This is a genomic window from Marinobacter sp. 2_MG-2023 (genome assembly GCF_030546935.1).
GTDB lineage: Bacteria > Pseudomonadota > Gammaproteobacteria > Pseudomonadales > Oleiphilaceae > Marinobacter.
The window spans coordinates 57,178-114,194 of the sequence record NZ_JAUOPH010000001.1 but is presented as its reverse complement, the minus strand read 5'-3'; the positions used below and the strand labels follow the sequence as shown (position 1 = coordinate 114,194).

Below are 57,017 nucleotides of genomic sequence, written 5' to 3'. Positions count from 1 at the left end.
GTGGTGATGCTGAACTTCTGGGCGTCCTGGTGTGGGCCATGCCGGCAGGAAATGCCTTTGATGGACGATATCTACAGTCGCTATCAGGATCTGGGTTTCACGATTCTTGCGGTTAATGTCGACGAGAACCGCGACGAGGCGTTGCGTTTTCTGGATAAAGTACCAGTGAACTATCCGATCCTTTACGACCCGGAAAGCTCTGTAAGCGAGCTTTACGAAGTGCCCGCCATGCCGACAACCGTGATGATCGATCGCGACGGCAAGGCCCGCTACATTCATTACGGTTATAAGCCCGGTTACGAAGACGAGTATGAAACCCAGATCAGGGAACTGGTGCGAGAGTGATTCCGGGGCAGGTAGGCGTTATGAGCAAATCAACCATCATCATCCCGTTGCTGTTGGTGTTGTTAGTGTCAGCAACCTCCGGCTGCAGTTCTGTAAAGCCCTGGGTGAAGCCTTATGAGCGAGATCGGCTGGCTGATCCGGTGATGAACCTGAGCCGCCATGGTAAGGCAGATTCCTACATGCACCATGTTTACCAAGCACGGGAGTCCGCCCGTGGAGCAGAAGGTGGAGCCGGAGGTGGTTGTGGTTGTAACTGATCGCTCACGCCCGGCGCGTGCGGCCTGGTTTTTTCTTACCCTGGCGGTTTTCTGTTCGTTTACGCAGGCCGCTACCTTACCGGTCGATAACGTGGATGTGCTTTACCATCGCTACGACGGCGGCGGTATGGTGATTGATGGGCCCTCAGTGCTGGTGCGCAAGAGTGCCGGGCCTCAGGTATCCGTGACCGGGCAATACTATGTGGATACGGTGTCGGCGGCTTCTGTCGACGTACTTGCAACGGCCAGTGCCTATACAGAAGAGCGGACCGAATACACCCTCGGTGTCGATTATCTCTACGATCGCGCGATCATGAGTCTGGGCTTTACCAACAGCTCAGAGAACGATTACGAAGCAAATACTGCCTACTTTACGGTTAGCCAGGAATTCTTCGGTGGCATGTCGACCGTTACTCTTGGTTATGCGAGCGGTTGGGATGAGGTCGGCCAGATTGGCAACTCCAACTTTAACGAAGATGCCGATCGTAGAAATTACCAGCTGGGCTTTAGCCAGGTACTCACCCGAAACATGTTGGTTGGCCTGGACCTGGAGGTGGTGACAGACGAAGGTTTCCTGCAGAACCCATACCGTCAGAACCGCTACCTGGACCCTAATGACGCCACCTCGTTTCTCTATCAACCAGAGCGTTATCCGGAAACCAGAACCAGCACCTCGGTGGCTGCCCGGGCGATTTACTATCTACCTTATCGGGCATCGGTTCATGGCGAATACCGGTATTTCAGTGACACCTGGGGGATTAGCGCCCACACCTTAGAACTGGGGTATGTGCATGCGTTGAATGAGCGTTGGTCGCTCGAGGGCTCGATTCGCTATTACCGCCAGGGTGAGGCCGACTTCTACAGCGATCTTTACGCTTATGAAAACTCGCAGACTCACCTGGCAAGGGATAAAGAGTTAAGTTCCCTTTCGGGCACAACTCTGGCAACCGGCGCCGTCTACGAATGGAAGCAGCCTTCGTTGCCCGGCATCAAACGTGTGCAGGTCAGTTTGTTGCTGGACTGGCTGAACTTTGACTATGACAACTTCCGGGATGTCACAGCGAGCGGTAGCTATCTACCGGGCGAAGAGCCTCTCTACTCATTCGATGCGCTGGTTACCAGAGCATCGCTGATTCTCGAATACTGAGTTTGCAGGAAACATGATTATGACGGATTTTTTCAAAACCCTGTTGGCTGGTGCATGCGTAGCAATGATGCTGTTCATGAGTGCAGCGGTGCACGCAGAGTCAGGCACGGCTGAGGACAGCCAGGCCGTTGCGGAACGCGTAGAGGACCTGAAAAAGAAAGTCATCGGCCTTAATCGGGATCTTTTCATTCTGGAAGAAGACCTTCTATTCCCGGCCAGCACCCAATTTGCAGTATTCCTCAGTGTTGATGCGGGTGAGTTTCTCAAACTGGACGCAGTGAAGCTGAAGGTGAACGGCGATATTGTGGCATCCCATCTTTACACAGATCGCCAGGTGTCAGCCCTTGAGCGTGGCGGCATGCAGCGCTTGTTTATCGGCAATCTGAAAACCGGTACCCATGAGGTAACCGCGTTTGTGGAGGGTATCGGGCCGGATAATCGTGCCTATAAGCAGGCAGCGAGCCTGGCTTTTGAAAAGGGCACTGACACCGCTGCTCTGGAGATTCGTATTCAGGATCGTTCCTCAGATTATCAGCCCATGGTTTCCATCGTGGAGTGGGAGTGACACGACCTGTGGCATTGATCGCAAGGGTATTTCATTCCGGTTTGGCGGTGCGCCTGGCAGCCGCCGCAGCGTTCATGCTTGGCGCACCGGCACTAACTGCTGACGACGCTCCGGAAAGGGCCGGCGATCCGGTATATGGTTGGGTGTTATACAACTATTACCAGGGCGATGCCTTTGATGCGCTGACATTGCTGGATGTGGCGCGAGAGCGCGGCGGCATCGTTGGCCATGGCGCCTACCCGGAACTAGTCGAAGGCGGGCTTATGCTCTCTTATGGCATGACCCGTGAAGCTAGCGACCTGTTCACCCGACTGCTTGAAGAAACGAATACCGCGGAAAACGATGAAACTGATAGTAAAAAACCGCGTGTAAGCCTGACGCCTGATGTGCGAAGCCAGGCCTGGTTTTATCTGGGAAAAGTGTTCTATCTCGAAGGAGAGCAGGGCCCAGCTTTTGAGAGCCTTCAGCGAGTAGATGCAGATGTTTTCGAAGAAAGTGATTCAGGGCTTTACCCGGAATGGCTTTATCTGAGAGCCCGGCTAGCCATGAAATCCGACGCCTTCGGTGATAATGCTCTGGTCGAGAGCCTGCGACAGCAGCTAGGGAAATCAGGCTTATGGGCGCACTACCTGGGCTACAACCTGGCCATGGGTGAGATTGCCGCCGGAGATGTCACGGGAGCACAGCAAAGTCTGAACACCCTTATTGCCGATATGGAAGATGAGGATCCAAAGGAAGACCTGGTTGCCGAGCATCGTGCGTTACTGGATAAAAGCCGGTTGTCGCTTGCCAGGCTCTACCTTAGAGACTCCCGCTTTGATGATGCCCTGGCACTCTTGGGCGCTATGCCTCTGGATGGAGTGTTTTCCGACAGAGCCCTGTTTGACTATGCGGTCGCTGCCGCCGGTCAGGGCCGGATGCAGCGGGCTCTCGATGCACTTGATGCCCTGTCGCAGCGCACGCTGTTTCTAGCCTGGAGAGAGCAGGTTCCTTATGCCCGAGGTTATGTGCTGGAACAGATGAATCAGCCGCGCAGGGCGCTGAACGCGTTTACGCAGGCTGCTGAACATTACGAAAACCGGGGAGAGGAGCTGATAATAGCCCGGCGGGCACTGACCGAAGAGAATCTGATGGCGCGGTTGAGTTTTCTCCGCGACAGCGATGACATTATTACCGATGCCTATGGGCGCCCCCGGGTAACGCCTGCTGATTTCGGGCTTTCGGAGGTGCTCGCAACAGAAGCCTTCCAGCAGGCTTTGGGGGAACTCAACGAACTCTACCGGATGCAGGCTTTGCTGGCTCAGCGGGAGGAGCAGCTCAGCACCTTTGAAGCCATGCTCGAGACACGAAAGATACAGCGCGAACGCCGAAGCCGTGAAGCACGCTATGAGCTTGAGCGACAGCAAGCAGACGATTGGGTGGATGCACAGAATTCATTCCGTACGGATATTGAATCCGCACTTGCCAGAGAAGACGCTGAATTTTTCATGACAACGGAACAGGAAGACTTGAAGGCGCGGCTGACTAAAGTTGCGGCGACGCTCGCGCAACTTCCGGTTGATCAGAACACGGCCAGACAGCGAGCGAGCTATGAGCGGATGCAAGCCTATTTCGACTGGACAGTGGCGAACGATTACGGCGTCAATCGTTGGGAAGCCCAGAAACAGTTGCGCGAGCTGAACCGGGAAATGGAACAGTTTCGGAATCAAAGAGCTGCTATCGAAGCTCTGATTTCAGGGGACGCGGAGCATGACGAACTTGCCCGCCGGCTGATCCGCAAAGCTACCGAACTTCAGGAACTGAAAGCCCAGGTGCAAGGTGCATTGCAGCAGGCGCGGGGCATTCTGATGAGTCGGTTGGATGAAGCGCTTGAGCAACAGAGCAGTGAGCTACGTCGCTACCTGGTTGCATCCCGACATGCCCAGGCGCGGCTGGCGGATCATCTGTTTCGGGAAGGCCAGAGTGCGGAGGCTGCTAATGATTAAAATGCCTCTCCAAACTCTGCGACACGTCCAGCGCTCAGCTTTGGCTCCGGCAAAAATGCTGGTGCCTGTGTTTTGTGCGCTGCTGGCTACAGGATGCCAGGTACTTGGGTGGGGGCAGGGTGACGACGAAATGCCAGCAGCGCGGCCCGGAACTCTGGCGTCTATAGGTACGGCAGGCACGAAGAGTGAGGCAAATCATGTTGCGGTGGAGGGCAAACCTGATGAAAGTCTGCAGGAGGCCGTTTCCCTTGAATCAGTGATGCGCAGTTACCGGGATTTACTTCCGCTGGTGGATGACCCCGTCAAGCAGGTCACCATCCGGCACCGTCTCGCCGACCTCGAGTTCGCGCGGGCCGAGCGCATCATGACAGACACCGCAGAAGATGATCTGTCCGGAGCGATTGCGGCCTACACCAACCTGTTGGCGGAATATCCTGAGCGTGAGGGCAACGACCAGATTTACTATCAGCTATCCAGAGCCTGGGAGTTGCGCGGCATGACCGGCGAACAGCTGGTTGCTCTGGATACCCTGGTAACACAGTATCCGGATTCGGATTACTGGCTCGAAGCTCAGTTCCGGCGTGCTGATATTCTCTTTATCAATGGGCGATATGCTGAGGCAGAGCAGGCTTTTGATGAGGTTGCTTCCGCCGGTGGTGAACGCGCCAGCAGCAAAGAAAGCGCCGATCCGACCTTTTTGATGAATGCCTATTACATGAAGGGTTGGAGCCAGTTCAAGCAAGGTAATTACCAGCAGGCACTACTCAGCTACGTCGAAGTGCTGGATTTGATTATGCCGGGTGCACAGGATGCAGAAGCGTCCGACCAGCGGTATAAGACGCTCACGGAAGACTTGTTCCGGGTTGTCGGCCTCTCACTGTCTTATCTTGACGGCGCAGAGACTTTGCAAACTCTGTTTCGGGAGACGGGTAGCCGACCCTATGAAGTCCTCGTTTACGACCGCTATAGCAAGCTGCTGATCGAGCGTGAGCGCTACAGCGACGCCGTTGAGGTATTTGAGGCATACATTGACGAGCATCCGGACAGCCCCTGGGCCCCGCGCTATCACATGCGGATAATCGATACTCTTGAGCTGGCAGGCTTTCAGAAAGTCATTCCTGATCGCAAGGCTAAGTTTATCGAGCGTTACGGGATCTATAGTGCTTACTGGCCGCAGGCTGAACCCGAGACTCTGGCCTACATCGAAACCCAGCTTGAAATCCTGCTGCCGGAACTGGCAGATCGCCATTATTTGCTGGCAGGCGAAGCCAGAAAGGAACAGCAAAGCATCCCGAAGAGCGGGAATGGTGAACCTGGCATCACCAGGAAACCCGGGCCTGGAGCGGATGAACACTATCGCCAGGCTGCTTCTTATTATGCGGAATTTGCAGCTACGTTCCCGGATCATCCCCGCACTCCTGAGCGCTTGTTTCTGTTGGCAGAAACCTACATCGAATTGCAGGAGTGGCCGGATGCCATCCAGGCATTTGAACGCGTGGCCTATGATTATCCGGCTGCCGGCAAAGTATCGGAGCGGGCCGCAGAGGCTGGCTATGCCTCGGTTCTGGCATTTCGTGAGTACTCGCAAACCTGGCTGAATGAAACCAGCGCTGATCTCTTCGCCCTACAGGAAATCCAACAACTCAATCGCCTGAGATTCGTGAACGCCTTCCCGCAGGACCCCCGCGCTCCGGGAGTGTATTACATAGCCCTGCAGCGGGAATTTGATCAGCAGAACCTGGAGGAGGTCATTCCTATGGCCGCTCGGCTGGCAACCTGGCAGCCGGCTGCAGACCCGGCTCTGGTTGCAGAGGCGCTGCTGATGGCAGGACACAGCCAGTTTGAGCTTGCGCGTTATGGTGAGGCCGAACAATCCTACCGAGACGCTCTGGCCATGATGTCCGTTGAGGATGAGCGGCGGCCGGGGATACAGGAAAACATGGCGGCGTCTGTATTCCGCCAGGCAGAGCAACTGGCAGAGGCGGGCAATATTGACGCAGCTGTCAGTGAGTATTTGCGGGTGGGGGCGGTAGCGCCAGCATCTGTGTTGAATGCCAATGCCCAATATGACGCAGCATCTCTGTTAGTGAGCGCAGCGCGCTGGGATGAGGCCATACAGGTACTCACGGGCTTCCGTTCACGTTTCCCTGAACACGAGCTGGTTGATACGGTTCCGGCAAAGCTGGCGTTCGCCTATCGGGAAACCGGGCAGTGGGAAAAAGCCGGCGACGAGCTCAATCGCATGGTTGCCATGGCGACCACGCCAGAAGAGCGGCGCGAGAATCTGCAGATTGCAGCCGAGCTCTATGATCAGGCCGGAAACGACGGCAAGGCAATCGATACCTGGCGCGAATATGCCAATAACTACCCGGATCCGGCACCTGAATATATGGAAGCTGCTAACCGGCTGGCGGAGCTTTACGAGTCTCGTGGCGATATTGAGCGCCGTAATTTCTGGCTAAGCAGGCAGATGGAAAAAGTTGATGAGAACCCTGAAGCTGCAGATGATCGCATGCGCTACTTGGCAGCATCAGCCTCCGCCACCTTCGCCCGGGAAGCGCTGTCTTACTATGACAGTATCCGACTGACACTACCCCTGAACGAGAGCATGGTGGCTAAAACAGATGCGCTGGAAGATGCTGTGCAGGCCTATCAAACCACGGCAAGTTACGGGCTATCGTCATTTTCAACGGAAGCAGGCTATCAGATCGCCCATATCTATAGCCGTCTCGGTGCCGATCTTATGGATTCCGAGCGGCCGGAGGGCCTGAGTCAGTTGGAGCTTTCCCAATACGAGTTGCTGCTTGAAGAACAGGCTTATCCCTTCGAAGACAGTGCCATTGATATTCATGAACAGAATATCCGACGTGCCCGTGAAGGTATCTTCGATGAGTGGGTAAAGCGCAGCTATGAGTCGTTGCGTCGTTTGCTGCCCGGCCGCTACAACAAACCCGAAGTCACAGCCGGAGCGGTTCATGATCTGGGATAAAAAGCTGAATGCGATGGTTCTGAGCCTTTTGGTACTGTCTGGCTGCGCGCTGGGGCCGGAACGATCAAACACACCGGATAATATGGCAGACGCCACAGAGGAATCGGAAGCACTTCTGAAGCAAGCCTTTTCCGAAGCCGTCGTATTAATGGAAAACGGCGATACCGAAGATGCCAGGAACCGTTTTGAGCAGATTGCGGCGCAACATCCGCAACGCACCGGCCCGCTGGTGAACCTGGGCGTGCTTGCGTTTCAAGAGGGTGATATCGAGCTGGCCCAGTTGCGATTCAATGAGGTGCTTGCCCTTGATCCGGCGCACCCGGTTGCGCTCAATCATCTCGGCGTTATTGCGCGTAACGCCGGTAACTTCCCAACCGCCAGGCAGCGGTACAGTGAGGCCCTCGCGGCGAATCCGGAATATTTGCCTGCGCTTCTGAACCTTGCGTTTTTACTGGATATTTACCTCGGAGAACCAGAGCAGGCGCTATTGCTTTATGAACAGTACAAAGCGCTTGCCGTCGAGCCCGATCCGAGGCTGGACGATTGGATATTCGATGCAAAAAACAGAATCTGATGTAAGGAGCCGATCATGAGACAACTGGGTAAGTCAGTTCTGCTGGCTCTTGCTTCATGGGTTGCTCTGCCGGCAGCTCAAGCCCAGGAGACAGGGATAGTTACCATCGAGGGCACCCGCATTCGGGGCGACCAGGAGGTACCTACGGTGATGTACATAGTGCCCTGGCAACCACCGGAGGTTGATGAACTCCGGGCGCCAGACGAGCAATTGATGGTTGAACAAGCTTTCTCACCTCTGGAGCGCTACGAATTTCAAAGACTTGTCCGCTACCATGAGGCGTTCAGTAGCGAACCGGTTGAAGTGAAACAGGGTAATTAGTGAGACGTATGTCACAGTGTTTCTGTGCCCGAGTGCAAACTACAACAAACCGCAACAAAGACTTCCGCAAACTTAACCCCTTTGGGGTAGAGCAGCGCTTAGACTGACTCAAAAACCGGACCATGGAGTGCCTAGAAAATGATCGATACCGCCGTTCGCTTCTTTCAGGAAGGTGGCTTTTTTATGTTTCCGATTGCCGTTGTGCTGATTATCGGACTCATTGTAGCCATTGAGCGATATGTATACTTGTCTGCCCAGAAGATCACGAATCGCAGAGACTTCAATCGCCTTCATCAGATGATTGCAAAGCGAGATTTCAAAGGTGCACTCAATTACGCCCAGGAATCTGGCACTGCCATGTCAACAATGATCGGTTTTGGCTTGCAGCGACTGGCTCGCCGACAGGGACGTGAAGACATCGAGTACGCCATGGAAGAGGGTCTGCTTGATGTTATGCCTCGCATTGAAAAGCGGACCCAGTACCTCGCAACACTAGCGAACATTGCAACACTTTTGGGTCTTCTGGGTACGATCATCGGCCTGATTGCAGCATTCACCGCTGTTGCAGCTGCAGACCCTGCGCAAAAGGCCAGCCTGCTCTCCCAGAGTATTTCAGTGGCCATGAACACCACTGCATTCGGTCTTATGTCGGCTATTCCTATGCTGTTGATTCATTCTGTCCTGCAAACCAAAACCAATGAAATTGTCGACAGCTTTGAAATGGCGGGCATTAAAGTGCTCAACCTGCTCAGCGATGGTTCTGGCACGCGTCCTGGTTCTGCATCAGCAGGGCAGGCTACATCACCCAGTGCTTCGTCTGCAGCGCCGTCCGGCGCTCTCGCAGGCGCTACCGCCCGTACTCCGGCCTGATAATCAGTTGAAGGATTTCAGGCTATGAGACGGAAGCATCGTCGATTACAGAGTGAGCCGGATCTCGATATCACGCCCTTCATGAACCTTATGATTGTGCTGGTGCCGGTGCTGCTTTTGAATATGGTGTTTGCTCACACCAGCGTTCTGGAGCTCAACTTCCCAACGGGTGAAAGCCTTACCCCGGATCAGGCTGAAGAACTGCAGATACAGGTGGTTATCCATTCGGACCGACTGGTGGTCGCTGATAACCAGGGTGGGGTCATCAAGGCCATTGCCCAGAACGATGGCGAGTATGACTTCGTTGCGCTCAAAGACGTTATGAAAGAGATAAAAAGCCGAGTTCCTGATAAGAAAGATATTATTATCATGCCCTCGCAGGAAACGTCATATCAGGCGCTGGTTTCCGTAATGGATACGGTTCGCTCCTATGATGCGGTAGTCGCCGGTAACCTGGTTGAGGCGGAACTGTTCCCTGAAATCTCACTGGGCGATGCGCCGACAGTAGAGGCTGGAGAGGCGCTGAAAGAAGGGGGGCAGTCATGAAAGAATCTGCAAAAGCCCGCCGCCTGAAGCGCCACCACAGACGAAACAAGAATCAGAGCAAGATGAACCTGGTGTCACTGATGGACATCTTTACGATTCTTGTGTTCTTCCTGATGGTAAATTCTTCATCTGACGTGCAGGTGCTCAACCAGAACAGCTCCATCAAGTTACCAGACTCGTCAGCGGTGCAGCCGCCCGGCGATGTGCTCGCGCTGACCGTAACCGACCAGGATATTCTGGTAAACGGGCGCGTGGTCATCAAACGCGATGTATTGCAAGCACTGGATGGTCAGGTTGAGCCAGGTTTGAAACAGGAACTGGACTATCAAGCCAGCCGTTCAGGCCAGCCAGAGCCCGAGGCAGGGCGGGCGATTACCATTCTGGCAGACCGTGAACTTCCCTACGATTTGCTCAAGAAAATTATGTCTACCTGTGTGGACGCTGGATACGCAAGTATATCTCTGGCGGTGAACCAGCGTGCAAAAGAGGGGGCCGGAGCATGACGGATTACCGGTACGGATTACCCTGGAGTCACGAGCGGGGCGAGCGCAGGCGCTTGCTATCCGTGGCGCTGGTTGTCGCGCCGCTGTTCGTGATCTTTGCAGGTTACATCACTTGGATCGATTTGCCGGAGAGGGACCGGCAGGAGCGCGAGGCTTTGCCTCCGCAGCTGGCCAAGCTGGTTATTGAAAAAAAAGAACCGCCTAAACCGGTTGTGCCCGAGCCAGAACCAGAGCCTGAGAAAAAACCCGAAGAGAAACCGGTTGAACAGCCCAAGCCTGAACCGGAACCAGAGCCGAAGCCCGCACCAAAGCCGAAACCTGAGCCACCGAAACCCGAGGTGAAGGAAAAGCCCAAACCCGAAGCCGTCGCCCAGGCTCGTGAAAAAGCCAAGAGCACGGGAATTCTTGCGATGGGCAATGAACTGTCCAAGCTTAGCGAGTTGGCCAGTTCGGTGAAGCTTGACGCGCCGGTTACGCGCACAGCTAAATCCATTACCCGGAAATCAACAGCGGACACGCTGGCAGCCCGCGCCACCACAAATGAGCGCAGTGCTGGTGTGAGTGACGCAACACTTGAGCGTGAGAGCCGTCAGGTCGTTCTGGAAGAGCGCGAAAGAACGGAAGTTGCAGAAACTGAGCGTGTTGCCGAGGTCAAAGAGGCCGTCCGCCGCGAGAAGCAGGAAACCGCTTCCCGAACACGCAGCAAAGAAGAGTTGCGACGTACAATGGATGCCAATAAATCGGCTATCTACAGCATTTACAACCGGGAGCTTCGTCGCAAGCCATCGCTTCAGGGCAGTATTACGCCTGAGCTGGTAATCGAATCCAGTGGTGCCGTGTCGCAGTGTTCTGTGGTTGAGTCAACGTTGGGTGAGCCTGGCCTGGAGAACAAGATCTGTAATCGTCTGCGGCTTGTAGACTTTGGTGCCCGGCCAGGGGTCGACCAGACGACGATTCGTTACCCGATTGAACTGCTGTCTGGCTGATAATTACTGTCCGGCGAACGGCCTGAGATTAAGCCGTTGGTGCCGGACAGCATTTGTTTTCGTCTGAAGCTTATTTGGCGGCTTCTGCCGCCGTTACCCGAACATAGCTCCCCGGGGCGTCCTCCAGCACGGCAAGCTTGCCGTCCCCGGGTATTCTGGCGGCAACCTGTTCACCTGCGTGTTGCTGAATCCACTCCAGCCAGTGTGGCCACCAGGATCCAGCGTGCTCATCCGCATTTTCGAGCCACTCATCGGCATCCGGCGTCATGGAGTCATTTGTCCAGTAGCCGTATTTTTCTTTGTACGGAGGGTTTATGACGCCTGCAATATGCCCGGAGCCAGACAGTACGAAATGCACATCCCCTCCATGAACCAGTGCACCCTTGTAGGTGGACTTCCACTTGGCAATATGATCCTGACGCGCTGAAAGAAAGAACGACGGGACTTCTATCTCCGCGAGGTTAATGCTTTCGCCAGCAAAGCTGAGAGAGTCGGGCTCTACCAGGCGGTTATTGAGATACATCTCCCGCAGGTAAAAACTGTGCATTTTTGCGGGCAGATTGGTGCCATCGGTATTCCAGTACAACAGGTCAAACGCTGCAGGTTTCTTTCCCTTGAGATAGCTGTTTGTCCAGAACGACCAGAACAGCTCGTTTTCCCGTAACAGGTTGAAGGTAAAGGCCATGGCACGGCCGTCGAGGTAGCCCTTTTTGTCCAGCATCCGTTCTATGCCACGGATTGAGTGCTCGTTGATAAACACGCCAATGCCACCCGGATCGGAGAAGTCCAGCAGGCTGGTCAGGTAAGTAGCACTGACAACAGGGTCTTTCCCTTTCTTCTTCAACCAGGCCAGGGTGGAGCCCAAAAGAGTGCCCCCGATGCAGTATCCCAGGAGGTTCATCCTTTCTTCGCCGGTAGCGGCTGTGACAGCATCCATGGCTGCCCGCGGGCCTTCCAGCATGTAGTCGTCCCAGCCTTTGTCTCTAAACTCAGGCCCGGGATTGCGCCAGGATATGATGAAGACTGTCTGCCCCTGATCCACAAGCCATTGAACAAAGGATTTCTTGGTGGTCAGGTCAAGAATGTAATACTTGTTGATCCAGGGCGGCACGATAAGTAAGGGTCGCTTGCTGACGGTTTCCGTGGTCGGCGTATACTGGATGAGCTGTATCAAATCGTTCTGGAAGACTACTTTGCCAGGCGTGGTTGCCAGATTTTCGCCAACCTCGAATGCAGATCGATCGGTCATGCCGACGTTGAAAAGTTTCGGGTTCTGGCGGAAATCATCGATGAACTGTCGCCCGCCATCAACCAGATTCATACCCTTGCGCTCCCAGGTTATTTTCAGAGCTTCTGGGTTTGATGCCAGGAAGTTGGAGGGTGCCAGCGCGCTCGTGAGTTGGCGAGCGTAGAAAAGCATCTGTTCCTTGCCTGCAGGCGGAACGCCTTGCATGTTCTCTACCCAATCCAGAAAAGCGCGGGAGTTAATCAGGTAGGCCTGGTGCAATACATCGAACGGCAGGTGTTTGTGCCATTCTTCCGCGTTAAAACGCCGGTCATCGATATCTGGTGGTGCAACCGGGTCTTTCTCAACCCCGGTCAGCCGGGAGAAAGTGTAAGAGCCTAGATCCGCGTGTTTACGGGCCAGGTCCAGCTCTGCTCCTACAAAGCGCCACGGGTTCAGCAGAAGGTCTTTTGCCATGGTGCGATAGGCATCTGACATTTCTGACATGGTAGAGATTTTCGCGTGATCCATAACGCCGGTATCTCCAACCAACTTTTCGAGGTATTGCTGCCCGTCGCGCACCTTTGTTTCAAATGTACTGACTAACCGATTAGCGGTTTTTCCCAGCTTGTTCAGACCCAGCATTTGCAGCTCCTTTGTTCTGATTGCGGGTAAAGTACTATTCTCTCCTGAGTACATTGCCATAATTGTGACGAACATCAATCTCGCGAAGGGCTTAGGCGCTAATGTTGTCTATATGGAGTCCGCGACAGGTCTGAAACACCAGGAGATGTGAAATGAGTAATCGCAAAGCAGAGCTTGAAACCCTGAGAGCCGATCTTACTGCTCGGCTGGAACGCTATGAAGCCCATCAGCAGCGCAAAGAAGGCGCTTTGGACAAGGATTCCGAGGAACGTGCTCAGCAGACACAGAACGATGAAGTCGTTGATTCGCTTGAAGAAGAGACCCGGGCCGAACTGAGTCAGATAAAAACAGCACTCGAACGAATTGAGCATGGCGTGGGTGACGAGTGTGAAGTCTGTGGTGAAACTATTGATCCTCGACGGCTTCAGGTACTGCCTTACACCACCGTTTGCGTTGCATGTGCAGAAGGTTAGACTGATTTTCAGAATTAAAAATCAATAAAAATAAAAAAGGAGTCAAACACTGTGAGCCAGTATGACACGCTGATTATCGGAGGGCGTTATTTCGATGGTACGGGTGCCGCCTCGCGTATTGCTCATGTTGCGGTTCTTGATGGCAGGGTGGCTCGGGTATTTGAAGAGGAGCCGGACCCTGCCCTGGCGAGCAGGGTTATTGATGCAAGTGGCTGTTGGGTAACGCCGGGATTCCTGGATACCCACACACACTATGATGCCGAATTACTGGTTTCTCCTGCGCTTTCGGAGTCGGTGCGGCATGGTGTAACAACGGTGCTGATAGGCAGCTGCTCTCTCAGTATGGTGTGTTCGGCGGCGGAAGATGCCTCAGACATTTTTACCCGGGTCGAAACAGTGCCGCGGGAAAAAGTGTTGCCGATTCTGCAGGCGCACAAGAGCTGGAGCACGCCAAAGCAATGGGTCGATTTTATCCGGAATCACCCTCTGGGGCCCAATGTAATCAGTTTTCTCGGTCACAGCGACCTTCGAACAGCAGTGATGGGGTTGCACCGGGCAACAGATAGGGAAGTAAAACCGAGCCCACAGGAACAGCAGCGGATGGAAGACCTGCTGGAAGAGGCGTTGCAGGAAGGTTTTCTGGGCTTATCGACCATGTGCCTGAAATGGGACAAGGTAGATGGTGACAGGGAATGGTCCAAGAGCTTGCCCAGCACCTATGCCCGCTGGAACGAAGTCAGCCGGCTTAATCGTCTGCTGCGCCGGTATGACCGTGTGCATCAGGGTGCGCCTAATGCCGCTAACCCCTTACAGGTGACACAGTATCTTCGGGAAACCCTGGGCTGGTTGCGCAAACCGCTGAAAACAACCCTCATTGCGATGATTGATCTTAAGGGCAACCCAACGGTCAGACCCATGGCCAGCCTGGTGAGCCGGATCGCAAACAGCTTTGGTGGAAATTTTCGTTGGCAGCTTTTACCTACCCCTTTCAAGGTCTATGCCGATGGCATGGACATAGTGTTGTTTGAGGAGTTCGGTGCTGGCGAGATGGCGCTGGATCTTCGAGACCAACTTGAACGAAATGAACTGCTCAAAGACGAAGCGTATCGCCGAAAATTCCGTAAGTTCTATCGGGAAAAACTCTCGCCGCGAGTCTGGCAGCGGGATTTTGGTGATGCCGTTATTCTCGATTGCCCGGACCATAGTGTGGTTGGCCAGAATTTCGCTGAGTTGGCGTTGGAGCGCGGTATCCACGTGGTGGATTTCTTCCTCGATATGGTTGTGACCCACGGGCGTGCACTGCGCTGGTATACCGTAGTAGGGAATCATCGTAAGGATCGGCTAAGTAAAATGGTTGCCCAGCCTGATGCTCTGATCACGTTTTCGGATGCAGGGGCACACATCCGTAATATGGCGTTTTACAACCTGCCTTTAAGGTTTCTCAAGCTGGTTCTCGAAAGCGTGGAAGAGGGCGAGCCCGTGATGTCTCTTGAACGGGCGGTGCATCGCCTGACAGGCGAGCAGGCGGACTGGTTCGGAATAGAAGCAGGTCGTATCCGGGAGGGTGACCGCGCAGATATTACCGTGCTGGATCCAAAAGGTCTCGACCAGAACCTGGAGGACGTCGAATGGGCAGAAATGGAAAATTTTGACCTCGACCGAATGGTCAATCGGGTGCCTGGCTGTGTAAAGCACGTATTGATCAACGGTCGGCTTGCGGTGACGGAGGGGGATCTTGGCTCTGAGCTTGGCAAGAGTTCCGGTTTTGGCCGGTTTCTGCCTGCCGGATATCGCTCTGGCGATTGAGTTCAGGCATTATTCGGCTCCGAATGTTCCGAAGAGGAGTGGAGTGTTTGCATGACTGAACAACAGATGAAGGAAGAGGCGGGAGGTTACCCCAGAAGTCGGTTTATCGGCCTGGTTCTCGGCGCCGGATTTCTTCTGATGACGGTAATTCTACCGCCACCAGAATCCATGTCGGTGGAGGCCTGGTCGGCAATGGGTCTGATGCTACTGATGGCAACCTGGTGGTCAACCGAAGCTATCCCGATTCCCGCAACCGCTCTGCTGCCTATTGTGCTTGTGCCGGGGCTTGGCCTCGGAAGTATCTCTGAGGCAACCTCTCCCTATGCGCACCCAATTATCTTTCTGTTCCTGGGTGGTTTCACTCTGGGTCTTGCGATGCAACGTTGGAATCTCCATCGTCGTATTGCCCTGATGACGCTGAAGGCCGTTGGCAACGAGCCAAAGCGCCAGATTGCAGGTTTCATGCTGGCGACAGCGTTTCTGAGCATGTGGGTCAGCAATACCGCGACTGCGATCATGATGCTGCCTATTGGTTTGTCGGTTATTGGCATGATGGGTAATGGCGAGCCGGAGAACGTACAGCGTTATGCTACGGCACTGCTATTGTCCATCGCATACTCCGCCAGTATTGGGGGTATTGCTACGCTGATAGGGACGCCTCCCAATGCGCTACTGGCAGCTTATCTCAACGAGACTCAGGGAATTTCAGTCGGATTTGCCCAGTGGATGCTTCTCGGCGTACCAGTTGCAATCGTGATGCTGGGTATCGTCTGGTGGTGGCTGACCCGCACGGATTTTGGTCTGACGGCGCAGCAAGGTGCCGGCTCGGCTATTAATGATGAGCTCACGGCAATGGGCCAAATGAGCCGCGGTGAGAAACTGGTTGCGGTCGTGTTTTTACTGACAGCCAGTGCCTGGATTTTCCGGCCCTTACTGTCGGCCAGCGTCGCGCCCTGGTTGACGGATACGGGGATCGCGGTATCGGCGGCCATTGCCATGTTCATCATTCCGGTCAATGTGCGCCAGCAGAGTTTTGTACTTGATTGGGAAACGGCCAAAGGCATTCCCTGGGATGTTCTTTTGCTTTTCGGTGGAGGTTTGGCCATGGCGGGTGTTATCAGTAGCTCCGGTTTGGCAGACTGGATTGCCTCGAGCATGGGTGCTGCAAGCGCATTACCTGTGATCGTCATGGTCATGCTGGTTGTTACGGTGATTATTTTCCTCACGGAGGTGACCAGCAACACGGCTACAGCCGCAGCTTTTCTACCATTACTCGGGGCGCTTGCACTGTCGCAGGACGGCTCGCCGTTGCTCCTGACGGTCTCTGCTGCCATTGCTGCCAGTTGTGCCTTTATGATGCCGGTTGCGACACCGCCCAATGCGATTGTGTTCTCCAGTGGGCACATGAAGATCCGCGATATGATCCGGGCAGGGTTTGCGCTGAACATTGCCGGCATCGTGGTGGTGACTCTGCTGTGCTACCTGCTTATGGACATGATTTTTACTATCTGACAGTCGGGCAGGCGCGAGATGCCTTGCGCCTGCTCTCCCGAACTTTTACCACCTGCGTCACCCCAAGCCCCTTTTCACCTGCCTTCCATAGATACGAAGGGCAGCGCGCTGCTGCACCGCCAGATTTGAGGCACAGTTATCTTTAAGCCCCCTGCTATTTCGGTATCTTACCGTAACAATATGTAACCCGATAAAGTCGCATTTAATAAAAACAGGGATTTCGTCCGACATGCTGCTGGTGCTCGCTGGATCCGTTCTTACATTTGCCATGGTGCAGGAAGCTACTGTGGTAGAGCCCTACGAAAGGGGGGCCGTTGTTATTGAACAGCAAGTCGATTCCAGTCCTGCAAAGCTGAGTACCGATTTTCGTATTGAGCCGCTGGTGGAGCAGAAATTTCGCAATATTGTGCGTCAGGCGTATGACTACAGCTGCGGTAGCGCTGCGCTGACAACCGTTCTGAATTTCTATCTCGGCCGCACGCTCTCGGAGCGTCAAGTGATGGAAGGTCTGCTGCATTATGGGGAAAGTGAGCGCATCGTTTCGCGCCGGGCTTTTTCCATGCTTGATATGAAGCGCCTTGTCACCGCACTGGGTTATCCATCGGGTGGTTTCCGCGCGACAATCGACGACCTGATTGACCTGGACCACCCCGCAATCGTCCCTATCCAGCATGCAGGCTTTAAACACTTTGTTGTGCTCAGAACCATACGGGACGGCCGTGTATACCTTGCAGATCCTGCGGTTGGAAACCTGTCTTTCACGCTCGCCCAGTTCGAAGAAACGTGGGATGACAATGTGCTTTTTATTGTTTTCCCGAGCAGTGATAAACCCCTGGATAACCTCGAACTAAAAGAAGAAGACCTGCGTTTTATAGATGATCAGACGATGACGCTGCTGGCACTGGAGCGCATACCGGACTTCCACGAGGCCACGGCCCGGCGCGTTCAGAATTTGCTTGAGCGCCAGAAGAACAACCTCGACGGCAGTGTCGAAAATACCCGAAAACAATTGCACTACCGTCGCAATTAACGATTTCCAGGCGGCTTGCCTGGTTCAGGATCATAACCAATAAAAATTAAGGGAGTCAGGATGAATCGTTGGTTTGTGCGAGGTCTTATCCTTGTTTCCGCGACAGGTTTGCTTCCGGGCATGTCCCTGGCGCAGGACGGAAATGTAGATCAGGCGAGGGACGCACTCGCGAAACAGGAGGGAGATAAAGACTCGTCGCGCCAGCTTGAGGAAGTTTTTCAGGCGGCCGAAAAGAACTATTCGCTTCAGAAAAAGGGCACTCACTCCCTCAACTATTCGTTTGATTACTCCTATACGGCAGATCAGAGACTGGATCTTGCCATCACCGACGGCTCCGTACGCAACCTTGATGTGGTGCCCTCGGCAACCCATAACTTTACCAATTCATTCTCGTACGATTATGGCTTTCTGGATAACCTCACAGTTGGCGCCAGGATTCCCCTGGTCGTTAAGTACGATACTGAAGACGAACTGAATTTGTACGATTTTGGTGACATCTCCTTTACCGGACGTTGGCAGCCGTTTGCCTATGTGCCGGGCAAGATGTCGACGACCCTGTTCGGGACGTTTACCACCAAGACCGGTGTAAGTCCCTACGAAATAGATATCACCGAACAGCTTTCAAGCGGCAGTGGGTATTACTCTCTTGGCGGTGGGTTGAGCCTGTCAAAGGTGCTTGATCCGGTCGTTGTATTCGGCTCCTTGAGCGCAACCTACAACCTGCCAGCGGAGGACCTGCAGCAGGTTCGCGGTGCGCGCCTGCTGCAAGAGGTTGAGCCAGGTTTTGGTATTTCGGGCTCTGCCGGATTCGCCTATTCACTTTCCTACGACATATCCCTGAGTATTTCAGCGCAGCTGAGCTATAGCGATGAAACTATCCTGACCTTCTCCAATGGCGAACAGGCCATGGCGCAGGACCAGATGACAGGTTTCCTGAGCATGTCACTGGGAACCCGGGTCAGTGATACCACTATCGTGAACACCAGTCTTGGTATCGGCCTGACTGAGGACGCTCCGGACTTCTCCCTGGGTGTGTCCCTGCCCATTAATTTCTCCGGCCTCAAAGAGTGATTGGCGCCGCTGACGATTTAACGGGAAGGGAAAGATTTTATGGGACATAACAGCTACCAGCGGCAGATTCTTGCGGCAATGGTCGCAACGACACTTTCATGTGGAGCACAGGCTCAGCTCGCACAAAACCTGACCATTCACCCGAAGGCATTGGCTTTAGGCAATGCGGTTACGGCAGACCCACCCGGAATCATGGCGATTCACTACAACCCGGCGGGCCTGACAAAGCTTGAAGGTCGTCAGTTCGAAGTGAATCTTATGAGCATCTATCTGGATATTGATGCCGATTTCACGGCTCCGGATGGGTATGAGATATTTGGTATTGATGGTCTGGAAATCGATCCGGATACAGGCGAGCAGAGGGATCCTGTTGCCAACTCCCACAGCCATACCAACAACGTTGCGCTTTATGTTCCCGGGTTCGGGATTCTTCGCACCCCTCCGGGCCCGGCGATAGCACCTTCGGGTGGATTCACGATCAATCCTCCGGGTTCAAAGCTGACCTTCGGTACCGCTTTTTATATGCCGCTCGCTGCAGGTTTCTACCGCGATACAGATGATCCCGGCCGCTACCAGCCCCAGGCAACGGCCTTGCAACGTACTACGTACCTGTCGCCAACGGTTGGCTACAAGATCAATGACGAGTGGTCAGTGGGCGCCGGAATCCATTTGTCCCATATGGGTATTGCCGCGGATCAATATATGCGGGCGCCTAATATGTTGCTGGGCGTGGCAGAAATTCTTCAGGATGCGTTCAACTGTGAAAGCGGCGACGAGCCACTGCAGCCATGGTTGGCGCTTTGCGGCGGTAACGTTGGCCCCTGGGACGACATCGGCGCCTTGAGTATCAACGTTCAGGAAACACTTTCGCCCACCTATACGCTTGGCGTGATGTGGGATCCGGTAGACTGGTTTTCCTGGGGGGCAAGCTATACCTCCGAAGCCGAAATGAATATGAAGGGCACTTTCGAAATCGAGTATACCGATGACTGGTCCGGGTTCTGGCAGAGTGTTAACGGATCGGTTCTGGGTGCGATTACGTCGGCCATTCTCAGTCTGCCTTCCGGCGCCCCTCGGGAAGCCGGTAATGTCAGTATGGATCTGGTCTATCCCCAGCATTTCCAGACCGGTATCAGCGTGGATGTACACCCCAAACTAACTCTTAACGCCGATATTGGGTGGACAGATTACGCGCAGTGGGATGCGTTTCTGTTTCGCTTTGACCGGAACCTGGAATTCCTTAATGCTGCACGCATTCTGTCTCCGGACAACGCCACGCCTAACACCCTCAAGCTGCCCCTCGGGTTCAAAAGCCAGTGGAACTGGGCTTTTGGTATGGAGTTTCATGCTTCATCCCGGCTTGACCTGAGAGCAGGTGTTGAGATCCGTGATTCGGTGATACCGGATGATCAGCGCTCGGTGATGGCACCGTTTGGCGGCGCCAACCTCTATAGTGTTGGTATGGGGTACCAGTGGGATAAAAATACTGAAATTGATATGAACCTCAGCTATTTACACTCTGTTGAGAGTATTCCGGCAGATACCAGTTGCAACCTCAACTGCGATAACATTACTAATATTATCTATAACCCCTACGCCGGGCTGGATGTTAAAACTTCATTGCGAGTTGTCATGGCCGGTTTAAGTTTCAGAAAGAAATTCTGAGGACACTCTGTGTTGCTTTCAAAAAGGGCGTCTGAGTGAACGCATACAAGGTACGGAGAGCTGTTATCTGCGCCGCTTTCGGGGCTTTACTGGCAGGTTGTCAGGTTGGTGGCTCTACGGTGTCAGACCGAGAAGGCTATTTTACCTGGGTAGATGAACAAGGTCGCGTACGTTACTCGCCCAAGGGCGAACCTGAGCGGAGCCCAGACAGTACCGAATTTACGTCTGCGAATTACCCCGATGCGGAAGAACTGAGGCGCAAAGGATATGTGCGTGAAGAAGATGGCCAGCCCTATTTCACCTGGCGTGATTCCGAGGGTAACGTCAGAACCACATACTATCGACCGGAAACCCCGAAAGACGGCGAAAAGGAGGGTGATGAGCCTCCCGCCGGGAATACTCCCGCAACGGTCTACCGCGCCGGCGACATGCATTTGGCGCTTGAGACCGTAGATGGTCGCGACCCCGATGCCTTTGCCATTCTGGGAATCGAAGAGAGTAGTGAAGGTTACCTTGAGCATTTTTCCGACACTTGCTGCCAGGCAATGGATGCGCAAGATCACGAATCATGGCAGGAAGGGCGTGAATTCGGTATCCGCCTGACCGACGACTCTCCTGTTCATCAGTTTCTTACCGGAGCAAGCCCCTATCAACTGATTGCTCTGCCACGCGGAGATAAATTCGAAGCCCGGATTTTGCGCTTGCGTTCGTACGCTTCCAAAGGCGTTTTTGTGCCTTCGGTAGTTTTTCTGGACAGCGAACTCAACCCTGTTCGTTTGGTGACGGATCTGGTGTCGGATTTTGAGCCCGAAAACTGGCATCGCCTTGGCTATCTTGAAGCCCGGATTCCCGTTCTGGTATCCAAAGAGGAACGCTGGATGGTGCTCTTTACCCGCCGCCAGGATCTGGAAGGGCAAACAGTTATCGAAACGCGTCATGGCCCCCGCAAAATACCACATATAAACACCGGCGAGTTCGGGCTGATCATGGTGGAGACTGAGTAGTCGATTCAGTCTTCCGGTTGGCTGAGATCCAGCCACTGCTGTGAAAGCCAGTAGAAGCTCCCGTCTTCGGCAGGATGGGTACAGTTATAACGAAACCGCCGGCTGTTGAAGGGTTCCGGAGCCTTGATACTCACTCCCTTATCTGTGGCATCAAATTCTATGCGCCCCATACCTGAGGCAAAACACGTCAGCCTTTCGGGTTGAATTGCGTCTGAAGGTGGCAATGTCAGCGTTGGCGGGTTGGAGGTTACAATGCCATCGGGCAGCTTGTTGGTATCTATAGGAAATGCCTTGCTGTTCAACTTCTCTTCGAGTCCGTCAAGTTTTCCGTAAGCGTTAGCCATGGGAAATCTCGGTAGGCGGGTCTTGCCCGATAGCGGGCCGATAGCTCCCGATTGTTGCCCGAACCCGAACCAGCCACGCTCCGCAACCTCCGCCTCCAGTGCTTGATCAAATTCGCCATAAGGGTACGCGAACAGAGGCGCGCTTGTTCCAAGCTGTTTCTCAAGAGTTGCCTGCGCATAATCCAGGCTATGGGTTATCCGTTTTTTCCAGTCTTCTTTCGCTTCATCGGGTTTTCTCGCCAGGTGTCCATGCCCGGCGGTATGATTTGCAATGGTAACGCCGCCGCGCTCAGCAAGCTCCCGTAACTGGTCCCAGGTCATATAGCCGTGGCTACCGACAGCTTGGGTATCAACGAAAATGGTGTAGGGCAGGGAGCTTTCACCAAGGATATCTGCGCCTTCGCTGAAAACCGACTCGTAGGCATCATCGAAGGTAATAGCGATGCGTTGGCCAGCTGGCGGATTTCCGGAGAACACCGTTTCCGTTGCAGAGGGCAGATCGACAACCTCAATACCGAGATCCCTGATCAGTTCAATCTGAGCCTGGAACAGGGATACAGAGGTACTGGTGGATGGCGGTGTGGCATCACTGATGTGATGATACTGGAGAACGACGAGGTCCGCTTTTGTGCAAAAACTCCCCAACATGAGTGACCACAGGGCTACAGGTTTCCAGAGTTTTTGTCGTCTCATGTCTGCTCCATCATCTGACTGAAATGTGTTTTCAGAACGGAAAACGCCTCATTGAGTGTCTGGATTGCCTCCGTTTCTCCACCCCGGTCCGGGTGTGCTTGCATCACGGCGCGTCGAAATGCCTGCTTTGTTGTCGAGAAACTGTCTGGAACTGCTTCGAACCCGAGAGTATTTGCAGCGGCCAGGACTTCCGGGCCTGAGGGGGCTGCGCCTTGGTAGCCAGCCCAGAACCTCTCCATCATCTGCTCAATCGCATTTTTCGGAAGTTCGTACTGAGAAAGATCCAGATAGAAACTCCGCAGGTTATCAACAGCGTCGGGCAGACCGTCGCCGCTGACTGTTTTCTGACAGTCGATACTGATTCGCATGGGTGAGATGGTCAGGCTTTCGCCGGCCTTAGCCAGAGTATCCCTCAGGCGATACAGCACATGAAAGAGTAGAAAGTGTACTGGATAGAGCTCGCTGGGGTTATTGAATTCGAGGTCTCCAACCAGGCACCAGGGCGCACGTTGCAGCCGCTTGATCAGATTGAGTTCGTCTGTGCCATTGGGAGACACGCGGAGTTCATGCTCAACGGCAATCAGCAGGTGCTGGATTTGCTGTTCAAGCATTTCGCCAGACTCGATTAACGGGGTCTGACCGGAGCGCTCAGGGGACGCCGGAGTGTTCTTCACGCTCCCGGCTCGACCGTAATACTGAAAGTAAACATGGCTCTAATGTTAGGGCAGTGGCCGCTCACAGGGAAGAGCTGCTAGCCGCTCCAGTCCGCCGATAAACAGAGTTGTTGAAAAACAGGTCGCCATTGCAACCTCTTCGTCGCCCCGTTCCGGATTCTCGTGAACCCGCCCTGCAAGCACCAGGCTGGCTTCATAGGCGACTCCAAAGAATGCAGTACAGAGGTAATCCTGGTCTACGTCGGGCAGAACTTTTCTTTCCACAGCATCCCGTACATCATCTTCGAGGGAAATCATGATCAGTCGGAGGATACCGGAGCCAAACAGCTCGTTCAGTGCACGGTCATTGCGGTGAGCCAGTTCATAAACCAGGGGGTCCCGTGCGGTTGCGCTATAGAGGGCCAAATATGAGCGGTGAATAAATTCTTCTGCGGTATTAGCTGTGCGGCGGGATTGAATCAGGTGCTCATTCAGACCACCCAGAAAGTCAGCCAGTAACGCGGCAAAGATATCCCGCTTGCTTCGGAAGTAATTATAAAAGGTGCCAGAGGCCAGATCTGTCTTTCTGATAAGATCGCGGATAGTGGTATTTTCGTACCCGAGCTCTTTAAAACAGACGCGTGCAGCAGACAGAATGGCCTGGCGGTTGCGCAAGCTGTTCTGTTCCCTTTTACCCATAACTTCTTTTTTTGAACTCAACATATCCATTGCTGTGTCCTGTCCATGAAATGCTGTGATGCGTATAATCTGGTGACCATTTTCCCGATGAACACGGTCAATATGCTCGACGCTACAACAGAAAGCTCAAATCAAACCCCTGACGCTGAATACGAACGTTCCCGGAAAGTAGAGCAGAATAAGCTGCAGAAACGACTGCGCCGGGAAGCTGGTCAGGCGATCGCTGACTTCTCGATGATTGAAGCAGGCGATAAGGTAATGTGTTGCCTGTCTGGTGGCAAGGACTCTTATGCCATGCTGGACATCCTGCTCAACCTGAAGAAAAGTGCGCCGGTTTCATTTGAGCTGATTGCAGTCAACCTCGATCAAAAACAACCGGGTTTTCCGGAAGAGATTCTACCGGGTTATCTTGCTGAGCTGGGTATCGAATACCACATCATCGAACGGGATACCTACAGTATAGTCAAGGACAAGGTGCCTGAGGGTAAAACTACCTGTGGACTATGTTCGCGGTTGCGCCGCGGTATTCTATACAATTTCGCGGAAGAGCAGGGCGTGACCAAGATTGCGCTGGGGCACCACCGCGACGATCTTCTGGAAACTCTGTTTCTCAATATGTTCTACGGCGGCAAGCTTAAAACCATGCCGCCGGTGCTGCATAGTGATGATGGCCGGAATACGGTCATTCGTCCGCTGGCTTATAGTCGTGAGAAAGATATTGCCCGTTACGCTGAGCTGAGGCAGTTTCCTATTATTCCCTGCAATCTCTGTGGTTCTCAGGCAAACCTGCAACGTCAGGTTATCAAGGATATGTTGCAGCAGTGGGATAAACAGCACCCTGGACGGCTTGAAAGCATGTTCGGAGCCTTGCGCAATGTAGAGCCATCACACCTTGCCGATACCAGCCTGTACGACTTCGGTGGCGGCAAACGCCCAGGCTCGTCAGGTGCTACCGTGCAGGCGGCCATGCCGACGCAGGAGCCAGAGCAGAACTTTGGTCGCCTGGATGTTTTGAACATCTGAGAAGAGGGCTGTGAACTCGGTTGCAAGTTGAGCCAGGAGATCTGGTTTAATGGGCGATTACAGACATTACCGGCAGCGTCCATAGCCCGAAAAGAATCAACATGGCTCCGGTGAATTTACGGAACATCTGATTGCTTTTCAGACCACTGATCCAGCTTGCTGCATAGCCGGTCGCCAGCATGGAGGGCAGGGTTCCCAGCCCGAAAAATACCATGGTGAGCGCAGCCGAGCCCACCGTCGGTTGTAGAGCCGCCCAGCCAAGGGTGCTGTATACGAGCCCACAGGGTAACCATCCCCAAAGAGCTCCAAGGGCAAGTGCCTGGCCAGCGTTATTGACTGGAAGGAGGCGGCGGGTAATCGGCGACAACCGCTTCCAGAGTGGAGCTCCGATACGCTCTACATAACGGATACCTTGCCACCATTGCCCCATGGATAGCCCCATGAATATCAGCAGCAAGCCCGCAATTGTGCGCAAGGCGAGGCCCAGTTCGGTCCATTGATTCGCGGCGGATGTACTTAATAGTGCCACCAATGTTGCAATCAATGCATAGCTTGCGATTCGACCGGAATTGAAGGCCATTAGCAGCAGGGACTGACGCAGGCGAAAACCCTTTCCGACCGGCAAAGCCATGGAAAGAGACGCACTAATGCCCCCGCACATGCCCAGGCAATGGGTGCTGCCTAACAGGCCGATAATGAATGCACTGGGATAGCTAAGATACAGTTCCGGGTTCATGTGCGGCCAGGTTTTTCCCCGGTACTATTTTCCTGTTCCCCGGTTTCTTTTGCACTGGCGTCCTCATCAGGCTGCGCCTCCGCCCGTTCACGCTTATCTGTGCGTGCTTCGTCCGGGATCATGTCTTTGTCGTCGTCATACAAAATGCGGTGCGCCGGCCCCTCAAGGTCATCGTACTGGCCATTTTTGACTGCCCAGGAAAACAATAGCATGCCCATCACCACCAGGATCAGCATCACCGGGACCAGGAACATTACGATTTCCACGGAATAAACCTCATAGTTAGGGACAGGAGTTTACGGTATCAGGGCGTTGCTTGTGCGCCAAATTTCGAATCTTCTTTCCGCAGTTTGCCGAGACTTTCGGAGCGGTTTTCTGTGCCGAGGCGTAACGCATTCAATACAACAATCAATGAGCTGAGTGACATACCAATTGCTGCCAGCCAGGGCGGAACCAGGCCGGCGGCTGCCAGCGGAAGAGCGCAGACATTATATACCAGCGCCCATGTCATATTCTGGCGGATGATTCGCCGTGTACGGCGGCTGGTATTCAATGCTGCCACCAATTGCATCAACTGTCCGTTCAACAGAACCGCATCCGCTTTTAGCTGAGTGAGATCCGCTGCGGTGCCCATGGCGACAGAAATGCCGGCTCCAGCCATGGAGGGGAGGTCGTTCAGGCCGTCTCCGACCATCATAACCTGACGCCCTTCGGATCTCAGCTTGTTAAGGACATCCAGTTTTTCCTCCGGCGAGGCCTGGCCGATCGCTTCGTCGATGCCCAACATGTCAGCAATCTGCCGGACATGGCCGGACCGGTCACCGCTCAGAAGAATCGTTCGAATGCCTGCGTCCTGTAAAGCTTTAATCGCTTGTGCGGCGTCTGTCCGCGGCTGGTCATCCAGGCGGAAACAGGCCAGCCACTCATCATCTGACGCCAGCCAGATTTCCATACCTGTATGCGCTTCAGACTCAGGTTCCGACGCGCTCATGTGTTGCGCTACGAAATCTCTGTGGCCAATAAAAAACGACTGGTCACCAGAGCGGCCCGAGAGACCGCCACCCAGGTGGTTGCTCACATGATCGATGCTCGCTGCCGGGCGGTTGTGGAACACCCTTGCAATCGGATGCTCTGAATGGCGCTCGAGGCCGGCTGCCAATCGCAGACAGGTATCTTTGTCCTTGCTGCCGACAACGTGGATATCAATGAGGCTCAGCTCGCCCCGGGTCAGGGTGCCGGTTTTATCGAAAACCACCGTATCGATAGTATTCATGGTCTCAAGCGCATGGCCCCGGGTGGGCAGAAACCCGAGACGCCGTAATTTCACGGTAGCCGAGGTTATAGCGGTAGGGGTTGCGAGAGAGAGCGCGCAGGGGCAGGTCACGACTAGAACCGAAAGTGTAATATCGAACGCATTGTCTGCTCCCGCAAGCCACCAACCGAGCCATACGACGGGTGCAAGAATAAGCACCCGTCCGACAAACTTGCCGGCAATGCGGTCGGCCATACGGGCGACGGGGGGCTTTTCAGATTGCACGCGATCCAGTATTCGCAAGATGCCCGAAAGGCGCGTCTGGGCTCCGGATTTTTCCACCTTAACATCCAATGGGTTTTCCCCATTGATGCTTCCGGCATGGACCCTGTCACCAGATACGCGGGTTTCCGGCAGGTACTCGCCGGTCAGTGCGGATTCGTTGAGAGTGGACTGCCCCCGAAGAATAACGCCATCTACCGGGAGAGTTTCGCCAGGCCTGATTCGAACTACGTCTCCTGGCTTTACCTGATGGGCTGGTATGATTTCAGTGTCTTCGCCGTTCACCCGCGTTGCAACGGTGGGGTGGAATCCTGCCAGCGCGTTGCCTGTGAGCCCCGCACGATATCTGGCCTGCACCTCAATATAGCGGCCGAGCAACAGAAAAAACGTGAACATACAAACGGATTCAAAATAGACCTCTTCACCGCCCATGACGGTGACCCAGGCACTGGCAAGGTAAGCGAGCCCAATTGCGATTGCTACAGGCACATCCATGGTCAGATGACGGGTTCTGATGTCGCGTTTTGCATTTTTGAAAAAAGGCGCAGCGCTGTATAACACAACCGGCGTGGCTACCAGCAGGCTGAACCAACGGAAAAACGACACAAACTCCGGCGACAGACCACTGATCAGTTCAAAGTAAAGAGGGAAAGCCAGCATCATGCTCTGGAAACTGCCAATACCGGCAATGGCCAGCCGGATCAACATAGATCGGTGTTCTGCTTTCAGCTGATCTTCAACTGCATCTGACTGATAGGGGCGGGCGGTGTAGCCGAGTTCGTGAATGGCGATCAGCAAATCACTCAGCGCAGCTTTATCCTGAGCCCATACGAGTCGCGCCCGCTGGGTTGTATGGTTTACAGAAAAGGAGAGCACGCCCGGTTGATTTTTCATATGGTTTTCCAGCAACCATATGCAGGCAGCGCAGGTAATGCCTCCGATCAAAAGCTGAGCTTCCTGCCCGCCTTTAACCGGAGCAACGAAGGCTTGCTGTACAAGGGGATGATCCAGCTCTCTGAGACGGTCCAGCTCGGAATCGGTCAGCTGACGGGGTGTGACAGCTGTTTCTGTGCGGAGCTGATAAAAGCCGGTCAAACCTTCGTTATAAATGGTTTGGCACACGGCCTTACAGCCCTGGCAGCAAAAAAAGCGGGTCTGGCCATCAATCTGGAGTGTAATCGGCGGCTCACCGCCTGCCGGTTCGCCGCAATGGAAGCAATCCAGGGGGGTCACCCTTGCGCGGAGCCTTTGGGACCCATATGAAGGTTGGCTTTGGCGGGCAGCCAGGCTTCACCTTTCAGGCGCCATTGATTGTCCGGTCCGCGGAGGTCGTAATACCATCGGCCATCAATATCTTGCAGCATGGTGCCAGTATAATGGCCGTTTCCGTCACTTCGGAACTGAATGGTTCGATCCTTTTGTGACAGCGTTGGATGAAACAGATTAAGCACCACATAGGGGAAATCCGCAGGCCCCTCCTGAGTGTTAACGTTCAACAGGATGCTGCGGTCCTCGAACACCATATCGGCGCTCAGACCCATGTCTTTGGCAGCCTGATCACGGGCTATTTCAAGGTTGATGCCCCGGCCTTCCTTTGAATAATCATCGGTAACCATCGTATCGTCCATGTTCGATGCCACGACCAGCATGAACATACTGAAGGTAATTGCCGATAGCGGCGCTATGGTCAGAAACCAGAACCAGGGCTGCCGATACCAGGGTGCTACAGGTACTTCTTGCTTCATAGTGCTCAGTCTCGTTTTTTACGGGTTTCCAACAGCGACCAAGTGGGTCACTGAGTTGGACCGACAAATCGACTTTCGGTTTCCAGCTTCAGTGAAGAATCCGTTTCAGACTGCGCATGGAAAATTATTTCGTTATTTGATTGTGGAATGGACTCCGGTGGTACGTCCACAACGGTTGGCAATGAACGGTTTTCGCCGCTGTCTACCGTTATCTGCACCTGCGTCAGAATGCGAATGCCATCCAGGCCCGCTACAGACAAAGTAAAGGTCTGCGGAACTTCTGACATGTTTGCAATTTTCAGGGTGTAGGAATTCTCAATACGTCCCTCGCCATTAAAATTGAAAAGTGCGCCGCGATCTCTCAGAGCGTCCATTTGCGCCGGTACACGGGTTGCGATCACAAATATGATCGCAGTGATCATGGCGGTCAGAACTGCACCATAACCAAATGTACGGGGCCGCAGAAGTTTCGAGGGCTTCCCTTCGAGCTCGTTTTCGGTGGTGTAACGAATCAGCCCGCGAGGGTAGTCCATTTTGTCCATGATTTCGTCACAGGCATCAATACACAGGGCGCAACCGATGCACTCATACTGAAGGCCGTCACGGATATCGATACCTGTAGGGCACACATGCACGCATTGTCCACAATCAATGCAGTCACCAAGGCCAACTTCTTCTGGTTTGACCTCCTTCCGACGACCACCACGAGGCTCACCGCGGTTGGGGTCGTAGGACACGATGCGGGTGTTCGGATCGAACATGACGGATTGAAAGCGGGCATACGGGCACATGTACAGGCAAACCTGCTCACGCATCCATCCCGCATTCAGATAGGTGGCTACGGTGAAGAAAGTCACCCAGAAATAGGCCCAACCGTTTGCCTCGAACGTGAAAATGTCAGCGATCAGCTCACGAATCGGGTAGAAGTACCCGACAAATGTCAGCCCGGTCATGAGAGCAATGACCAGCCATATTGCATGTTTGGCTGATTTCTTGATCAGTTTTTCTTTGGAGTTAGGTGCTTTGTCCAGTTTCATGCGCTTGTTGCGACTGCCTTCGATGCGCTCTTCAACCCACATGAAAATGAATGTCCACACTGTTTGAGGACAGGTATAGCCACACCATACTCTGCCGAACAGGGTGGTGATAAAAAACAGGCCAAAGGCACAGATGATCAGCATGCCTGAAAGCAGGAAAAAGTCCTTGGGGTAGAAAGTAACCCCGTACAGATGGAATTCCCGGGCCGGCAAGTCGAAGTGAATCAGCGGGTTTCCGTCGAGCGTGAGCCAGACGAACAGAAAGTACATGCCCATGAGCAGTAGCAGGCTGATCGTACGGATACGCTGGAACAGGCCCGTAACTTCTTTGACGTAGATTTTCTTGCGACTGGCGTATAGCTCTACGGTTTCTTCTGGCTTCTTTTTGCCCGAGGGTTCCGAGGAGGGATCAACCTGTTTGACAGGGATTTCATTGCTCATGGGTATCTCCAGATGGAGTCTTAATTCCGGCGCAGGTGCCTTTGCAGGCTGGCTGGTGCTGATCTTTTCAAGCCTGTGCCCGCACGCAGACACAGGGTTGAACAGACCAAGCCGGGCTGGATGCCCGGCAGGAAAGTCAGTTGGAGAGGCTGTAAACGTACGCAGCCAGAATTTGAATCTGATCGCCGGACAGGCGACCACCTTGTGCAGGCATCTCGTTCTGGCGACCGTGTAGAACAGTCTCTTTGATCCACTCGTAATTGGAGCCATACAGCCAGACGTTGTCTGTCAGGTTAGGTGCGCCAAGCGCTGCCATTCCCTTGCCTTCCGGGCCGTGGCAAGCGACGCAACCCTGAGCAAATACAGCTTCACCGGCAGCAGCGGCATCGGCATCTTTTTCCCGACCACTGAAGCTGAGAACATAGTTGACCACCTGGTCTACCTGTTCGTTGGTCATATTAGGCATCACACCTTTAGCTGGCATATTGCCCATTCGACCATTATGCAGGGTTTCCAGAATAGCCTCGGGAGTGCCGCCCCACAGCCAGTCACCATCGGTCAGGTTGGGAAAGCCAACCTGGCCACGAGCGGCAGTGCCGTGGCAGACCGCACAGTTGTTTGCAAACAGGCGTTGGCCGATCTTCAGTGCCTCTTCGTCCTCTGCAAGCTCTGGTACCGGGGTTTGACCGTATTGGGCAAAGATCGGACCGTACTGCTCTTCAGCGTTGGCTACTTCTGCTTCCCACTGATTGGTTGATGTCCAGTTCAGGAGACCCTTGTAGTTGCCCAGGCCCGGATAGAGGGCGAGGTAGCCAAGGGCGAAGATGCAGGTAGCTACGAACAGATAGAACCACCATTTCGGCAGTGGATTATCATACTCTTCGATGCCGTCGAAGGAGTGACCCATAGTACGGTCGGTTTCCACATCGGTTGTCTGGCTCTTACGGGTTGCGAAGAGTAGCCAGGCACAACCAAAAACGGTACCGAGCACGATCACACTGATCCAGATGCTCCAGAAGGTACTCATTGTTTTTTCTCCGTTTTTTCCTGTTCAAGAGTACGCTTTTCCACTTCGTCATCATCGAATGGAAGGTGGGCAGCTTCTTCATTTGCCTTTTTACGATGGGCGCTGAACGCCCACCAGATGATGCCGATAAAAACCGCCATCACTAAAAGGGTATGCATGCCGCGTAACTCGTTAATGTCCATCAAATCACCGTTTTTCTGAAAGTACGGTGCCCAACTGCTGCAGGTATGCGACCAGGGCCTCGATTTCAAACGTGCCTTCCAGTTCACCTGCTGCCGCTGCGATCTGCTCGTCAGTGTAGGGCACACCCAGTGTTTGCAGTGTAGAAAGCTTGGCTGCAGTGCCTTTGTGATCTACTACATCTTCGAACAGCCACGGGAATGCAGGCATGTTGGACTCGGGGACCACGCTGCGCGGGTTATAAAGATGCTGACGTTGCCACGCATCCGAATAACGACCACCAACACGGGCCAGGTCTGGCCCCGTGCGCTTGGAACCCCACAGGAACGGGCGCTCGTAGACAAATTCGCCCGCAACGGAGTAGTGCCCGTAGCGCTCGGTTTCCGCGCGGAACGGACGGATCTGCTGGGTATGGCACACGTGACAGCCTTCGCGGATGTAGATGTCACGACCTTCGAGTTCCAGTGCCGACAGCGGCTCCAGGCCTTCGATGGGCTCGTTGACGCTCTTCAGGAAGAACAAAGGAACTACTTCCGCCAGAAAGCCACCACTGATGGTCAGGATGATAAATACAATCATCAGACCTAGATTCTTTTCTACAATTTCGTGTTTCATCTGGTCTCTCTCCGTTACGCCGCCTGAACTGCGGCGTTGTCCTGGGCAGCAGCTTCTTTCTGGCGCACGGTCATGTAGACGTTATAAGCCATGAACAGCATGCCGGCGAGGAAGATGACACCGCCAAGGAAGCGCACGAAGTAGCCCGGGTAGGATGCTTCAAGGCTTTCCACAAAGCTGTAGGTGAGGGTGCCGTCATCATTGACTGCGCGCCACATCAGGCCTTGCATGATGCCGTTGACCCACATTGCAACGATGTACAATACGGTGCCGACTGTCGCCAGCCAGAAGTGCACATTGACCAGGCTTGTGCTGTACATTTCCTTGAGGCCCCAAAGCTTGGGAATCAGGTGGTAAATTGCACCGATACTGATCATTGCAACCCAGCCCAGAGCGCCGGAATGCACGTGGCCAATGGTCCAGTCAGTGTTGTGAGACAGCGCGTTGACTGTCTTGATGGACATCATCGGGCCTTCAAAGGTGGACATGCCGTAGAACGACAGGGAAACCACGAGGAAACGCAGGATAGGGTCGGTGCGCAGTTTGTGCCACGCGCCAGAGAGGGTCATCATGCCGTTGATCATGCCACCCCAGGAAGGAGCAAGCAGGATCAGTGACATGACCATGCTGGCGGTCTGGGCCCAGTCAGGAAGAGCAGAGTAGTGCAGGTGGTGACCACCGGCCCATACGTACGTGGCGATCAGTGCCCAGAAGTGAACAATTGACAAGCGGTACGAGTAAACCGGGCGTCCGGCCTGCTTGGGAACGAAGTAGTACATCATGCCCAGGAAGCCTGCAGTGAGGAAGAAGCCTACGGCGTTATGGCCGTACCACCACTGCATCATTGCGTCGGTTACACCGGCATAAGCGGAGTAAGACTTGAATGCACTGACTGGCAACGCCAGGTTGTTACCAATATGCAGTACTGCAATGGTAATGATGAACGCGCCGTAAAACCAATTGGCCACATAAATGTGTGGAGTGCTGCGTTTGGTAATGGTGCCGAAGAACACCAGAGCATAGGTAACCCAGACCACGGCAATGGCAATATCAATCGGCCACTCCAGTTCTGCGTATTCTTTGGTGCTGGTTAAACCCATTGGCAGGGTAATTGCCGCAGACACGATGATCGCGGTCCAGCCCCAGAAGGTAAAGGCTGCAAGTTTGTCAGAAATCAGGCGTGTCTGGCAGGTGCGCTGAACCACATAATATGATGTCGCAAACAGGGCACTACCACCAAAGCCGAATATGACGGCGTTGGTATGCAACGGTCTTAGACGACCGAAATGGGTAAACGGCAGATCGAGGTTGAGGGATGGCCAAACCAGTTGTGCTGCAATCAACACGCCCAGCGCCATGCCAACAATACCCCATACCACTGTCATGATGGCGAATTGTCTCACCACCTTGTAGTTATATGTCAGGTTCGGATTTTGTGTGCTCATAGCCTTACCAATGGGTTCAGAGTGGGGAATTATGCGGGCGCAAGTATGGAGAAACCATTAGCTGTTTGCAATGACGCGGATCAACTCCTGACATTCATCAAATGCGCCCGAATCAGTAGCATGGCGTTGTTTTGGAACGCTCTGCAAGCTGAGGCTCTATGATAGCGCCGGAGGAGTTCAAGTTGAACTTTGTAAAATTGATTAAGAGCAAAGACGCTCCCCTTTATAGGGAGAAATTGCTTTATTTTTAGGCAGTAACGGCTTGATTTTGCCACGGGCTTTAGTTTCGTAGAGAGCATGGCCGGCCCGGTCTGTGCTTATTCTGGTCAGACACCGCTTTGTTCTAGTACCGTTATGGTTTCATCCTTGTCCATCATCGGCACCAGTTCTGCCATCAGATTGCGACGATCAGCAGACTGGTACCAGCGGGTCCAGTCGGCCTCAGAGCGCCAGTTGGCAAGAGTGATGCGATGATTGGCATCGTGGCTGTCAACCAGTGTTTCGCCGGAAATAAATCCCGGGGCGGCCACTGCTCGTTGCAGAACCCTGCGGGAGCGTTCCTCGTAAGCAGTCTCAAGTGATTCCGCTATATGTCGTTCAATCAGAACCCGGATCATGTGAACCTCCAGCTGTTTTAATGGTATAAACAGTAATTTAGCACGTATTTTTGAAAATACAGACTGAATAGAAGGAGGGGGTTTGTGAGCGCTGTGGAATATGACGCCGAGCTGGATGCGTGTGGGTTGTTTTGCCCGGAGCCTGTGATGATGCTTCATAATCGCATCAAGGACGTGGCGCCGGGGGGGGTCCTGAGAGTTACTGCAACAGATCCTTCAACGACCCGGGATGTGCCGAGATTCTGCCAGTTCCTGGGGCATGAATTGGTAAGTCACACGGAGCAGGGTGAGCGCTTTATTTATTACATACGTCGTGGCGCCTGAATCGATTTCCCCGGCGGCGTAAGTGCTCAGGTGGCAGGGCTGAGGCCGTTGATGTGGTTCAGGAACTGATCCCTGTCCATCTCTCCCAAAACCCGCTGTTGAGTCATTTCTGTACCAGTGGTGTCGTAAAACAGAATGGCTGGTGGCCCGAACAACCCCATGCTATCCAGCATTGCCTGCTGGGCTGGCGTGTTGTCTGTCATATCAATCTGCAGCAGTGTGAACGAGCTGAGCGCGCGAACGACACTGGCATCACTGAATACGTTGCGCTCCATGACTTTGCAGGAAATGCACCAGTCAGCATAGAAGTCAAGTACCACTGGCCGGCCATCTTGTCTGGCCTGTAACAACATGGCCTCGATTTCGGCAGGATTTTCTACCCGGGTAAAATCAGCGTGGCTGGTGTCGGATGTGATAGCCGAGCCTGATGGCATGATCGTGCCGGTTTTGGCTATGAATGGGTCCAGCGGGGCCAGTGGGTCATTGGCACCACCAATTGCCCCTGCCAGCAGGGCGAGACCATAGGCAAACAAGATCAGGCCGAGGCCTTTCCGGGTACGTTCCCAGCCGGCCTTGGCTGCGTCGAAGGCGCCCAGTTGAACGCCGGTTATGGCTAGCAGTCCGCCCCAGAGTGTCAGCCCCAGCCAGCCCGGAACCAGGCGCTCAATCAACCAGATGGCAACGGCAATCAGCATAACGCCATAGAAATGCTTGACGGTGGTCATCCAGTGCCCTGTCTTTGGCAGAAGAGTCCGCCCACCTACAGCCACCAGAATAAGCGGGATGCCCATGCCGAGCCCAAGAGATAAAAGCGCAATGCCGCCAATCACGGCATCCTGCGTTGTGGAGATATAAAGCAGGCTGCCAGCAAGCGGTGCTGATACGCAGGGCGATACGATCAGCGCGGAGAGGGCACCAATGCCGAAAATGCTGACAACCCGGCCGCCGGTTAGTCGTTGGCTTGCGTCATTCAGAGGCTGGCTGATAAAGCGAGGGAGCTGAATTTCGAACAGGTCGAACATGGACAGTGCGAACACCACAAACATTAACGCGAAAACGCCGAGTACCCAGGGTGACTGAAGTTGAGCCTGCAGATTGAAGCTCGCGCCGAGAAGTCCGGTCAGTACGCCGGCTCCTGCATAGGTCAGAGCCATTCCCAGTACATAGCTGCCTGAAAGTAACAGGGCATGCCCGGTTGTTCGCGTGTTCTGCCCGGACACCAGTGATGAAATGATCGGCACCATCGGCAGGACGCAGGGTGTGAACGTCAGCCCCAGGCCCAGCAGGAAGAAAACACCGGCAATCATTAAGGTCGACTGCTCTGAAAGAAAGCCTGCAAGCCCGGTTGCAGAGTTGGTGTCTGTTTGGGGCGCAGTGTTGCTCTGCTCCGTTTGCTGCGAGCCAGTGCCGGAATCCTGGCTCTGGTAAAAGAGTACTTCGCGGGTTTGGGGCGGGTAGCAGAGGCCCGCTTTGGCGCAGCCCTGGTATGTGACTTCGAACCGGGCTTCGCGAATATTGTCAGGCAGCGTTACCGGAACCCTGGCTGTGACAGGGTCAAAGAAAACGGTGGTTTTGCCAAAATAATCGTCTTCAGTTTCGGTTCCCTGGCTTGAGAACTCCATAGCGCCAGTACCGACGCGATCATCCAGCGCTTTGATGCTGATACGATCCTGATAAAGATAGTGCTCGGGTGTTATGTCCCAGGACAGTACAACAGCATTGCCGTCGGTGGTGTGGCTGAATGGCAGAGCCTCATCTACCGGGAGAAACTGACTGCCCTGTCCACCGAAAAGGGAGCTGTTGTTGCCAAAAGCCCAGGATGTATTTGCCGCTGCAAGCAGAAGTACCAGTAGAAGGTAAAGGCTGAATGGTCGCGAGAGACGGTGGATACTGCTGGACATGGTGGGTAGAGCTCTCATGGAATGCACGGTTTCCCGGTTTGGTCTTGTCGAAAAGAACAGACGGCGATATTGGGCAAGCGGTCTGTCCGGTCATGTTCAGGAAGCCAGTGGACACGGTAGCCCAGCGAAAGTTCCCTCTGGCAATAGGCGCGTTAAAGTCGCACAATAGCTTCCCAATGAATCACAGTACAAACGATCTTATCATGCTGTTTAATGACCTGTTCCGGGAAGATTTCCGGACAACTCTGGTCAGGGGCGGCGAAGAACCCGAATACTTGCCTGCAGGCAGTGCCACAGAACTGGCGCAGGTTGTTTTTGCTCATGGCTATTATGCCAGTGCTTTGCATGAAATAAGTCATTGGTGTATTGCAGGTGAGCACAGGCGCACACTTCACGATTATGGTTACTGGTACTGTCCGGACGGCCGGACACCCACGGAGCAGCGATATTTCGAGCAGGTAGAGATAAAGCCACAGGCTATCGAGTGGCTTTTTTCAGTAGCCGCAGGCTCGTGCTTTCACATCAGCGTGGATAATCTGTCCGGAGAAGGTGCGGCTGATGAAAGCAGCTTCCGGCGTGAAGTGCTTGCTCAGGCAGAAGACTATCTGATCAAAGGTCTTCCTGAGCGTGCGCAGTCCTTTTTTGATACGCTGAAATCGTTTTATGGAACCGGTGATACCTTCAAGGCTGCCTGGCATGATGATGTGGGGCGTGTGGTTCCTTTTTATTCCGCAAAAGAACATTACGAGGCAAACTGAGACTCCATGACATCTGACCCAAAGCACACCGGCGATCTGAGATTCAGCGACCTGAATCTGGACAAGCGCCTCCTGGACGCCATTGCTGCCATAGGTTTCGAATACTGCACACCGATACAGGCAGAAACTCTGCCTTGGACGCTGGCGTGTGAAGACCTGATTGGTCAGGCCCAGACCGGGACCGGTAAAACGGCAGCGTTTCTCATTACTGCTATTCAGAGCCTTCTGGAGACGCCGATACCCGAAAGCGACCGTTTTGCTTCTGAGCCCCGGGTGCTTGCGCTGGCGCCGACCCGAGAGCTTGCCATGCAGATCGCCAAAGACGCCGAGGCTCTGTGCAAGCATACCGGTCACAAAGTAGTCACGGTTGTTGGTGGCATGCACTACGATAAGCAACGCGAGCAACTGCACAACGGCATTGTGGATATTCTTGTTGCCACCCCTGGCCGACTGATCGACTTCCTTGGTTCGCAGGATGTGTTTCTTGACCAGCTCGACATCCTGATCCTTGATGAAGCGGACCGGATGCTCGATATGGGGTTCATCCCTGATGTGAAGCGCATTATCCGTAAATGCACCCCGAAGGATGAGCGTCAGACGTTGCTGTTCAGCGCGACGTTCAACCAGGACGTTCTGAATCTCGCATCCATGTGGACGAGTAACGCCGAGTTTGTGGAAATCGAGCCGGAGCAGAAAACGGCTGAGCGGGTTGAACAAACGGTTTACATGGTGGGTGACGACGAGAAACTACCTGTGCTGGTGAATTATCTTAAACGGCCGGAAGTAGAAAAGGCATTGGTATTCGCCAATCGAAGGGATCAATGCCGAGATCTTGAAGAGGATCTGCGCAATCAGGGCGTTAAAGTAGCCCTGATGTCTGGTGAGATCGCCCAGGCCAAACGCCTGAAAACCCTGGATCAGTTCAAAGCAGGCAGTATACAGGTGCTAGTGGCTACGGATGTTGCCGGGCGTGGTATTCATGTGGATGGCGTTACCCACGTTTTTAATTATAACCTGCCAGATAGTGCTGAAGATTATGTACATCGCATAGGGCGTACGGGCAGGGCAGGAAAAACCGGTGTATCTGTCAGCTTTGCGGGCGAGGACGATTCATTTGGCCTTCCGGCTATTGAGAAGTACATCGGCCAGAAGCTCAAAACAACCGTTCCGGAAGAAGAGTTGATGGCCGAAATGGATAATCCGCCGATTACCCGTAAGCGCGGCCGCCGCCCCTCTCAGGGGCAGGGCGGACGAGGGCCTGGTGGACGCAGCCCCAGGCCACGCAGGAACTGATTCGACGGGAATTTACTATGTTGATCGTCGCAGATGAGAATATTCCGCTGCTAGAAGCTTTTTTTGGTGATATCGGTGACGTTCGTCGTGTCTCTGGCCGGACCATGAGCGCTGAGGACGTCCGCGACGCCGATATGCTTTTGGTGCGCTCTGTCACCCGCGTGAACCGGGCACTACTTGAAGGCAGTGCTGTGCGCTTTGTCGGAACCACGACGATCGGAACTGACCATGTTGATCTGGACTGGCTTGAGCAAAATGGCATCCGTTTTTCAGCGGCTCCTGGTTGCAATGCCAACAGCGTTGCCGAATACGTGCTTTCAGTTTTGTCTCTTTATGCAGAGCGTTGTGGTCTGGAAGACTGGTCGCGGCTCTCGGTAGGTATTGTCGGGGTCGGGAATGTGGGTGGTGAGTTGGCAGACAAGCTCAACCGACTCGGTTTCAGCATCAAGCTCTGTGATCCTCCACGCGCTGAACGTGAACCGGAAGGTGAGCATTCCTTTGTCGATCTCGCTGAGGCGCTCGCGTGTGATGTGGTTTCAGTGCATACCCCTCTGACCCGTGACTCTGCTCATCCCACGTACCATATGATTGGTGAACAGGAGCTTGCCGGACTCACGTCTGCACAATTGTTGATCAATGCCGGGCGAGGTGAAGTTATCGACACTGGGGCACTGTGCGAAAGGCTGGGGCAGGCCAAGGCTCCTGTGCTGGCTCTCGATGTCTGGGAAAATGAGCCGCAGATAAACCCGGAATTGGTAGACAAAGTATGGCTGGCTACGCCTCATATCGCGGGCTATAGCCTTGAGGGCAAGGTTCAGGGAACGGAAATGATATATCAGGCGATGAGCAGGTTTCTTGGGCTGCCGACGCGTAAGCAGGCAGGCCAGTTTCTGCCGGAGCCTGCCCTCAGTAAAGTTTCATTTACCCGAGCGGCTGAAGAGTGTGCAGCTATCCGGATAGCGTTACGGGCCTGCTATGACCCGCGACAGGACGATGCGCGTCTGAGGCACATCATGAAAGCGCCGGAAGATGAGCGTGGTGCCGAGTTTGACCGTCTGCGGCGCGATTATCCGGTTCGCCGGGAATGTTCCAGTCTGAAAGTGCAGCTCAAAGGTTCCAGCAAATCCTTGCAGGACAGCTTCCGTGCCATCGGCTTCAAGTTGAAAATCTGAGAACTACGCAAGGTTCGCTTGCTGCAGTGCTGCAATTCTCTCGTCAAGAGGTGGGTGCGTCATGAACAATGCGCCCAGACCACTGCGTGCTCCCCGATTGATGCCAAAAGCCTGTAGGCTATCGGGCATTTGATCCGGTACTTCGCTTTCCTGTTTCAGGCGGACGAGAGCGCTGATCATGGAGGCGCGTCCTGCCAGTTGGGCGCCAGCGATATCGGCGCGGTATTCACGCCTGCGGGAGAACCAGAATACGATGGTGCTGGCGAGGATGCCCAGTACCACTTCCGCCACCATGCTGACCACGAAAAAACCGATGCCGTGGCCGTTGTTATTCTTGAATACCACTCGGTCGACGAAAGAGCCAATTACCCGTGATGCAAAGATCACGAAGGTATTCACAACTCCCTGAATCAATGCAAGTGTCACCATGTCTCCGTTGGCAACGTGGCCGATTTCATGCCCCAGGACTGCCCGGATCTCTTCTTTGCTGAACCTTTGCAGTAGCCCCTCACTGACGGCAACCAGGGCTTTGTTCTTGTTCCATCCCGTCGCAAAAGCGTTGGATTGGCTTGCCGGGAATATGGCCACCTCTGGCATCCCAATACCTGCGTTTTTCGACATTTCCGCGACAGTTTGCACTAGCCAGCGTTCGGCAGGGGTGCGGGGAGTGTCAATTACGCGAGCTTTGGTGCTCCACTTGGCGAGAGGTTTTGATATAAGCAGGGAAATAATGGCACCTGCGAAACCGAATACAGCCGCAAACGCCAATAGGGAGCCGTATTGAATACCATTCTGGGCGAGGTAGCTGTCTACGCCCAGAAGCTTCAAGGTAAAACTGGCGACAAGAATAACCGCAAGGTTGGTAGCCAGAAATAACAGAATGCGCATGGTGTTTTCCTGATATGTTCGATATGAAAGCCGGGTCTCAGACAGCTAGATAGGGTCCGGGTTCAGCGCTTCAACGATATTACAGTGATTTAATGGCTAGGTCTGTCTGCAAAGAGTGTCGCACGCAGGGCGTGGCCAATACGTACAGAATGGCGACTTTTCAAGGCCGTACGCACCAAATGGATGTGGCTGGAAAGATCCTCTCGCAAAGAAGGCGGTAACGGCGTTTCTGTGTCGTCTTCTGGTCCTTTGAGCTCATCCACGAGAGCCTCCGGTGCCGGGGAGCTCAAACGAATGAACGCCTCTTTCGAGAGAACGGCCTGGTCGAGGGCTTCTTGGCGAATGGTATCGACGTAGCGAAGAAACCCTTCTTCGGCCAACCATAACAGAGCACCAAAACAGGCCATATGGCGTTTGCTGTGTAAACCGAATTCATCCGGTTCATCGGGGCCTGCAATATCTTCTACAAACAGGTTCACCCTTCTGGGGAAGGCGCTATATAGCTGCGTCAGTGCTATGGCTGCGTCTTTATAGAACTCTTCAACGTGGATGTCAGCCATGTGTAGTTTCCTTTGCCGCCATTGTCTTTATTGACTGTATTTGGAGAGGAAGTTACCTAGCCGACCCATTGCATCTTCCAGCGTGTCCTTGCGCGGAAGGAACACAACACGCAGATGCTGTTTATCGTCCACATTGAAGGCAGAGCCCTGAACGAGCAGAATTTTCTCCTGAAGCAAGAGATCGAGGACCAGTTTTTCATCGTTCGCAATCGGAAACTTTTTCGGATCCAGCTTTGGAAATAGATACAGGGCGCCCTGAGGCTTGACGCAGCTTACCCCCGGGATGTCATTGAGCATTCGCCAGGCGGTATCGCGCTGCTCGAAAAGTCTGCCGCCGGGTGCCACCAGATCATCTATTGACTGGTAGCCGCCCAGGGCTGTCTGTATGGCGAGCTGCGCAGGTACGTTTGCGCACAGGCGCATGTTTGAAAGCATGTCGATACCTTCAATCAGATCTGTGGCCAGGTGTTTGGCGCCACTAACGATCATCCAGCCCGAACGATAGCCGGCTGCACGGTAATTCTTGGAAAGCCCGTTATAGGTGAAGAACAGAACGTCATCAGCCAGGGAGGCTGTTGAGATGTGCTGTGTGCCGTCATAGAGAATCTTGTCGTAAATCTCGTCAGAGAGCACGATCAGGTTGTGCTTGCGTGCCAGTTCAATGACCTGTTCCAGTAGTTCCTGGCTGTATACGGCCCCCGTGGGATTGTTGGGGTTGATCAGCACAATGGCACGGGTACGGCGGGTTATCTTTTTACGGATATCATCTATATCGGGAAACCAGTTCTGTTCTTCATCGCAGTGGTAGTGCACGGGCTTGCCGCTCGAAAGCGTGACAGCTGCTGTCCAGAGCGGGTAGTCCGGCGCAGGAATGAGAACCTCGTCCCCGGTATTGAGCATGGCCTGCATGGTCATCACGATCAACTCACTGACGCCGTTGCCGAGAAAAATATCATCAATATCGACTTTATCGATACCTCTTTGCTGGCAGTAGTGCATAACGGCCTTGCGGGCCGAAAACAGCCCTTTTGACTCAACATATCCCTGTGCCTGGTGCATGTTGTATATGACGTCCTGCTGGATCTCTTCGGGAACGTTCAGGTCAAAAACGGCGGGGTTTCCAATGTTGAGCTTGAGTACCCGGTGGCCTTCCTCTTCCAGGCGGCGCGCCTCTCGCATTACTACGCCACGTATTTCATAACACACGTTATCCAGCTTGGCGGATTTGTAGTAGTTCTGCATAAGACCCGGGCTTCCTCAGTCGGTAAACGTAAAACAGGCGCCTGCGATTCAGGCAAACCACTATTCTAGCGGAGGCAGGGCCAACGGCAACAGAGGAATTGTGATCAATTATGGCGAGGTAGCTCTATATTCCATAAATTAATACTCGACAAAACAATTGCATGTGCCGATAGTCGTGTACACTCTCTGAATAGGTTGTGCGCAATTTAAGTGTGTGCGCTTAAAATCCTGCCTGTTGCGGGCATGTATTTAACTTTTTTAGGAGAAGCCTGTGGCTGGTAACTCGGTTTATGATTTTACGGTTCGAGACATCAAGGGCAACGAGAAGAAGATGGCCGACTATCAGGGCAAGGTGCTGCTGGTCGTGAATACAGCCAGCAAATGCGGTTTTACGCCTCAGTTTGAGGGTCTTCAGTCGTTGCATGCAGAGCTCGGGGAGCGAGGCTTTGAGGTTCTGGGGTTCCCCTGTAACCAGTTCATGAATCAGGACCCTGCTGACGAGGATGCCATCAGCCAGTTTTGCAGTCTGAACTACGGCGTGGATTTTCCTATGTTCTCAAAGGTCGATGTCAACGGAGAAAGTGCGCATCCTCTGTTCAAGTTTCTGAAGGCAGAGGCGAAAGGGCTTATGGGGTCAGAGAAGGTAAAGTGGAATTTCACCAAATTCCTGATCGGACGCGATGGCACGGTAGTGCGTCGGTATCCACCAACGACCAAGCCTGAAAGCATCAAGGCAGATATTGAAAAGCTGCTAGTGAGCTGACTTGTGGACGACATCCTCGCACTGGATAACCAGATCTGTTTCAGTCTGTACGCCGCCAACCGGGCGATTACGTCGCGGTATCGCCCGTTGCTTGCAGAGCTGGATCTGACCTACCCGCAGTACCTTGTCATGCTTGTTCTCTGGGAGCGAGCCCGAGCAGGTCAGGTAACGCGGGTTTCTGACCTTGGAGCGCGCCTGCGGCTGGATTCGGGTACGCTTACTCCTCTGCTGAAACGCCTGGCTTTGCGAGGGCTTATCCTCAGGGAGCGCAGTGTCGATGACGAACGTGTGGTGACCATATCATTGACCGGGCAGGGCGTTGACCTGAGGGCTCATGCTGCACAGGTGCCACAGAAGCTACTCTGTGGTCTGGACGTTGCGCCCGAACGGTTGCTGGCGCTGAGGGATGAGCTTAATGCAGTACTAAGGGCTATTGAGGCTCAGGAGGCGGTGCCCAGCGCATAATGACGGCGTTCAGTTGGCTACGGTTATATGGCTTTGTAATATAGTCGTTCATCCCGCAGGCAAGACAGTCATCCCTGTCGCCTTGCATTACATTGGCGGTAACGGCTATCACAGGCAGGGCACGCCACTCCGGTTTTTTGCGAATCTCTCGCGTTGTTTCAAAGCCGTCCATTACCGGCATCTGGCAGTCCATAAGCACCAGATCGTAGTGTTGTTGCTCCAGAGCCTCAATCGCCAACTGACCGTTATCGGCTACGTCAGCACGATGCCCCATTTTCTTCAGCAAAGTGCTTGCGACCATCTGGTTCACTTCGTTGTCTTCGACTACCAGTATTTTTAGCGAATGCTGGGGTGGTTCTGCTGATGTTTCTGTGCTGCCATGAAGTTCAGCCAGTCCGGAAAGCCGCAGGTAGTTCGGTTGAAAATCCTCTTGAGACCCTCCGGTGGACAAATTGCTGTAGACCGGCAAGGGCAGAGTGACGGTGAACCGGGTTCCCTCGTGTTCCTTTGACTCCACATCTATTTCACCATGCATACGCTCAATGAGCTGGCGGCACAGCGTCAGGCCCAATCCGGTGCCTCCGTATAGCCGTGTGGTTTGCGTATCGGCCTGGGTAAAAGGAGAAAATATACGGCGAAGGCCTTCTTTGCTCATACCTATGCCGGTATCGCTCACATCGAGGGTCAGCACACCTGCTGAATAGCGAGCGTTGATGCTCACACTCCCCGAATCGGTAAACTTGATGGAGTTGCTCAGCAGGTTGTTCAGTATCTGACGAATACGGGTCGGGTCGCCGAGAAAACTAAGCGGAAAGCCCGGTTCTGTTTCTGCAATCAGATCGATTCCTTTCTTGCGTGCTTGCTGGGTATGCAGCATGGCGCACTCTTCAATCAGCCCATGCATATCAAAGGGAATGTTCTCCAGCTTGAGCTTTCCAGCCTCAACTTTGGAGATGTCCAGAATGTCGTTGAGTATTCCGAGCAGGCTTTCACCGGCAGAGAGTGCGATCTGCAGGCGGTGGCGCTTGGCGGAGTCCTGTTCGCTCTCCAGAATAAGCCCCAGCATGCCAAGTACGCCGTTCAATGGTGTGCGTATTTCGTGGCTCATGCTGGCCAGAAAGTTGGCCCGGGCCCTGGCTCTGCGCATGGCGTCTTCTTTGGCTTTTACCAGAGCCCGGTTGCCCCGTTGCAGAGCCTGGTTTTTCTCCGATATTTCCCGTGTTCGACTTTCGACTTCATGCTCCAGTTCGCTGGAGTAGTTTTTCATGGCCGTTTCCGCTACACGGAGTTGGGCCAGAGTGAAATCTACGGTTTCGAGATGCTGATTGATGATCTCAACCATTGTGCCGATCTCGTCCTGCTTATGGCCGGCAGGAATCGGCAAGCGGATTTTTTCCGGGGATCTGGCTTTGACCTCGTTCAATGCACCTATAACGCTGAGCATTGGTCGGGTAAGGATCAGGTAGAAAATACCCAGTAGCGAAGCGGAAAGAATGAGGCTTTTCAAGAGCCCGCTCACCACAGTGTAAGTCGCTCGTTGCAGGAACTGCAGGCCATAATGGAAAGTGTCAATCGTCACTACAAGCTGACCCAGAGGTAGGTTGTTTAGCTGAGAGACACGAAGTTCCCGGCTGAAGACCCTGCTTGAGCCCAACAGTTTGTCGCTGATCCAGCGATAGGGCGAATCCGGACTGCTCTTGCTGGCCGCTGCCATAGTGCTGTTTTCACTATCGACAATTCTGGCGTCGATGGTGGCCGGGTGCCGGAGAAGGCCGTCGAGCAGCTCTTCAGCGAGGCGTACATCAATGTTGTAGGCAATCTGGGAGGCCGGACTGTGGCTGATTTCAATCAGCGCCTGGATGTCTTCTTCCATGGATTCGCGGGCGCTAAAATAGTCCAGGGTGATCTGTATGACGTTGAGCACCAGCCCTAAAAGCATTGCGATCAGCACGGTGTCGCGGGTGAGCCGGTAGGAAAGCCGGTGTCTGAAGCCTCTGGTCACTGGTGTTACTGTCCCTGTTTGCGGGTAGCTGATGATCTGCCGGACTTACGAATTCAGTCGTCGTAGTCGGCTTTTTTCTTCCAGTCTTGCTCGTGAAGAAAGCTGTCCCACTGTTTGTCCATGTTTGACTGGGGTTCTACGGATGCGCTGGCGTCGCCACCTGCGCTCGCCGCTTCCAGTTCTTTTATCCGGGTGCGGAAACTCTTGACGGCTCTCATGGCAAGTGGGTTGTCCCGGGACTTACCCATTTCGGTGCTGGCAAGATGGTAGGAGTGTATGGCTTTTCGTATCTGATTCTGGCGAATCTGGTCGCGGGCCTGAAAAACGTGAAGGTCTGCGTGCGTTTTATGGACCAGAAACAGTACATGCTTCAGATTTTTCTTGGCAGTTGCACCGTCTATCCGGCCACCTTTGTGCATGGCTTCGATCATCTTGAACAGATTTCGCAGTAGCTCTTTGACGTATGCGGATTTTTCCGGAGAGTCGATCCTTACCGGCGGTACTTCATCCCGGTTTTCCTTAATCAGGATTTTCCTCTGTGTTATCGCTTCGCGCCATTGCTCGGTCGGAAGCCCGGATTTAAGCGCCGCAAGTTCATTGCAGACATCTTCCATACGCTTGAGCAGTAACAGCTTGAGATCTGATGTGAGATATTGCCCTGGCAACTCAGAGAGCAGTCGGTTGCATCTTTTGTAGCTGTCCTCAAGCGCCGTTGTTTTTCGAATACGCTCGATCCTGGCTTTCTCGCGCATTTGACTGATCACAAGAACGATGATCGAAATCACAACGATGGCCGACAGGACAAGGACAATGGTTATGGCATTCATGTTTGGGTAATGCTCCGGCTTTTAGGCGAGTCATGCCTGGTTCAGGGCTCCGACCTGATATGCCGATACATCCGGCAACTGTCAGAAAGGTTAGCAGAAATTTGACATTGAAGCTGAAATCAAATGTGAAAGATCCGCTTATTATATTTATTTTGTGAATCAATGTTATTCTGTATATTGTTTTGGTGAATGGGCGCTCGGGTTGCGACCGCCTGATTGCTTTTAGCCAGCTTTGGAGTTGTTCATGGATATCTCCCGTATCGACCTCAACCTTCTTGTGTACCTGGACGTGTTGCTCAGGGAGCGCAATGTCACCAAAGCAGCAAACCATCTTGGCATTACCCAGCCCGCCATGAGTAATAGTTTGCGACGTTTGCGGGACCTGTTCAGTGACCCTTTACTGGTGCGCACGAGCGAGGGCATGACAGCAACAGAACGAGCGCGTGAACTGCAGCCCATGGTCAGAGGTATCCTCTCGGATATTGAGCAAGCAGTGCAGGAGAAGACGCCGTTTGCAGCACTGGAGAGCCAACGGGTATTTCGTATCATGGCCAGTGATTATGCTGAATCCTGTCTTATGCCCAGGGTTTTGAGGCGGATTCGCCAGGAGGCGCCACACGTCACGCTGGATGTACTGACTCCGAGCGATGTGAGTTTTCTGGATGTTGAGCAAGGGCGCCTTGATATGGCGATCAACCGGTTCGACAAGATTCCCCAATCGTTTCACCAAAAAACGCTCTGGACCGAATATTTCGCCTGTCTGATGAATGCCCGAAATCCAATACTGAAGGAGCCTTTCACACTGGATACTTACCTTGATGCCAGCCATATCTGGGTTAGTAAAACCGGATTTGGTGTCGGTGTAGGGGTAAATCCGAAAGACGTTCAACGCCTGGGTTGGGTTGATGAAGCTTTGTCGAAAATGGGAAGCAAGCGGCAGATCTCGGTGTTTACCCGGCATTATCAGTCGGCTATGTTGCTGGCGGAGCAGCACGACCTGATAGCTACGCTTCCATCCCGGGCGGCCTGGCTGCAAAAAGATAACACTAACCTGGTAGTAAAGATCCCGCCCTTCGATATCCCGCCTTTCGAGCTTAAAATGGCCTGGAGCCCTTTGTTACAGCACAACGCTGACCATCAGTGGCTACGCCGGTTGATTTCAGACGTTGCGGAAGAGGTGGATGAAGAATTTGCACCTTTCGGGGCTCGCTTCGAACCTGAAAGCGCCCCGTTGAAGCATCCGTCAGAGCGGTAGTTCGCGCAGCTCAAGGGATTGGCGCCCGGCGTCCCACATGCGCTGGAAGTTTTCCGCCAGCAGCTTGACGCGCCCGCTGTCGGAAAACCCGGCAAACCCGGATGGGGTAGTGAAGTCATGTCGATAGACAACACCTTCCCTGTCTGCGATGAGGAACGGCTGGTCTTCATGGGGATAGTCACCATTGACCAGCCTTAGCTCTATACGGCTGGGTAAGCGGCGCATCAGTTCCACCAATTGGTGGCGACGTTTGATCAGAGGCTGGTCATCATGGATGAGCAAGCGAACCTCGCTAAGCCTGTGGCGCCGTGCCAGGCTGGATATCAGCTCCCTGAATCTGTAGCGGTCGTAACGATCATGGTCCAGCACGCGATCATAGAGCCATAGGCGCTGGCCAGCCTGGCCAACCATGGAGTCCATGAGTTCGAGCATGCTGTTTTCACTGTCGAACAGCCAGGGCTGGGTGTCGGTGCCGAGTAGCATTGGGCGGGGTCTATTGCCACCAGGTTGCTGTGCAATAAGTGCGGGAGCAAGGCAGCGCATATCCAGGTGAGGTATGCCTGCGTCATCATAGGCCTCTGAGCATATGTGGAACCCTGCGCGCTGGTAGAAAGGGACCGCATGTTGTTGGGCAGAAAGTTTCAGTTCCTGATACTGCCCGGCAGATTCAGCTATCAGGTGCTGGAGCAGGGCTTCACCAATTCCCCGTCCCCGGAATTCCGGCAGTATGGCCATGCGCCCGACGTGGCCGGTTTCGCTCAGTGTTGAGAACAGCCGCGCTACGCCAGCCGGCGTATTGTCTGGCATAACTGCGAGAAAATGATCAGCAATTTCGTCTGTATCGTCCCATTCAAGCTCAGGTGGAACACGTTGCTCTTCAACGAACACTTTCTGGCGGATATCCCGAATATGCCCCGGGGCAAGCTGCCAGCTGTATTTTCGAATCCGGACCGTCATAGCATCACTCGAAATACACTGAACCCTGATTATAGAGGTTTGTTAGCAGGCCAAGCAGAGCCGGGTCGCCGGCAAACTGGGCCAGGGCGCCCATGTCGATGCGTGCTCCCGCGCACAACAGAGGAGCCAGCGGGCGAGCATCACCTTTGAGCAGAAACTGCTCACCGTCTGCAAAAAGGGCGGTTACGTCGTTCTGTTCATGGTAGGCAAAGCGGGAACCTTCGTTCCACCGTAGTTGCTCGCCGGCCCGAATGGCCTCGGCAAAATCTTCATCTGAGGCAGGCTCATCCGCCGGCACCACAACATCCATATTTTTAGGAGCGGTTGCATACTGGCCAAACCACAGCGCCAGCTGGCGTTTATCTTCAAGTTTTTCAGTCAGAACGGATTGCAGGCGGTCAATAACGCCTGGTGCAATCGTGCCCGGGTTGTCCTGAACCTGAAGGTCCGGGTCATTCATGTGATCTGAGGCATCCGATTGGTTACACAGGAAGTCGGTGAAGCCGGTAAGCAGGTCCTCAATAGTCGGCGCCCGAAAACCTATCGAGAGTGTAATGCAATCGTCTTCGGCTATGCCGTGGTGGCCAATGCCCGGAGGCAGGTAAAGCATATCGCCAGGCTCAAGAGTAACGGTTTCTTCACCTTCCCAGCTGCTGAGAATACGCAATGGCGTGCCCTCCACGCGGGGCGAGGATTGGTCGCAACGGCCACCAAACGTCCAGCGTCTGTGCCCCTGGGCCTGAAGCAGAAATACATCATATTGGTCGTAATGGGGCCCTACGCTGCCGCCCTTGGGCGCATAACTTGCCATGATATCGTCAAGGCGCCAGTTGGGCACGAAGCGGAAGTGTTCGAGCAGGTCAGCGACCTCGGGGACCCAGTGATCAAGCCCTTGTACCAGCAGGGTCCAATCCTTGTCGGGTAGTTGGCCGAAGCGTTCTTCTGAGAAGGGCCCGTTGTGCAACTGCCAGGGCTTGCCGTCATCGTTTTCGATGACGATGCGTGATTCCACGCCTTCTTCACAAGCAAGGCCGGCCAGTTCGTCAGCGTCGACCGGGCACTGAAATCCGGGAAACGCCTGGCGGATGACAAAGGGTTTCTTTTGCCAGTAGTCCCTCAGAAATTCAGAAGGCGAAAGTCCGCCAAGCATATGCATTGTTGTGCTCCCTGGGTTCAGATGTTGCGGGCCTGATCGATGGCGTTACCAATGTAGTTGCCTGGGGTCAGGTCCATCAGTTCCGCTTTGGCGCTATCGGGCATCTCCAGGCTTTCCACGAAGCTTCTGATAACTTCCGGAGTCATGGCCTTACCGCGAGTCAGTGCCTTGAGCTTCTCATAGGGCTTCTCGATGTTGTACCTGCGCATCACAGTCTGGATCGGCTCCGCAAGAACTTCCCAGGCCTTGTCGAGGTCGTCATTCAGGCGCGCCGGGTTAATTTCCAGTTTGCTCAGACCTTTCAGGGTGGCTTCGTAGGCAATAAGGCTGTGGGCAAAGCCAACGCCCAGATTGCGCAGTACGGTGGAGTCGGTAAGGTCGCGTTGCCAGCGTGAGATCGGTAGCTTGGCGGACAGGTGGCCAAGCAATGCGTTGGCAATCCCCAGATTACCCTCGGAGTTTTCGAAATCGATCGGATTGACTTTGTGGGGCATGGTTGAAGAGCCTACTTCGCCTTCAACAGTCTTCTGCTTGAAATAGCCCAGTGAGATGTAACCCCACACGTCCCGGTCGAGATCGATCACGATGGTGTTGAAGCGCGCGACCGCGTCGAAAAGTTCGGCGATGTAGTCGTGAGGCTCAATCTGTGTGGTGTAAGGATTGAAGTCCAGGCCCAGGCTTTCGATAAATGCCTGGGCGTTGGCGGCCCAGTCTAAAGCAGGATAGGCAGAGATGTGGGCGTTATAATTGCCAACCGCGCCGTTGATCTTGCCCAGAACCTCAATCTCACGGATTTGTTTCATTTGTCGGCGCAGGCGATAAACAACGTTGGCGAGTTCTTTGCCGACGGTTGTTGGTGATGCTGTCTGGCCGTGTGTACGGGAAAGCATTGGCTGTTCAGCGTGCTCCTGGGCAAGCTCGCCCAGTTTCTCGACAACCCGGCCCATTGCGGGCAGCAGGCCGTTATCCAGACCCTCGCGAAGCATCAGGGCGTGGGAGAGATTGTTGATGTCCTCAGAGGTGCAGGCAAAGTGAACAAATTCGGTGACCGCATGCAGCTCGGGAATATCGGCGATTTTTTCCTTGATAAAGTACTCAACCGCTTTTACATCATGGTTTGTTGTGCGCTCGATTTCCTTGATGCGCTCGGCATCCTGCAGGCTGAATTCACTGATCATCTGGTCCAGAAAAGCGATGGCCTCCGCGGTAAATGCTGGCACTTCAATGATTTCGGGGTGGGCCGCCAATTGCTGCAGCCATCGGATTTCGACCGTCACGCGGTTCCTGATCAGGCCATATTCACTGAAAATGTCACGGAAAACGCTGACTTTACTGCCATAGCGTCCATCGACCGGGGAAATGGCGGTCAGGGCGTTGAGTTCCATCGAAAACCTCACAAATAATCAAAGAATCGGTTCAGAAAAAAGGAGGCACCATAATACACCAGCGCCGCCGGTGAATCAGTGGCAACCAATTACTTATCGAATGAACGGTTCGCTTGCTCTGCAAGTTCCCGCGCATGTTGAATCACCTTGCGGCGTGACATAACCAGTTGCCAACGGCGACCGCCGCTTTGTCTCCAGAGCACCGCCGAACGAATACCTGCCAGCAGGAGCGCCCTGACTTTCGCAGCATTCTCGTCTCGTTGGAGCAGGGAGGGGTTACCGCTCACCTGAATACGTAAGCGGAAGGTGCTGATGGTATCCGTGTAAATAGAGGCCAGGTTACTGATCAGGTTTGTGTGGACATAACCAAAGTGGCTGGCGGTGTGCCTGGCCTGTTCAATACGGCTGCCGATTACGTCCATCATGTCACTTTTTCGGTTGAGCTTCGATTCCAGGTGAATCAGGTTGAGCACATAACGCAGAACCTCAACATCCTGCTGTTTGCTTTGTTCGCTCATAACCGTTGAAAGCGTAACCAACCCTTCTCGCACATCGGTCAGTTCGCCGCCGTATACGTCGAGCGTTGTTGCAGGATTTGTTGCAAAAAGCGAGCGCAGGCATGCCTCCAGGCTGGTTTCGTTGCAATGCCCGTTGTTGGCGATTTGCTGAACCAGATTGGCAGCCTGGAATACGCCCGCCAAAGCCAGCGTCTGATCGTGAAGCGACCGGCTCATTGGCTGGCTTCCTGAGTTGAATCATTGTGAGAAAGGCGCGCCGGGAGAGGTTCGTCGTCACGCCAGGTCTCCGTGATCACACCGCCTCCCAGGCAATTGTCATCAATATAGAAAACCACAGATTGTCCGGGCGTGACAGCGCGCTGGGCTTCATCAAACACCACCTTCACGCCGCCTTCAATGACCGTTACCTCGCAATCCTGGTCAGGTTGACGGTAACGGGTTTTCGCTTTGCAGCGGAAGGATTGCGCTGGTGGCTCGCCGGCGACCCAATCGATCGGATCGGACAGCAAGCCCCGGGAGAATAGTAGGGGGTGATGCTTGCCCTGAACGGCAGTCAGTACATTGTGCGTCAGGTCCTTCCCGGCGACGTACCAGGGGTCGTCGCCAAAATCACTGAGCCCACCAATACCGAGTCCCTGACGTTGACCAATGGTGTGGTACATCAAACCTTGGTGTCGGCCAATCTTTTTGCCTTCAGGGGTTTCAATATCACCGGGCTGCGCCGGCAGGTACTGTTTTAGAAAGTCGCTGAACTTGCGCTCGCCGATAAAACAGATACCGGTGGAGTCCTTCTTGTCATGGGTGACGAATCCTTGCTGCTCGGCAATCTTGCGCACTTCCGGTTTTTCCAGCTCACCAACCGGGAACAGGGTGCGGGCGATCCGGTCTCCGGATACAGCGTGAAGGAAATAACTCTGATCCTTGTTGGCATCCAGACCTTTTAAAAGAAGCGCTTTCCCGGATCCGTCATTGAGCGGCCGCTGCCGTGTATAGTGGCCTGTGGCGATGTAATCCGCTCCGAGTGTGACTGCATAATCCAGGAAAGCCCGGAACTTGACCTCTTTATTGCAAAGGATATCGGGGTTCGGGGTGCGACCAGCCTGATACTCGGAAAGAAAGTGCTCGAAAACGCGATCCCAATACTCGGCGGCAAAGCTTGCGGTATGGAGTTTGATACCCATCGCATCTGCAACAGCCTGCGCATCGGCCAGATCGGTCATGGCGGTACAGTACTCTGTGCCGTCGTCTTCATCCCAGTTCTTCATGAACAGGCCTTCGACCTGATACCCCTGGTCTTTGAGCAACCAGGCTGCAACCGACGAATCGACACCGCCAGACATGCCAACGATAACGTGTGTGTCTTCCGGGGAGCGAGCTTCGGGGGTTGGATTTGTCATGACAGTTCCGGGCACCGGTGAAAAACGCGGGAGTTTACCATTTTGTGCCGGTTACGTCTGCGGATTTGCAATCACATCCAGTGGGTAACATCGACCTTTTCGGTAATCCTCTATACATTTGATAACCAGAGGGCTGCGGAGCTTGTCGCCCAACCGGCGTATGTCTTCCAGTGACAACCAGTGGGCGGCAATTATGTCGGCGTCCAGCTCTTCGGTTACCCGTTTTCGAGCTTTTCCTGTGAAGCAGAAACGATAGTAGGTTACGCCATTGGACGGGGCTTTATAGGTGTAGAGCCCGAGAAAGTGTTCCGGTTCAATCTCCCAGCCGGTTTCTTCGAGCGCCTCCCGTCGTGCCGCATCAATAATGGCTTCGTCTTCTTCGACATGTCCGGCTGGTTGGTTAAAGACAACCCGTCCGCTGCTGCGTTCTTCAACCATCAGGAAGCGGCCATGCGCATCTTCAATAACCACGGCTACTGTGGCGTGAGGCGTCCAGGTCATGATCTTCGGGCCCTCTGTGGCACCTTGGCAGGGCGTGCACGCATCGGACGCTTTTCTGGCTGGGCTGCGGCAGGCAGATTAACCGTAAGTTTTCGGTGTTTGCCTGGCTTTAGTCCATGCAGCGTCCAGTCGCCAATACGATAGCGGATCAGCCGCAACGTTGGAAATCCGACAGCCGCAGTCATACGCCGTACTTGTCTGTTACGGCCCTCAGTGATGGTCAGCTCCAGCCAACTGGTAGGTACGGTCTCTCTTCGGCGCACGGGAGGAACTCTGGGCCATAACTCCGGATCCTCAAGTTTGCGCGCCTGAGCCGGCCGGGTGCGGCCATCTTTAAGCTTAACGCCTGTGGAGAGCTCTTTTATGGCGCCTGGGGTGATCTCACCTTCGACCTGTACCCAGTATGTTTTCGGCATTTTCAGAGCTGGTGAGGCTATACGATGCTGCAAGGCGCCGTCACTGGTCAGCAGAAGCAGTCCCTCGGAATCGTAATCCAGTCTCCCGGCCGGGTAGACCTCCGGAATGCTAATCCAGTCCGCCAGGGTGGAGCGACGCTTCCGCCCGGCGGATACAGCCTCATCCGTAAACTGGCAAAGTACCTGAAAGGGCTTGTTAAAAAGGATGAGTTCAGCCATGGAGGCGTCTCCCGGGCAGGTTTAAAGAAAATCAGCTGAAAGAGTACGTAGAAATGCCTGCGTTTGAAAGCGCAAGGTAAAGCCTGTGCTTCGTTTTACCGGCTTGAGAGCACCGTCCCGCCGGCACTATCCGGCAGGGTTGCTCAGTGGCAGAAAGCCGACGTGATATGGCTGTCAGGCGTTTGCCGCGCGGGAAGGGTAATCTCCGCCATCCGCGTCTGTGGTTCGGGTCGCCTGTTCACTGGAATCCGAGGTGTTTGCCTGGGTCTGCGCCCCGGCCTGCTCCTCGGGTACGATGTTCACGGCGTGCACACCCTTGTCGCTGGGTTTCTTATCGAAACTGACTGCCTGACCTGCTTTTAACGTCTTGTAACCGTCCATCTGGACTGACGAAAAGTGGGCAAACAGGTCGTCACTGCAGCCATCTTCTATGATGAAACCGTACCCTTTGGCATTGTTGAACCACTTTACTTTGCCTTTTGGCATGATGAACTCCCCTGTTCTTTCACTGTCACTTGTTGTTGTTCAATTAATTGCGTCTAGTGCTGACCAGCCCTGAAATCGCGTATTTTGTCAGGTCCCTGTTACATGAACCTCTCATGTATTTACATTATTTAACACTACAATCTAACTGTCGGCGAAACCTGTAGTCGAGTCAATAGCTTCTATTGCTGTAATGTGTGGTTGAACAGAGTCCGGAAGCGGTATCATGGACGTATAGGTAATTATCTCATCCTCGGGCAGGGATCTGACTTGAAAACCCGGGGTCTGACAACCACATTTATAAAAGGCACCGATAAACGGTAAAGAATGATGCGGACTATCGAAAATTCTCTACTAATATTAAACCAGGGAGAAGATGAACAGCCGGGGCGTCACGATGACCTCAGCGTTGCTCCCGAAAAACCTGCGCTGAAGCGTCCATCTCAGTACAAAGTGATGCTTCTGAACGACGATTACACACCCATGGATTTTGTTGTGGATGTGTTGACAACATTCTTCGGGATGAATGAAGAAAAGGCGACACAGGTGATGCTGCTCGTCCATACGCAGGGAAAGGCTGTATGCGGGGTGTATACCCGGGATATCGCGGAAACAAAGGCGGCACAGGTGAACCAGTATTCCTCGGAATGCGACCATCCGCTCCTTTGCGAGATTGAATGTGCGGACTGACAGACGGCGGGGTGGCCCATGCTGAGCAAAGATCTTGAAATTACGCTGAATACGGCCTTCAAAAGTGCCCGCGACAAGCGTCATGAGTTCATGACGGTGGAGCATTTGATGTTGGCCTTGCTGGACAACGAATCGGCGGTTGGTGTGCTCAAAGCTTGTGGGGCAGACCTCAAGCAGCTCCATGACGAGTTGGTCGAATTTGTTGACTCCACGACTCCGTTAATTCCGAGCAGCGACGACGAGCGCGAGACTCAGCCGACGCTTGGTTTTCAACGAGTGTTACAGCGCGCGGTTTTCCACGTGCAATCCTCCGGTAAGAAAGAGGTTACCGGTGCCAACGTTCTGGTTGCCATTTTTAGTGAACAGGAAAGTCAGGCGGTGTATGTGCTCAAAAAACAGAGCGTTGCACGCATTGATGTCGTTAACTTTGTATCCCACGGTATTTCAAGGGTGCAAGGAGCGGAAGATCAGGATGGGCACGAGCAGATCTCTCATGACGAAACCGGTGAAGAGGGTGGCCAGTCCAAACCACTGGAGAATTATGCAACCAACCTGAATGAGCAGGCTCGTCAAGGGCGCATTGACCCTCTGATTGGCCGTGAGCATGAGGTTGAACGAGTGGTGCAGATTCTTGTGCGCCGTCGCAAGAACAATCCCTTGCTGGTCGGTGAAGCTGGTGTGGGTAAAACTGCGATTGCAGAGGGGTTGGCCAAACGTATTGTTGATGGCCAGGTGCCGGATATCATCGCTGATGGCGTGGTGTACTCTCTGGATCTTGGAGCCCTGCTTGCCGGAACCAAGTACCGTGGCGATTTTGAGAAGCGTCTCAAGGGGTTGCTGGCTGATCTTAAAAAAGAGAAGCATGCGATTCTGTTCATCGATGAAATCCACACCATTATCGGTGCCGGGTCGGCGTCAGGCGGCGTAATGGACGCCTCGAACCTGCTCAAGCCGATGCTGAGTTCAGGCGAAATTCGCTGCATTGGCTCCACCACATACCAGGAATTCCGGGGTATTTTCGAGAAAGATAGCGCGCTGGCCCGGCGTTTCCAGAAAATTGATGTCAACGAGCCCAGCGTTGAGGACACCTATCAGATTCTCAAAGGGCTGAAACCGAACTTTGAGAAGCATCACGATCTCAAATATACAGACCAGGCACTGCGCGTGGCTGCGGAACTGGCGGACCGATACATTACAGATCGCCACTTGCCGGACAAAGCCATTGATGTGATCGATGAAGCTGGTGCGCGCCAGCGCCTGATGCCCGAGGACAAACGCCGGAAAACGGTGGATGTCTCCGAGATTGAGGAAGTGGTCGCCAAGATAGCCCGTATTCCACCCAAGAACGTATCTACCAGCGACAAGGACCTGCTGCGTAATCTCGAGCGGGACTTGAAGATGGTGGTGTTCGGGCAGGATCCGGCCATCGAATCCCTGACAATGGCGATTAAACTTGCCCGCGCAGGTCTGAAAGCTCCGGAGAAACCGGAAGGTTCCTTCCTGTTTGCAGGCCCTACAGGTGTTGGTAAAACAGAGG

Annotated in this window: 57 protein-coding genes (2 of these 57 only partly in view); 29 read left to right on the top strand and 28 right to left on the bottom strand. The window is 53.9% G+C overall.

Translation table 11 applies throughout. From position 1 onward, the window contains the following. The 12 genes from Q4501_RS00580 to Q4501_RS00525 all read left to right on the top strand — a co-directional run. A protein-coding gene (locus Q4501_RS00580; RefSeq protein WP_303593282.1) for a TlpA disulfide reductase family protein crosses the window boundary here: on the top strand, positions 1 to 345 show its 3' portion. It extends 153 nt beyond the left edge of the window; the window shows 345 of its 498 coding nt (coding positions 154-498); its start codon lies off the left edge, out of view; its stop codon occupies positions 343 to 345. A 20-nt stretch (positions 346 to 365) separates the two neighbouring features. Next, a complete protein-coding gene (locus tag Q4501_RS00575) occupies positions 366 to 602 on the top strand; it encodes a DUF4266 domain-containing protein (protein WP_303593280.1) in 237 nt (78 codons plus the stop codon). Positions 603 to 642: 40 nt separating this feature from the next. After that, positions 643 to 1,749 (top strand): DUF3570 domain-containing protein, encoded by a 1,107-nt coding sequence (locus Q4501_RS00570; RefSeq protein WP_303594321.1) that lies wholly within the window; start codon positions 643 to 645, stop codon positions 1,747 to 1,749. Positions 1,750 to 1,768: 19 nt separating this feature from the next. After that, on the top strand, positions 1,769 to 2,314 hold the full coding sequence (locus Q4501_RS00565) for an AraC family transcriptional regulator (protein WP_303593278.1): 546 nt from the start codon (positions 1,769 to 1,771) through the stop codon (positions 2,312 to 2,314). Continuing rightward, positions 2,311 to 4,299, top strand: coding sequence for a tol-pal system YbgF family protein (locus tag Q4501_RS00560; protein ID WP_303593277.1), 1,989 nt, complete (start codon positions 2,311 to 2,313; stop codon positions 4,297 to 4,299). Before Q4501_RS00565 ends, Q4501_RS00560 begins: the two co-directional genes overlap by 4 nt. After that, positions 4,292 to 7,288 carry a tetratricopeptide repeat protein gene (locus Q4501_RS00555; RefSeq protein WP_303593275.1) on the top strand — a complete coding sequence of 999 codons (2,997 nt, stop codon included), beginning with the start codon at positions 4,292 to 4,294 and terminating at the stop codon, positions 7,286 to 7,288. The genes Q4501_RS00560 and Q4501_RS00555 overlap by 8 nt, the downstream gene beginning before the upstream one ends. Further along, positions 7,275 to 7,862: a tetratricopeptide repeat protein gene (locus Q4501_RS00550; RefSeq protein WP_303593273.1), complete on the top strand. Its 588-nt coding sequence runs from the start codon at positions 7,275 to 7,277 to the stop codon at positions 7,860 to 7,862. Before Q4501_RS00555 ends, Q4501_RS00550 begins: the two co-directional genes overlap by 14 nt. 15 nt (positions 7,863 to 7,877) lie before the next feature. Continuing rightward, a complete protein-coding gene (locus Q4501_RS00545; protein ID WP_303593272.1) occupies positions 7,878 to 8,183 on the top strand; it encodes a hypothetical protein in 306 nt (101 codons plus the stop codon). Between the two features lie 138 nt (positions 8,184 to 8,321). Continuing rightward, positions 8,322 to 9,053: a MotA/TolQ/ExbB proton channel family protein gene (locus Q4501_RS00540; protein WP_303593270.1), complete on the top strand. Its 732-nt coding sequence runs from the start codon at positions 8,322 to 8,324 to the stop codon at positions 9,051 to 9,053. A 24-nt stretch (positions 9,054 to 9,077) separates the two neighbouring features. Beyond that, positions 9,078 to 9,599 carry a biopolymer transporter ExbD gene (locus tag Q4501_RS00535; RefSeq protein ID WP_303593268.1) on the top strand — a complete coding sequence of 174 codons (522 nt, stop codon included), beginning with the start codon at positions 9,078 to 9,080 and terminating at the stop codon, positions 9,597 to 9,599. Next, complete coding sequence (locus Q4501_RS00530) at positions 9,596 to 10,102, top strand: biopolymer transporter ExbD (protein ID WP_303593266.1); 507 nt, start codon at positions 9,596 to 9,598, stop codon at positions 10,100 to 10,102. The genes Q4501_RS00535 and Q4501_RS00530 overlap by 4 nt, the downstream gene beginning before the upstream one ends. Continuing rightward, positions 10,099 to 11,088 (top strand): AgmX/PglI C-terminal domain-containing protein, encoded by a 990-nt coding sequence (locus Q4501_RS00525; RefSeq protein WP_303593264.1) that lies wholly within the window; start codon positions 10,099 to 10,101, stop codon positions 11,086 to 11,088. Before Q4501_RS00530 ends, Q4501_RS00525 begins: the two co-directional genes overlap by 4 nt. A 70-nt stretch (positions 11,089 to 11,158) precedes the next feature. Here Q4501_RS00525 and Q4501_RS00520 read toward each other — a convergent pair whose 3' ends face one another. Continuing rightward, entirely contained in the window at positions 11,159 to 12,958 is a 1,800-nt protein-coding gene (locus tag Q4501_RS00520) for an alpha/beta hydrolase (protein WP_303593262.1), read from the bottom strand. Between the two features lie 152 nt (positions 12,959 to 13,110). Between Q4501_RS00520 and Q4501_RS00515 the strand changes: the two genes are divergently transcribed. From Q4501_RS00515 to Q4501_RS00485, 7 genes are all read left to right on the top strand, one after another. Next, positions 13,111 to 13,431 (top strand): TraR/DksA family transcriptional regulator, encoded by a 321-nt coding sequence (locus Q4501_RS00515; RefSeq protein ID WP_303593260.1) that lies wholly within the window; start codon positions 13,111 to 13,113, stop codon positions 13,429 to 13,431. Between the two features lie 51 nt (positions 13,432 to 13,482). Beyond that, a complete protein-coding gene (locus tag Q4501_RS00510) occupies positions 13,483 to 15,237 on the top strand; it encodes an amidohydrolase family protein (RefSeq protein ID WP_303593258.1) in 1,755 nt (584 codons plus the stop codon). 51 nt (positions 15,238 to 15,288) lie between these two features. Then, positions 15,289 to 16,749, top strand: a complete 1,461-nt coding sequence (locus Q4501_RS00505; protein ID WP_303593256.1) for a DASS family sodium-coupled anion symporter — start codon at positions 15,289 to 15,291, stop codon at positions 16,747 to 16,749. Positions 16,750 to 16,978: 229 nt separating this feature from the next. Beyond that, positions 16,979 to 17,779, top strand: coding sequence for a C39 family peptidase (locus Q4501_RS00500; protein WP_303593254.1), 801 nt, complete (start codon positions 16,979 to 16,981; stop codon positions 17,777 to 17,779). A 60-nt stretch (positions 17,780 to 17,839) separates the two neighbouring features. Further along, complete coding sequence (locus Q4501_RS00495) at positions 17,840 to 18,850, top strand: transporter (protein WP_303593252.1); 1,011 nt, start codon at positions 17,840 to 17,842, stop codon at positions 18,848 to 18,850. Between the two features lie 39 nt (positions 18,851 to 18,889). Further along, positions 18,890 to 20,515 (top strand): OmpP1/FadL family transporter, encoded by a 1,626-nt coding sequence (locus tag Q4501_RS00490; protein WP_303593251.1) that lies wholly within the window; start codon positions 18,890 to 18,892, stop codon positions 20,513 to 20,515. 35 nt (positions 20,516 to 20,550) lie between these two features. Beyond that, positions 20,551 to 21,519: a MalM family protein gene (locus tag Q4501_RS00485; protein WP_303593249.1), complete on the top strand. Its 969-nt coding sequence runs from the start codon at positions 20,551 to 20,553 to the stop codon at positions 21,517 to 21,519. A 5-nt stretch (positions 21,520 to 21,524) separates the two neighbouring features. Here the strand turns inward: Q4501_RS00485 and Q4501_RS00480 are convergent, their stop codons facing one another. From Q4501_RS00480 to Q4501_RS00470, 3 genes are read right to left on the bottom strand one after another with little or no spacing between them, the layout of a single operon-like run. Then, positions 21,525 to 22,556, bottom strand: a complete 1,032-nt coding sequence (locus Q4501_RS00480; RefSeq protein ID WP_368496883.1) for a polysaccharide deacetylase family protein — start codon at positions 22,554 to 22,556, stop codon at positions 21,525 to 21,527. Then, entirely contained in the window at positions 22,553 to 23,230 is a 678-nt protein-coding gene (locus Q4501_RS00475) for a DNA-J related domain-containing protein (protein WP_303593247.1), read from the bottom strand. The genes Q4501_RS00480 and Q4501_RS00475 overlap by 4 nt, the downstream gene beginning before the upstream one ends. Positions 23,231 to 23,275: 45 nt before the next feature. Next, positions 23,276 to 23,938 (bottom strand): TetR/AcrR family transcriptional regulator, encoded by a 663-nt coding sequence (locus Q4501_RS00470; RefSeq protein WP_303593245.1) that lies wholly within the window; start codon positions 23,936 to 23,938, stop codon positions 23,276 to 23,278. Positions 23,939 to 24,010: 72 nt separating this feature from the next. On the opposite strand from Q4501_RS00470, the gene ttcA reads away from it, so the two are divergent. Beyond that, on the top strand, positions 24,011 to 24,931 hold the full coding sequence (gene ttcA / locus Q4501_RS00465) for a tRNA 2-thiocytidine(32) synthetase TtcA (RefSeq protein ID WP_303594309.1): 921 nt from the start codon (positions 24,011 to 24,013) through the stop codon (positions 24,929 to 24,931). Between the two features lie 46 nt (positions 24,932 to 24,977). Here ttcA and Q4501_RS00460 read toward each other — a convergent pair whose 3' ends face one another. The 10 genes from Q4501_RS00460 to Q4501_RS00415 all read right to left on the bottom strand — a co-directional run bounded on the left by Q4501_RS00460 (position 24,978) and on the right by Q4501_RS00415 (position 34,308). Then, a complete protein-coding gene (locus tag Q4501_RS00460; RefSeq protein ID WP_303593242.1) occupies positions 24,978 to 25,667 on the bottom strand; it encodes a sulfite exporter TauE/SafE family protein in 690 nt (229 codons plus the stop codon). Then, positions 25,664 to 25,921: a cbb3-type cytochrome oxidase assembly protein CcoS gene (gene ccoS, locus Q4501_RS00455; protein ID WP_368496880.1), complete on the bottom strand. Its 258-nt coding sequence runs from the start codon at positions 25,919 to 25,921 to the stop codon at positions 25,664 to 25,666. Before ccoS ends, Q4501_RS00460 begins: the two co-directional genes overlap by 4 nt. A gap of 50 nt (positions 25,922 to 25,971) precedes the next feature. Then, entirely contained in the window at positions 25,972 to 28,434 is a 2,463-nt protein-coding gene (locus Q4501_RS00450) for a heavy metal translocating P-type ATPase (RefSeq protein ID WP_303593239.1), read from the bottom strand. Continuing rightward, complete coding sequence (locus Q4501_RS00445) at positions 28,431 to 28,946, bottom strand: FixH family protein (protein WP_303593238.1); 516 nt, start codon at positions 28,944 to 28,946, stop codon at positions 28,431 to 28,433. Before Q4501_RS00445 ends, Q4501_RS00450 begins: the two co-directional genes overlap by 4 nt. Positions 28,947 to 28,993: 47 nt before the next feature. Continuing rightward, entirely contained in the window at positions 28,994 to 30,424 is a 1,431-nt protein-coding gene (gene ccoG / locus Q4501_RS00440; protein ID WP_303593237.1) for a cytochrome c oxidase accessory protein CcoG, read from the bottom strand. Between the two features lie 136 nt (positions 30,425 to 30,560). Continuing rightward, complete coding sequence (gene ccoP, locus Q4501_RS00435) at positions 30,561 to 31,451, bottom strand: cytochrome-c oxidase, cbb3-type subunit III (RefSeq protein ID WP_303593236.1); 891 nt, start codon at positions 31,449 to 31,451, stop codon at positions 30,561 to 30,563. Then, on the bottom strand, positions 31,448 to 31,633 hold the full coding sequence (locus tag Q4501_RS00430; RefSeq protein ID WP_216009183.1) for a cbb3-type cytochrome c oxidase subunit 3: 186 nt from the start codon (positions 31,631 to 31,633) through the stop codon (positions 31,448 to 31,450). The genes ccoP and Q4501_RS00430 overlap by 4 nt, the downstream gene beginning before the upstream one ends. 4 nt (positions 31,634 to 31,637) lie before the next feature. Then, positions 31,638 to 32,246: a cytochrome-c oxidase, cbb3-type subunit II gene (gene ccoO / locus Q4501_RS00425; protein WP_216009182.1), complete on the bottom strand. Its 609-nt coding sequence runs from the start codon at positions 32,244 to 32,246 to the stop codon at positions 31,638 to 31,640. Positions 32,247 to 32,260: 14 nt separating this feature from the next. Then, entirely contained in the window at positions 32,261 to 33,691 is a 1,431-nt protein-coding gene (gene ccoN, locus Q4501_RS00420) for a cytochrome-c oxidase, cbb3-type subunit I (RefSeq protein ID WP_303593234.1), read from the bottom strand. Positions 33,692 to 34,017: 326 nt separating this feature from the next. Further along, on the bottom strand, positions 34,018 to 34,308 hold the full coding sequence (locus Q4501_RS00415) for an antibiotic biosynthesis monooxygenase (protein WP_303593232.1): 291 nt from the start codon (positions 34,306 to 34,308) through the stop codon (positions 34,018 to 34,020). An 84-nt stretch (positions 34,309 to 34,392) separates the two neighbouring features. Between Q4501_RS00415 and tusA the strand changes: the two genes are divergently transcribed. Beyond that, entirely contained in the window at positions 34,393 to 34,632 is a 240-nt protein-coding gene (tusA, locus tag Q4501_RS00410; protein ID WP_303593230.1) for a sulfurtransferase TusA, read from the top strand. Between the two features lie 26 nt (positions 34,633 to 34,658). Here tusA and dsbD read toward each other — a convergent pair whose 3' ends face one another. Continuing rightward, positions 34,659 to 36,533, bottom strand: coding sequence for a protein-disulfide reductase DsbD (dsbD, locus tag Q4501_RS00405; RefSeq protein ID WP_303593229.1), 1,875 nt, complete (start codon positions 36,531 to 36,533; stop codon positions 34,659 to 34,661). A 176-nt stretch (positions 36,534 to 36,709) separates the two neighbouring features. On the opposite strand from dsbD, the gene Q4501_RS00400 reads away from it, so the two are divergent. The 3 genes from Q4501_RS00400 to pdxB are packed head-to-tail and all read left to right on the top strand — an operon-like array spanning position 36,710 to position 39,756. Next, positions 36,710 to 37,291 (top strand): elongation factor P hydroxylase, encoded by a 582-nt coding sequence (locus tag Q4501_RS00400; RefSeq protein ID WP_303593228.1) that lies wholly within the window; start codon positions 36,710 to 36,712, stop codon positions 37,289 to 37,291. 6 nt (positions 37,292 to 37,297) lie between these two features. Beyond that, a complete protein-coding gene (locus Q4501_RS00395) occupies positions 37,298 to 38,584 on the top strand; it encodes a DEAD/DEAH box helicase (RefSeq protein WP_303593227.1) in 1,287 nt (428 codons plus the stop codon). A 17-nt stretch (positions 38,585 to 38,601) separates the two neighbouring features. Continuing rightward, positions 38,602 to 39,756, top strand: coding sequence for a 4-phosphoerythronate dehydrogenase PdxB (gene pdxB, locus Q4501_RS00390; RefSeq protein WP_303593226.1), 1,155 nt, complete (start codon positions 38,602 to 38,604; stop codon positions 39,754 to 39,756). 3 nt (positions 39,757 to 39,759) lie between these two features. Here the strand turns inward: pdxB and htpX are convergent, their stop codons facing one another. From htpX to Q4501_RS00375, 3 genes are all read right to left on the bottom strand, one after another. Further along, positions 39,760 to 40,644 (bottom strand): protease HtpX, encoded by an 885-nt coding sequence (gene htpX / locus Q4501_RS00385; protein WP_303593225.1) that lies wholly within the window; start codon positions 40,642 to 40,644, stop codon positions 39,760 to 39,762. A gap of 89 nt (positions 40,645 to 40,733) precedes the next feature. After that, entirely contained in the window at positions 40,734 to 41,204 is a 471-nt protein-coding gene (locus tag Q4501_RS00380) for a hypothetical protein (RefSeq protein WP_303593223.1), read from the bottom strand. A 27-nt stretch (positions 41,205 to 41,231) separates the two neighbouring features. After that, positions 41,232 to 42,446 carry a pyridoxal phosphate-dependent aminotransferase gene (locus Q4501_RS00375; RefSeq protein WP_303593221.1) on the bottom strand — a complete coding sequence of 405 codons (1,215 nt, stop codon included), beginning with the start codon at positions 42,444 to 42,446 and terminating at the stop codon, positions 41,232 to 41,234. A 271-nt stretch (positions 42,447 to 42,717) separates the two neighbouring features. Between Q4501_RS00375 and Q4501_RS00370 the strand changes: the two genes are divergently transcribed. Continuing rightward, complete coding sequence (locus Q4501_RS00370) at positions 42,718 to 43,209, top strand: glutathione peroxidase (protein WP_303593219.1); 492 nt, start codon at positions 42,718 to 42,720, stop codon at positions 43,207 to 43,209. A 3-nt stretch (positions 43,210 to 43,212) separates the two neighbouring features. Next, positions 43,213 to 43,674, top strand: a complete 462-nt coding sequence (locus Q4501_RS00365) for a MarR family winged helix-turn-helix transcriptional regulator (RefSeq protein WP_303593217.1) — start codon at positions 43,213 to 43,215, stop codon at positions 43,672 to 43,674. On the opposite strand, the gene Q4501_RS00360 is transcribed toward Q4501_RS00365, so the two are convergent. Then, positions 43,640 to 45,676, bottom strand: a complete 2,037-nt coding sequence (locus Q4501_RS00360; RefSeq protein WP_303593215.1) for an ATP-binding protein — start codon at positions 45,674 to 45,676, stop codon at positions 43,640 to 43,642. The two genes, Q4501_RS00365 and Q4501_RS00360, sit on opposite strands and share 35 nt — an antisense overlap. Before the next feature lie 53 nt (positions 45,677 to 45,729). Then, on the bottom strand, positions 45,730 to 46,503 hold the full coding sequence (locus tag Q4501_RS00355) for a hypothetical protein (protein WP_303593213.1): 774 nt from the start codon (positions 46,501 to 46,503) through the stop codon (positions 45,730 to 45,732). A 244-nt stretch (positions 46,504 to 46,747) separates the two neighbouring features. On the opposite strand from Q4501_RS00355, the gene Q4501_RS00350 reads away from it, so the two are divergent. Then, positions 46,748 to 47,758: a LysR family transcriptional regulator gene (locus Q4501_RS00350; protein ID WP_303593212.1), complete on the top strand. Its 1,011-nt coding sequence runs from the start codon at positions 46,748 to 46,750 to the stop codon at positions 47,756 to 47,758. Here the strand turns inward: Q4501_RS00350 and Q4501_RS00345 are convergent. From Q4501_RS00345 to cspD, 8 genes are all read right to left on the bottom strand, one after another. Beyond that, positions 47,747 to 48,715 carry a GNAT family N-acetyltransferase gene (locus Q4501_RS00345; RefSeq protein WP_303593211.1) on the bottom strand — a complete coding sequence of 323 codons (969 nt, stop codon included), beginning with the start codon at positions 48,713 to 48,715 and terminating at the stop codon, positions 47,747 to 47,749. The genes Q4501_RS00350 and Q4501_RS00345 overlap by 12 nt on opposite strands. 4 nt (positions 48,716 to 48,719) lie before the next feature. Beyond that, positions 48,720 to 49,871, bottom strand: coding sequence for a cupin domain-containing protein (locus tag Q4501_RS00340; protein ID WP_303593209.1), 1,152 nt, complete (start codon positions 49,869 to 49,871; stop codon positions 48,720 to 48,722). A gap of 17 nt (positions 49,872 to 49,888) precedes the next feature. Then, positions 49,889 to 51,256, bottom strand: a complete 1,368-nt coding sequence (gene purB / locus Q4501_RS00335; RefSeq protein ID WP_303593207.1) for an adenylosuccinate lyase — start codon at positions 51,254 to 51,256, stop codon at positions 49,889 to 49,891. Positions 51,257 to 51,345: 89 nt separating this feature from the next. Then, positions 51,346 to 51,990 carry a high frequency lysogenization protein HflD gene (gene hflD, locus Q4501_RS00330; protein WP_303593205.1) on the bottom strand — a complete coding sequence of 215 codons (645 nt, stop codon included), beginning with the start codon at positions 51,988 to 51,990 and terminating at the stop codon, positions 51,346 to 51,348. After that, entirely contained in the window at positions 51,987 to 53,171 is a 1,185-nt protein-coding gene (gene mnmA / locus Q4501_RS00325; RefSeq protein WP_303593203.1) for a tRNA 2-thiouridine(34) synthase MnmA, read from the bottom strand. The genes hflD and mnmA overlap by 4 nt, the downstream gene beginning before the upstream one ends. Positions 53,172 to 53,222: 51 nt before the next feature. Continuing rightward, positions 53,223 to 53,672 (bottom strand): NUDIX hydrolase, encoded by a 450-nt coding sequence (locus Q4501_RS00320; RefSeq protein WP_303593190.1) that lies wholly within the window; start codon positions 53,670 to 53,672, stop codon positions 53,223 to 53,225. Further along, the gene (locus Q4501_RS00315; protein WP_303593188.1) at positions 53,669 to 54,307 is read right to left on the bottom strand and encodes a pseudouridine synthase; all 639 of its coding nucleotides are present in this window, start codon (positions 54,305 to 54,307) and stop codon (positions 53,669 to 53,671) included. Before Q4501_RS00315 ends, Q4501_RS00320 begins: the two co-directional genes overlap by 4 nt. A gap of 174 nt (positions 54,308 to 54,481) precedes the next feature. After that, complete coding sequence (gene cspD / locus Q4501_RS00310; protein WP_303593187.1) at positions 54,482 to 54,793, bottom strand: cold shock domain-containing protein CspD; 312 nt, start codon at positions 54,791 to 54,793, stop codon at positions 54,482 to 54,484. Between the two features lie 327 nt (positions 54,794 to 55,120). Here cspD and clpS point away from each other — a divergent pair, with 327 nt between their 5' ends. Continuing rightward, positions 55,121 to 55,480, top strand: a complete 360-nt coding sequence (clpS, locus tag Q4501_RS00305; protein ID WP_303594307.1) for an ATP-dependent Clp protease adapter ClpS — start codon at positions 55,121 to 55,123, stop codon at positions 55,478 to 55,480. 18 nt (positions 55,481 to 55,498) lie between these two features. Beyond that, positions 55,499 to 57,017: the 5' portion of an ATP-dependent Clp protease ATP-binding subunit ClpA gene (gene clpA, locus Q4501_RS00300; protein WP_303593186.1), read on the top strand. It continues 752 nt past the right edge of the window; the window shows 1,519 of its 2,271 coding nt (coding positions 1-1,519); it begins with the start codon at positions 55,499 to 55,501; its stop codon lies off the right edge, out of view.

Excerpts from the sequence above, each read along its gene's own strand:
- Q4501_RS00575 (WP_303593280.1), top strand. The coding sequence starts at position 366 with ATGAGCAAATCAACCATCATCATCCCGTTGCTGTTGGTGTTGTTAGTG.
- Q4501_RS00565 (WP_303593278.1), top strand. The coding sequence starts at position 1,769 with ATGACGGATTTTTTCAAAACCCTGTTGGCTGGTGCATGCGTAGCAATG.
- Q4501_RS00555 (WP_303593275.1), top strand. The coding sequence starts at position 4,292 with ATGATTAAAATGCCTCTCCAAACTCTGCGACACGTCCAGCGCTCAGCT.
- Q4501_RS00550 (WP_303593273.1), top strand. The coding sequence starts at position 7,275 with ATGATCTGGGATAAAAAGCTGAATGCGATGGTTCTGAGCCTTTTGGTA.
- Q4501_RS00545 (WP_303593272.1), top strand. The coding sequence starts at position 7,878 with ATGAGACAACTGGGTAAGTCAGTTCTGCTGGCTCTTGCTTCATGGGTT.
- Q4501_RS00540 (WP_303593270.1), top strand. The coding sequence starts at position 8,322 with ATGATCGATACCGCCGTTCGCTTCTTTCAGGAAGGTGGCTTTTTTATG.
- Q4501_RS00535 (WP_303593268.1), top strand. The coding sequence starts at position 9,078 with ATGAGACGGAAGCATCGTCGATTACAGAGTGAGCCGGATCTCGATATC.
- Q4501_RS00530 (WP_303593266.1), top strand. The coding sequence starts at position 9,596 with ATGAAAGAATCTGCAAAAGCCCGCCGCCTGAAGCGCCACCACAGACGA.
- Q4501_RS00525 (WP_303593264.1), top strand. The coding sequence starts at position 10,099 with ATGACGGATTACCGGTACGGATTACCCTGGAGTCACGAGCGGGGCGAG.
- Q4501_RS00520 (WP_303593262.1), bottom strand. The coding sequence starts at position 12,958 with ATGCTGGGTCTGAACAAGCTGGGAAAAACCGCTAATCGGTTAGTCAGT.
- Q4501_RS00515 (WP_303593260.1), top strand. The coding sequence starts at position 13,111 with ATGAGTAATCGCAAAGCAGAGCTTGAAACCCTGAGAGCCGATCTTACT.
- Q4501_RS00505 (WP_303593256.1), top strand. The coding sequence starts at position 15,289 with ATGACTGAACAACAGATGAAGGAAGAGGCGGGAGGTTACCCCAGAAGT.
- Q4501_RS00500 (WP_303593254.1), top strand. The coding sequence starts at position 16,979 with ATGCTGCTGGTGCTCGCTGGATCCGTTCTTACATTTGCCATGGTGCAG.
- Q4501_RS00495 (WP_303593252.1), top strand. The coding sequence starts at position 17,840 with ATGAATCGTTGGTTTGTGCGAGGTCTTATCCTTGTTTCCGCGACAGGT.
- Q4501_RS00490 (WP_303593251.1), top strand. The coding sequence starts at position 18,890 with ATGGGACATAACAGCTACCAGCGGCAGATTCTTGCGGCAATGGTCGCA.
- Q4501_RS00480 (WP_368496883.1), bottom strand. The coding sequence starts at position 22,556 with ATGAGACGACAAAAACTCTGGAAACCTGTAGCCCTGTGGTCACTCATG.
- Q4501_RS00470 (WP_303593245.1), bottom strand. The coding sequence starts at position 23,938 with ATGGATATGTTGAGTTCAAAAAAAGAAGTTATGGGTAAAAGGGAACAG.
- ttcA (WP_303594309.1), top strand. The coding sequence starts at position 24,011 with ATGCTCGACGCTACAACAGAAAGCTCAAATCAAACCCCTGACGCTGAA.
- Q4501_RS00460 (WP_303593242.1), bottom strand. The coding sequence starts at position 25,667 with ATGAACCCGGAACTGTATCTTAGCTATCCCAGTGCATTCATTATCGGC.
- ccoS (WP_368496880.1), bottom strand. The coding sequence starts at position 25,921 with ATGTTCCTGGTCCCGGTGATGCTGATCCTGGTGGTGATGGGCATGCTA.
- Q4501_RS00445 (WP_303593238.1), bottom strand. The coding sequence starts at position 28,946 with ATGAAGCAAGAAGTACCTGTAGCACCCTGGTATCGGCAGCCCTGGTTC.
- ccoG (WP_303593237.1), bottom strand. The coding sequence starts at position 30,424 with ATGAGCAATGAAATCCCTGTCAAACAGGTTGATCCCTCCTCGGAACCC.
- ccoP (WP_303593236.1), bottom strand. The coding sequence starts at position 31,451 with ATGAGTACCTTCTGGAGCATCTGGATCAGTGTGATCGTGCTCGGTACC.
- Q4501_RS00430 (WP_216009183.1), bottom strand. The coding sequence starts at position 31,633 with ATGGACATTAACGAGTTACGCGGCATGCATACCCTTTTAGTGATGGCG.
- ccoO (WP_216009182.1), bottom strand. The coding sequence starts at position 32,246 with ATGAAACACGAAATTGTAGAAAAGAATCTAGGTCTGATGATTGTATTT.
- ccoN (WP_303593234.1), bottom strand. The coding sequence starts at position 33,691 with ATGAGCACACAAAATCCGAACCTGACATATAACTACAAGGTGGTGAGA.
- Q4501_RS00415 (WP_303593232.1), bottom strand. The coding sequence starts at position 34,308 with ATGATCCGGGTTCTGATTGAACGACATATAGCGGAATCACTTGAGACT.
- dsbD (WP_303593229.1), bottom strand. The coding sequence starts at position 36,533 with ATGTCCAGCAGTATCCACCGTCTCTCGCGACCATTCAGCCTTTACCTT.
- Q4501_RS00400 (WP_303593228.1), top strand. The coding sequence starts at position 36,710 with ATGAATCACAGTACAAACGATCTTATCATGCTGTTTAATGACCTGTTC.
- Q4501_RS00395 (WP_303593227.1), top strand. The coding sequence starts at position 37,298 with ATGACATCTGACCCAAAGCACACCGGCGATCTGAGATTCAGCGACCTG.
- pdxB (WP_303593226.1), top strand. The coding sequence starts at position 38,602 with ATGTTGATCGTCGCAGATGAGAATATTCCGCTGCTAGAAGCTTTTTTT.
- htpX (WP_303593225.1), bottom strand. The coding sequence starts at position 40,644 with ATGCGCATTCTGTTATTTCTGGCTACCAACCTTGCGGTTATTCTTGTC.
- Q4501_RS00380 (WP_303593223.1), bottom strand. The coding sequence starts at position 41,204 with ATGGCTGACATCCACGTTGAAGAGTTCTATAAAGACGCAGCCATAGCA.
- Q4501_RS00375 (WP_303593221.1), bottom strand. The coding sequence starts at position 42,446 with ATGCAGAACTACTACAAATCCGCCAAGCTGGATAACGTGTGTTATGAA.
- Q4501_RS00355 (WP_303593213.1), bottom strand. The coding sequence starts at position 46,503 with ATGAATGCCATAACCATTGTCCTTGTCCTGTCGGCCATCGTTGTGATT.
- Q4501_RS00350 (WP_303593212.1), top strand. The coding sequence starts at position 46,748 with ATGGATATCTCCCGTATCGACCTCAACCTTCTTGTGTACCTGGACGTG.
- Q4501_RS00345 (WP_303593211.1), bottom strand. The coding sequence starts at position 48,715 with ATGACGGTCCGGATTCGAAAATACAGCTGGCAGCTTGCCCCGGGGCAT.
- Q4501_RS00340 (WP_303593209.1), bottom strand. The coding sequence starts at position 49,871 with ATGCATATGCTTGGCGGACTTTCGCCTTCTGAATTTCTGAGGGACTAC.
- purB (WP_303593207.1), bottom strand. The coding sequence starts at position 51,256 with ATGGAACTCAACGCCCTGACCGCCATTTCCCCGGTCGATGGACGCTAT.
- hflD (WP_303593205.1), bottom strand. The coding sequence starts at position 51,990 with ATGAGCCGGTCGCTTCACGATCAGACGCTGGCTTTGGCGGGCGTATTC.
- mnmA (WP_303593203.1), bottom strand. The coding sequence starts at position 53,171 with ATGACAAATCCAACCCCCGAAGCTCGCTCCCCGGAAGACACACACGTT.
- Q4501_RS00320 (WP_303593190.1), bottom strand. The coding sequence starts at position 53,672 with ATGACCTGGACGCCTCACGCCACAGTAGCCGTGGTTATTGAAGATGCG.
- Q4501_RS00315 (WP_303593188.1), bottom strand. The coding sequence starts at position 54,307 with ATGGCTGAACTCATCCTTTTTAACAAGCCCTTTCAGGTACTTTGCCAG.
- cspD (WP_303593187.1), bottom strand. The coding sequence starts at position 54,793 with ATGCCAAAAGGCAAAGTAAAGTGGTTCAACAATGCCAAAGGGTACGGT.
- clpS (WP_303594307.1), top strand. The coding sequence starts at position 55,121 with ATGCGGACTATCGAAAATTCTCTACTAATATTAAACCAGGGAGAAGAT.